51 protein-coding genes and 2 tRNA genes are annotated in these 57,671 nt (G+C 36.3%); 20 read left to right on the top strand and 33 right to left on the bottom strand.

All coding sequences use genetic code 11. The features are described 5' to 3' along the window. Window positions 1-162 precede the first annotated feature (162 nt). On the bottom strand, window positions 163-1,287 hold the full coding sequence (locus DF185_RS04485) for a universal stress protein (RefSeq protein WP_110359546.1): 1,125 nt from the start codon (window positions 1,285-1,287) through the stop codon (window positions 163-165). A 283-nt stretch (window positions 1,288-1,570) separates the two neighbouring features. On the opposite strand from DF185_RS04485, the gene rpsF reads away from it, so the two are divergent. Genes rpsF through rplI form a run of 3 tightly spaced genes read left to right on the top strand, consistent with a single transcriptional unit; the run spans window position 1,571 to window position 2,661 of the window. Then, complete coding sequence (rpsF, locus tag DF185_RS04480) at window positions 1,571-1,921, top strand: 30S ribosomal protein S6 (protein WP_110359545.1); 351 nt, start codon at window positions 1,571-1,573, stop codon at window positions 1,919-1,921. A gap of 3 nt (window positions 1,922-1,924) precedes the next feature. Then, window positions 1,925-2,194: a 30S ribosomal protein S18 gene (gene rpsR / locus DF185_RS04475; protein ID WP_054721204.1), complete on the top strand. Its 270-nt coding sequence runs from the start codon at window positions 1,925-1,927 to the stop codon at window positions 2,192-2,194. 23 nt (window positions 2,195-2,217) lie between these two features. Then, window positions 2,218-2,661: a 50S ribosomal protein L9 gene (gene rplI, locus DF185_RS04470; RefSeq protein WP_110359544.1), complete on the top strand. Its 444-nt coding sequence runs from the start codon at window positions 2,218-2,220 to the stop codon at window positions 2,659-2,661. Window positions 2,662-2,776: 115 nt separating this feature from the next. On the opposite strand, the gene DF185_RS04465 is transcribed toward rplI, so the two are convergent. Further along, window positions 2,777-3,283 carry a CAP domain-containing protein gene (locus DF185_RS04465; protein WP_110359543.1) on the bottom strand — a complete coding sequence of 169 codons (507 nt, stop codon included), beginning with the start codon at window positions 3,281-3,283 and terminating at the stop codon, window positions 2,777-2,779. Between the two features lie 206 nt (window positions 3,284-3,489). Here DF185_RS04465 and DF185_RS04460 point away from each other — a divergent pair, with 206 nt between their 5' ends. Continuing rightward, entirely contained in the window at window positions 3,490-4,197 is a 708-nt protein-coding gene (locus DF185_RS04460) for a TapB family protein (RefSeq protein WP_133249953.1), read from the top strand. 16 nt (window positions 4,198-4,213) lie between these two features. On the opposite strand, the gene DF185_RS04455 is transcribed toward DF185_RS04460, so the two are convergent. The 3 genes from DF185_RS04455 to DF185_RS04445 are packed head-to-tail and all read right to left on the bottom strand — an operon-like array spanning window position 4,214 to window position 5,773. Next, the gene (locus tag DF185_RS04455; RefSeq protein ID WP_110359541.1) at window positions 4,214-5,083 is read right to left on the bottom strand and encodes a fructosamine kinase family protein; all 870 of its coding nucleotides are present in this window, start codon (window positions 5,081-5,083) and stop codon (window positions 4,214-4,216) included. Continuing rightward, window positions 5,080-5,553: a low molecular weight protein-tyrosine-phosphatase gene (locus DF185_RS04450; RefSeq protein WP_110359540.1), complete on the bottom strand. Its 474-nt coding sequence runs from the start codon at window positions 5,551-5,553 to the stop codon at window positions 5,080-5,082. Before DF185_RS04450 ends, DF185_RS04455 begins: the two co-directional genes overlap by 4 nt. Before the next feature lie 10 nt (window positions 5,554-5,563). After that, complete coding sequence (locus DF185_RS04445) at window positions 5,564-5,773, bottom strand: zinc ribbon domain-containing protein (protein WP_110359539.1); 210 nt, start codon at window positions 5,771-5,773, stop codon at window positions 5,564-5,566. A gap of 413 nt (window positions 5,774-6,186) precedes the next feature. On the opposite strand from DF185_RS04445, the gene epsC reads away from it, so the two are divergent. Then, window positions 6,187-7,026, top strand: a complete 840-nt coding sequence (gene epsC, locus DF185_RS04440; protein ID WP_243421753.1) for a serine O-acetyltransferase EpsC — start codon at window positions 6,187-6,189, stop codon at window positions 7,024-7,026. A gap of 11 nt (window positions 7,027-7,037) precedes the next feature. Continuing rightward, window positions 7,038-7,946: a cysteine synthase A gene (gene cysK / locus DF185_RS04435; RefSeq protein WP_110359538.1), complete on the top strand. Its 909-nt coding sequence runs from the start codon at window positions 7,038-7,040 to the stop codon at window positions 7,944-7,946. Window positions 7,947-8,000: 54 nt separating this feature from the next. Here cysK and DF185_RS04430 read toward each other — a convergent pair whose 3' ends face one another. The 3 genes from DF185_RS04430 to DF185_RS04420 form a co-directional block, all read right to left on the bottom strand. Continuing rightward, a complete protein-coding gene (locus tag DF185_RS04430) occupies window positions 8,001-8,669 on the bottom strand; it encodes a TonB-dependent receptor (RefSeq protein ID WP_110359537.1) in 669 nt (222 codons plus the stop codon). A 94-nt stretch (window positions 8,670-8,763) separates the two neighbouring features. Further along, window positions 8,764-10,032, bottom strand: a complete 1,269-nt coding sequence (locus DF185_RS04425; RefSeq protein ID WP_110359536.1) for an ABC transporter permease — start codon at window positions 10,030-10,032, stop codon at window positions 8,764-8,766. A gap of 53 nt (window positions 10,033-10,085) precedes the next feature. Continuing rightward, window positions 10,086-11,312: an ABC transporter permease gene (locus DF185_RS04420; protein WP_110359535.1), complete on the bottom strand. Its 1,227-nt coding sequence runs from the start codon at window positions 11,310-11,312 to the stop codon at window positions 10,086-10,088. 617 nt (window positions 11,313-11,929) lie between these two features. Between DF185_RS04420 and DF185_RS04415 the strand changes: the two genes are divergently transcribed. After that, complete coding sequence (locus DF185_RS04415; protein ID WP_110359534.1) at window positions 11,930-12,559, top strand: class I SAM-dependent methyltransferase; 630 nt, start codon at window positions 11,930-11,932, stop codon at window positions 12,557-12,559. Here DF185_RS04415 and DF185_RS04410 read toward each other — a convergent pair. Both DF185_RS04410 and DF185_RS04405 read right to left on the bottom strand, forming a co-directional pair. Further along, complete coding sequence (locus DF185_RS04410) at window positions 12,556-12,960, bottom strand: acyl-CoA thioesterase (RefSeq protein ID WP_110359533.1); 405 nt, start codon at window positions 12,958-12,960, stop codon at window positions 12,556-12,558. The genes DF185_RS04415 and DF185_RS04410 overlap by 4 nt on opposite strands. Window positions 12,961-13,342: 382 nt before the next feature. Beyond that, window positions 13,343-16,291 carry a C25 family cysteine peptidase gene (locus DF185_RS04405; RefSeq protein WP_110359532.1) on the bottom strand — a complete coding sequence of 983 codons (2,949 nt, stop codon included), beginning with the start codon at window positions 16,289-16,291 and terminating at the stop codon, window positions 13,343-13,345. A 559-nt stretch (window positions 16,292-16,850) separates the two neighbouring features. On the opposite strand from DF185_RS04405, the gene DF185_RS04400 reads away from it, so the two are divergent. From DF185_RS04400 to DF185_RS04390, 3 genes are all read left to right on the top strand, one after another. Further along, the gene (locus tag DF185_RS04400; protein ID WP_110359531.1) at window positions 16,851-17,549 is read left to right on the top strand and encodes a DNA-binding domain-containing protein; all 699 of its coding nucleotides are present in this window, start codon (window positions 16,851-16,853) and stop codon (window positions 17,547-17,549) included. Between the two features lie 700 nt (window positions 17,550-18,249). Then, a complete protein-coding gene (locus DF185_RS04395; protein WP_110359530.1) occupies window positions 18,250-18,771 on the top strand; it encodes an RNA polymerase sigma factor in 522 nt (173 codons plus the stop codon). Beyond that, window positions 18,758-19,294, top strand: coding sequence for a hypothetical protein (locus tag DF185_RS04390; RefSeq protein ID WP_110359529.1), 537 nt, complete (start codon window positions 18,758-18,760; stop codon window positions 19,292-19,294). The genes DF185_RS04395 and DF185_RS04390 overlap by 14 nt, the downstream gene beginning before the upstream one ends. A 172-nt stretch (window positions 19,295-19,466) precedes the next feature. Here the strand turns inward: DF185_RS04390 and carB are convergent, their stop codons facing one another. From carB to DF185_RS04345, 9 genes are all read right to left on the bottom strand, one after another. After that, window positions 19,467-22,709, bottom strand: a complete 3,243-nt coding sequence (carB, locus tag DF185_RS04385; protein ID WP_243421752.1) for a carbamoyl-phosphate synthase (glutamine-hydrolyzing) large subunit — start codon at window positions 22,707-22,709, stop codon at window positions 19,467-19,469. A gap of 182 nt (window positions 22,710-22,891) precedes the next feature. Then, the gene (carA, locus tag DF185_RS04380; protein ID WP_110359528.1) at window positions 22,892-23,977 is read right to left on the bottom strand and encodes a glutamine-hydrolyzing carbamoyl-phosphate synthase small subunit; all 1,086 of its coding nucleotides are present in this window, start codon (window positions 23,975-23,977) and stop codon (window positions 22,892-22,894) included. 62 nt (window positions 23,978-24,039) lie between these two features. After that, window positions 24,040-25,377, bottom strand: coding sequence for an argininosuccinate lyase (gene argH / locus DF185_RS04375; protein ID WP_110359527.1), 1,338 nt, complete (start codon window positions 25,375-25,377; stop codon window positions 24,040-24,042). 174 nt (window positions 25,378-25,551) lie between these two features. Further along, a complete protein-coding gene (locus DF185_RS04370) occupies window positions 25,552-26,616 on the bottom strand; it encodes a M20 family metallo-hydrolase (RefSeq protein ID WP_110359526.1) in 1,065 nt (354 codons plus the stop codon). Window positions 26,617-26,623: 7 nt separating this feature from the next. Further along, entirely contained in the window at window positions 26,624-27,400 is a 777-nt protein-coding gene (gene argB / locus DF185_RS04365; RefSeq protein ID WP_110359525.1) for an acetylglutamate kinase, read from the bottom strand. Window positions 27,401-27,434: 34 nt separating this feature from the next. Further along, window positions 27,435-28,571, bottom strand: a complete 1,137-nt coding sequence (locus DF185_RS04360) for an aspartate aminotransferase family protein (protein WP_110359524.1) — start codon at window positions 28,569-28,571, stop codon at window positions 27,435-27,437. Between the two features lie 74 nt (window positions 28,572-28,645). Next, window positions 28,646-29,611, bottom strand: a complete 966-nt coding sequence (argC, locus tag DF185_RS04355) for an N-acetyl-gamma-glutamyl-phosphate reductase (protein WP_110359523.1) — start codon at window positions 29,609-29,611, stop codon at window positions 28,646-28,648. Between the two features lies 1 nt (window position 29,612). After that, window positions 29,613-30,812, bottom strand: coding sequence for an argininosuccinate synthase (locus tag DF185_RS04350; protein WP_110359522.1), 1,200 nt, complete (start codon window positions 30,810-30,812; stop codon window positions 29,613-29,615). A 30-nt stretch (window positions 30,813-30,842) separates the two neighbouring features. Next, a complete protein-coding gene (locus DF185_RS04345) occupies window positions 30,843-31,430 on the bottom strand; it encodes a GNAT family N-acetyltransferase (RefSeq protein ID WP_243421751.1) in 588 nt (195 codons plus the stop codon). A gap of 990 nt (window positions 31,431-32,420) precedes the next feature. On the opposite strand from DF185_RS04345, the gene DF185_RS04340 reads away from it, so the two are divergent. The 3 genes from DF185_RS04340 to DF185_RS04330 all read left to right on the top strand — a co-directional run bounded on the left by DF185_RS04340 (window position 32,421) and on the right by DF185_RS04330 (window position 39,152). Beyond that, window positions 32,421-32,696 carry a hypothetical protein gene (locus tag DF185_RS04340; RefSeq protein ID WP_110359520.1) on the top strand — a complete coding sequence of 92 codons (276 nt, stop codon included), beginning with the start codon at window positions 32,421-32,423 and terminating at the stop codon, window positions 32,694-32,696. A gap of 414 nt (window positions 32,697-33,110) precedes the next feature. Next, entirely contained in the window at window positions 33,111-37,631 is a 4,521-nt protein-coding gene (gene gltB / locus DF185_RS04335) for a glutamate synthase large subunit (protein WP_110360117.1), read from the top strand. A 99-nt stretch (window positions 37,632-37,730) separates the two neighbouring features. Beyond that, the gene (locus tag DF185_RS04330) at window positions 37,731-39,152 is read left to right on the top strand and encodes a glutamate synthase subunit beta (protein ID WP_110359519.1); all 1,422 of its coding nucleotides are present in this window, start codon (window positions 37,731-37,733) and stop codon (window positions 39,150-39,152) included. A 231-nt stretch (window positions 39,153-39,383) separates the two neighbouring features. On the opposite strand, the gene DF185_RS04325 is transcribed toward DF185_RS04330, so the two are convergent. Further along, window positions 39,384-41,024 (bottom strand): hypothetical protein, encoded by a 1,641-nt coding sequence (locus DF185_RS04325; protein ID WP_165835941.1) that lies wholly within the window; start codon window positions 41,022-41,024, stop codon window positions 39,384-39,386. A gap of 750 nt (window positions 41,025-41,774) precedes the next feature. Between DF185_RS04325 and DF185_RS04320 the strand changes: the two genes are divergently transcribed. Continuing rightward, window positions 41,775-42,278: a DUF6155 family protein gene (locus tag DF185_RS04320; protein ID WP_110359517.1), complete on the top strand. Its 504-nt coding sequence runs from the start codon at window positions 41,775-41,777 to the stop codon at window positions 42,276-42,278. On the opposite strand, the gene DF185_RS04315 is transcribed toward DF185_RS04320, so the two are convergent. The 8 genes from DF185_RS04315 to DF185_RS04280 all read right to left on the bottom strand — a co-directional run bounded on the left by DF185_RS04315 (window position 42,279) and on the right by DF185_RS04280 (window position 50,105). Continuing rightward, entirely contained in the window at window positions 42,279-43,226 is a 948-nt protein-coding gene (locus DF185_RS04315) for an NAD(P)H-dependent flavin oxidoreductase (protein ID WP_110359516.1), read from the bottom strand. A 71-nt stretch (window positions 43,227-43,297) separates the two neighbouring features. After that, window positions 43,298-44,188, bottom strand: coding sequence for an alpha/beta hydrolase (locus DF185_RS04310; protein ID WP_110359515.1), 891 nt, complete (start codon window positions 44,186-44,188; stop codon window positions 43,298-43,300). Window positions 44,189-44,350: 162 nt separating this feature from the next. After that, window positions 44,351-44,432 (bottom strand) — tRNA-Leu (locus DF185_RS04305). A 212-nt stretch (window positions 44,433-44,644) separates the two neighbouring features. Further along, a complete protein-coding gene (gene nhaA, locus DF185_RS04300) occupies window positions 44,645-45,976 on the bottom strand; it encodes a Na+/H+ antiporter NhaA (protein WP_110359514.1) in 1,332 nt (443 codons plus the stop codon). A 201-nt stretch (window positions 45,977-46,177) separates the two neighbouring features. Continuing rightward, complete coding sequence (locus DF185_RS04295; protein WP_110359513.1) at window positions 46,178-46,831, bottom strand: response regulator transcription factor; 654 nt, start codon at window positions 46,829-46,831, stop codon at window positions 46,178-46,180. After that, the gene (locus DF185_RS04290) at window positions 46,832-48,085 is read right to left on the bottom strand and encodes a sensor histidine kinase (protein WP_110359512.1); all 1,254 of its coding nucleotides are present in this window, start codon (window positions 48,083-48,085) and stop codon (window positions 46,832-46,834) included. 263 nt (window positions 48,086-48,348) lie between these two features. Further along, a complete protein-coding gene (locus tag DF185_RS04285) occupies window positions 48,349-49,287 on the bottom strand; it encodes a universal stress protein (protein ID WP_110359511.1) in 939 nt (312 codons plus the stop codon). 11 nt (window positions 49,288-49,298) lie between these two features. Continuing rightward, the gene (locus DF185_RS04280) at window positions 49,299-50,105 is read right to left on the bottom strand and encodes an adenine nucleotide alpha hydrolase family protein (protein WP_110359510.1); all 807 of its coding nucleotides are present in this window, start codon (window positions 50,103-50,105) and stop codon (window positions 49,299-49,301) included. A gap of 154 nt (window positions 50,106-50,259) precedes the next feature. On the opposite strand from DF185_RS04280, the gene DF185_RS04275 reads away from it, so the two are divergent. Together DF185_RS04275 and DF185_RS04270 are read left to right on the top strand one after the other, a co-directional pair. Further along, window positions 50,260-50,565 (top strand): hypothetical protein, encoded by a 306-nt coding sequence (locus DF185_RS04275; RefSeq protein WP_110359509.1) that lies wholly within the window; start codon window positions 50,260-50,262, stop codon window positions 50,563-50,565. Between the two features lie 110 nt (window positions 50,566-50,675). Further along, entirely contained in the window at window positions 50,676-51,299 is a 624-nt protein-coding gene (locus tag DF185_RS04270; protein ID WP_110359508.1) for a YqaA family protein, read from the top strand. Window positions 51,300-51,591: 292 nt separating this feature from the next. On the opposite strand, the gene DF185_RS04265 is transcribed toward DF185_RS04270, so the two are convergent. The 3 genes from DF185_RS04265 to DF185_RS04255 form a co-directional block, all read right to left on the bottom strand. Further along, window positions 51,592-51,673, bottom strand: a tRNA-Leu gene (locus DF185_RS04265). Window positions 51,674-51,827: 154 nt separating this feature from the next. Further along, window positions 51,828-52,178, bottom strand: coding sequence for a hypothetical protein (locus DF185_RS04260; protein WP_110359507.1), 351 nt, complete (start codon window positions 52,176-52,178; stop codon window positions 51,828-51,830). A 46-nt stretch (window positions 52,179-52,224) separates the two neighbouring features. Continuing rightward, complete coding sequence (locus DF185_RS04255; RefSeq protein ID WP_133249952.1) at window positions 52,225-52,560, bottom strand: DUF6686 family protein; 336 nt, start codon at window positions 52,558-52,560, stop codon at window positions 52,225-52,227. A 234-nt stretch (window positions 52,561-52,794) separates the two neighbouring features. On the opposite strand from DF185_RS04255, the gene mnmE reads away from it, so the two are divergent. The 4 genes from mnmE to DF185_RS04235 all read left to right on the top strand — a co-directional run bounded on the left by mnmE (window position 52,795) and on the right by DF185_RS04235 (window position 56,821). Next, a complete protein-coding gene (gene mnmE, locus DF185_RS04250) occupies window positions 52,795-54,192 on the top strand; it encodes a tRNA uridine-5-carboxymethylaminomethyl(34) synthesis GTPase MnmE (protein ID WP_110359505.1) in 1,398 nt (465 codons plus the stop codon). A gap of 242 nt (window positions 54,193-54,434) precedes the next feature. Next, the gene (locus tag DF185_RS04245) at window positions 54,435-55,349 is read left to right on the top strand and encodes a helix-turn-helix domain-containing protein (RefSeq protein ID WP_110359504.1); all 915 of its coding nucleotides are present in this window, start codon (window positions 54,435-54,437) and stop codon (window positions 55,347-55,349) included. A gap of 2 nt (window positions 55,350-55,351) precedes the next feature. Continuing rightward, entirely contained in the window at window positions 55,352-56,452 is a 1,101-nt protein-coding gene (locus DF185_RS04240; protein WP_110359503.1) for a tyrosine-type recombinase/integrase, read from the top strand. Window positions 56,453-56,464: 12 nt separating this feature from the next. Continuing rightward, window positions 56,465-56,821 carry a helix-turn-helix domain-containing protein gene (locus DF185_RS04235; protein WP_207784581.1) on the top strand — a complete coding sequence of 119 codons (357 nt, stop codon included), beginning with the start codon at window positions 56,465-56,467 and terminating at the stop codon, window positions 56,819-56,821. 27 nt (window positions 56,822-56,848) lie between these two features. Here the strand turns inward: DF185_RS04235 and DF185_RS24165 are convergent, their stop codons facing one another. Further along, window positions 56,849-57,055, bottom strand: a complete 207-nt coding sequence (locus DF185_RS24165; protein WP_369073409.1) for a JAB domain-containing protein — start codon at window positions 57,053-57,055, stop codon at window positions 56,849-56,851. Window positions 57,056-57,090: 35 nt separating this feature from the next. Next, the gene (locus tag DF185_RS23925; RefSeq protein ID WP_243421750.1) at window positions 57,091-57,342 is read right to left on the bottom strand and encodes an MPN domain-containing protein; all 252 of its coding nucleotides are present in this window, start codon (window positions 57,340-57,342) and stop codon (window positions 57,091-57,093) included. Between the last annotated feature and the right edge of the window lie 329 nt (window positions 57,343-57,671).

Raw genomic sequence — 57,671 nt, 5'->3', positions numbered from 1 at the left:
CTAGGGCGGAAACTACATGTTTCTAGTGCGGAAATCAATCGTTTCTAGTGCGGAAATTTATTATTGGTAATTTTATAGTGAAAATGAGATCAGTTTAGATATAAAAATAAGAATCGGCTAATGCACTTAACCGATTCTTGTTTTTTATTATTTGCTCTAAAATTAGTGGAACACCAATATTGGCATATGTGTTTTAATAAATAGCTTTCGCGACATTTGTCCAAAGAATAATCTTTGCAGCAAATTGTGTTTTCTGGCCAAAATTGCAATTAAGCCTACATCATGATCGTGAATATATTTGTCAATCCCTTCCATCTTTTCTTCTTCATGAATTATTCTGCAACTTACTTCAGAATCTCCTAAAGCACGCTTTAAATACTTGCGAATAATTTGCATTCGGTGTTCTTCCATTGGATCATCTGTTGATTTATCATCGAAATGAACATAGTGAATTTTCATGTCGTATGGTTGTGTGATGTATTTAAGATTGGCAATGGCTCTAAAATCTGCTTTATCAAAATCTGTTGCATACATGATGTTTTTGATCTCATCAAAATCAACTTCATCGCCCTGATCGGATAAAATCAACATAGGCACATCGGTCTCTTCAATTACATTGGAAACCACACTTCCTAATAGGTTTGTAGTACCAGCAGTTTCGCCTCTACTACCCATTATCATTAAATCGGGTTGATATTTGTTGCACATGTTTAAAATTTCGGAAGAAGCAGTTCCTCCACTAAGTGCATAATCTACCTCTATCCCTTCAATTTTCTCCTTTTCCAGTCTATTTCGGATATCGTAATACAATTCCTTAATTTTGGCCTTTGCATTCTTTTCTACCTCCGATAAGACTTCTACAACCGTTGAATTGTAAGTATAGCTATCGGAAAATGGAACAGTTTCGATTGCAGAAGCAAAATAGGTATGAAAAAGTAAAATATCTGCATTGAACTTTTTCGCTATTCCTACTGCAGAATCACATAGTTTTGGAGAGAAATCTGAAAAATCAACAGGAACTAAAATGCGGTTTACATCAATATTCTGATGCGGAAATGCTGCATCTAAATCCTCCTGTGCATAGCTTAAATCAAGCTCTTCAATAATTTTTAAAGCTCGATTGAGATCTTCTTCTTTTATTCTAACCTTTACCCCTCCACCAATGGCAGATTGAATTAGGTTTAAATTTTTCAAATAGCACTCTACCCCTTCTGATTCCAGACGAGTTTGAAGCAACTGGGCTCTAGAGTAACTATAGGTCGCTAATGTTATCATCCTGTCCTTCATAAGCCTGAGTTTAGTTTACTAATAAGTTACAAAAAAATAGATGTCTTGCCAAGCAAGCCAAGGAATACAGATTGATTAAAAACAGTGTGTTTTATACTGTTCTAGCCATATATTGCTTTAAAATAATTCTCTAAAGTCCTTTACTAATAAACTTGTTATCCGTACATTTGCATTTCGTAGTCGAATAAAGAATTGATATTCTTGAAAAATCAAAAAAGAATAGTTAATTTTGCGGCTCGATAAAAACACTTAATTATTAAGTATTAATTAAATTATTTAAGTTATGTTGAATCATTATGAAACCGTTTTCATTGTAACTCCCGTTTTATCTGAGGCTCAGGTAAAGGAAGCGGTAGAAAAGTTCAAGACTCTTATTACCGAAAATGGCGGTAAGATTGAAAATGAAGAGAACTGGGGACTGCGCAAGCTAGCTTATCCAATTCAGAAAAAAAGCACTGGTTTTTACCAATTGCTTCAATTTGAAGCTCCAGGTGAATTCATCGAGAAATTAGAAGTTAACTACAGACGTGACGAAAGAATCATGCGTTTCTTAACTTTCAAGCTTGATAAATACGCTTATGAGTATTCAATTAAAAGAAAAGGAAACCTTAAAGAAACTAAAGAGGAGAAATAAGCTATGGCACAGAATCAATCAGAAATCAGATATCTAACCCCACCTTCAGTAGAAATCAAAAAGAAAAAATACTGTCGTTTCAAGAAAAACAAGATCAAGTACATTGATTACAAAGATCCTGAATTCTTGAAGAAATTCTTAAACGAGCAAGGTAAAATCTTACCTCGTCGTATCACAGGTACTTCTTTAAAATATCAAAGAAAGGTAGCTACTGCTGTTAAACGTGCTCGTCACTTAGCATTACTACCATACGTAACTGACATGATGAAATAATCTTTAAAGAAGGAGGAAACGAAATGGAAGTAATCTTAAAACAAGATATCCATACTTTAGGATATAAGAACGATATCGTAACTGTTAAGAATGGTTACGGAAGAAACTATTTAATTCCTAACGGTCTTGCTATTTTGGCTACAGAGTCGGCTAAGAAAATGCATGCTGAAAACATGAGACAAAGAGCTCATAAAGAGGAAAAAATTAAAAACGAAGCACTAGAAGTTGCTAAGAAATTAGAAGGTGTTACTTTAAGTTTAGGTGCTAAAACTAGTACTACTGGTAAAATCTTCGGTTCTGTTAACAACATCCAAATCGCTGAAGCACTAGTTGAAAAAGGATTTGAAATTGACAGAAAAGTGATTTCTATTAAAGACGCTGTAAAAGAGATCGGTAAATATACCGCTTCAATCAAACTTCACAAAGAAGTTAAGGTTGAGATCGAATTTGAAGTAGTGTCGGAATAATTCGCTTCAAACAAAATTAATTTAAGTTTTTAACAGACAGACTTAAAGCTTTTCAAACAAACAGATATAAGCCACACCGATTAACGCTCGGTGTGGTTTTTTCGTTTCTGCAATTTTATCTTTGCGTTCCAAAATTTTGTGTCCAGTAATTCCCAACTCGACCTACACCCATTTCTTTAAAACTGCCATTCATTATATTGGCACAATGGCCCTGACTCTTTAGCCAAGCCTCAATCACCTGTTGCTCGCTTGTATAGCCATAAGCGATATTTTCTCCGGCCGTGGAGTAGTTGTACTCTACTTTTTGTAAACGTGTGGTTAGAGTGGTTCCCTGCGGCGATTCATGAGAAAAAAAGTCATTTTCGTACATGTCGCTACTATGATTGGTTGCCGCTTCTTCGAGCTTAGCATTCCATGAAATCGCATCAACAGGTGGGTAGTACGTATCTCCACATGTTGTTCCCGATGCTCTAACATCATTTACCAAATTCAACAATACTTGAGAATCAATTTTAAGGGGGTTGGATATGATCTCTTCCTCAATAACTTCGTCTTCATTGCCACTGCATGCACTTAATCCCAATAAAATTGTAGCTAAACCTACACATAATAATTTTCTCATTCTCGAAAACTTTAATGATTAATAATGTAGGTTGATATTAAAAGGTTGGTCACCCAAATATAGTTCTTTTTAATAATAATTAAACTGCGTAAGGCTTATTTAGAATTCTATGGACTTCCAATAAATATTTGCTTCCAAAGTTTTTTGCTCAGTTTAAATTTATGTAAATTTGGTCATAATACAAGCACTATTCTAAAGCAGAATTAATGAAGCATATCTACTCTACTATTTTATTAATGTCGATTACTATTCTTTGTTTTGGACAAAGAGACTACTCATATATGCCTTCCAAGAGGAATTTTAAAGTTAAATATGTGAATTACGATCATAAAAATCGAAAAGCATACACAGAGGTATGGCAATTGGCTGGCAAATCAAAAGATTCATCAGGGAAAATAAGATATAATATCGAATCGGAGATTACAACAATCAAGCAAAACACCTTCTATCAATACTTTCATTTCACCTCTCAAGATTCTAACTTCTATATTGGTGCCGAAAGATATTTGGATCCGATTAAATTGGATTCCTACCAGAAAATGGTTGTAAAAATTGATGCGGATCGAGTTGTTTTACCCTTAAAACCTATTCCTGGTAAAATTCTTCCTGAAGCTAGTTGTCAGGCTGATATACTGCGTGGCACAGGCTCTGTTTTGATGTCTATGACTGTTTTACTGGTAAACAGAAAGGTTGATGGCATTGAAAGCCTTGAAACGCCTGCAGGTAAATTTAAATGCTATAAGATCTCTTCCGATAAAATATATTTCTCAGGAATATCAAGAAATAAAACAAAGCTTGTTGAGTGGTATGCAATTAACGTAGGTCTCATTAGAATGGAAGAATACCATAAAAAGGGCAAATTAATTTCTTACAAGCAAATTGAAAGTATTGCTGAAGATTTCTTTATTCCCTAGTAAAATTAGTTACCATTTAATGCAGATACGACCATACCAAACGCACTGCTTGGCCATAATAGGAAGAACCAAACAAATTTAAGTGATTCAGCACATGATATAGCAGGTAGATGTTTTCCCTGTAATCATATCCCTGCGGTAAAGGCTTGTGCTTGCTATAGGATTGGTAGAATTCGTTGGTAAAGCCGCCAAATAACTTCGTCATGGCCAAATCAGCCTCACGATGTCCATAATATACAGCTGGATCAATTAGGACCGGATTTGAATCTAAATCACACAAATAGTTTCCTCCCCACAAATCTCCATGTAATAAACAAGGCTTTTCTTCACTTCCTTCCAGTATCTCCTCTATCCTATTTTCCAGGACCAGAAAACCATTTTTCAATTCATTTCCAACAAGTTGTTTTTTTTCTGCTAATTTATATTGATACAATAATCTTTTGTTGTAGTAAAAATCAATCCAATTTTCAGATTCCGTTCCCTTTGGAATGTTTAGTTGTGGCGTTGAACCGATGTAATTGTCTTCCTTATAACCAAACTTGAAACTGGTACGACTATGTAAATCTGCCAATTGTTTTCCAAATTTAATAAAGAAGTTATGGTCTTTATGACCTTGTTCAATGAACTCCATTAATATCATATCGTCTTCAACGAAATAAACTTCTGGCGTTCTGATGCAAGTAGCTTTCTGAATCTCTTTAAGGCCATTAGCTTCCTTAAAAAAGCTATCAGAATACTCAGAACCCGTTTTTAGTAAACAGGTTCTGTTATCCTCTAGTTTTATTAAATTTGTTTGAGCAATAGATCCTCCAGATACAGATTTTTGTTTCTGTATTTTGCATCCTGCCCAGTTTTCTATTTTCTCAATAATTTGAGATTTTATCATTTATCGATTTGTTTTAGCAATCCATCACATGCATCTTCCAAAATATCCAGAACCAATTCAAAACCATCTGCTCCACCATAGTATGGATCAGGAACTGAATCATAATGCTCGTATCGGCTACAATAATCAGTCATTGATTTGATTTTGCTTAAATCTTCAGAAGTCCTTGCCATTCCTTTCAAATCAGAAACATTTTGCGAATCCATACCCAAAATGAGATCAAATTCATCAAAATCATTCTTTGGATTAAACTGTCTGGCGATGCTTGTTAAATCATAATCTCTTCGAGCCGCATGAGTTCTCATTCTACTATCAGCCCTTTCGCCAACATGCCATCCACCTGTTCCTGCGGAATCACATTCAAATTCATCATCCAGCATATTTACTTTTAAAAATCCATTCATAACAGCCTCAGCACTTGGCGATCGGCATATATTTCCCAAACACACAAAAAGTATTTTTTTCTTCATTAAAATGATTTTAATTGGTTAAGAAATCAAAGATATTTCCTAATTGACTAGTTGTTCCTTTGTACAATTCTGTATATGAACATCTGGAACACGTAATTGTAGTGAATTTTTTATTTTGGACATCGAAAATCTTAGCAAATCGACCTCCTGTAGCCCTAAATTCATCAGTTTCAAACCTATTGTTCCCACATTTTGGACAAACATATTTTGATGTATTCATTTTCAGTTAGTTTTGTATACCTATACTAAAAGTAATAAAAAAGCTCATTAAAGCTATTTTTTTGCAAGGCTAAAATAAATAACATTTTTTTAACAGAAATATTCAGACTTAAGAGTCTTGTTTAATTTATTTTTTTTAAGTTTGCTTTTAGAAACTTCAAAATGAAAAGGAATTTAGAGCATATCAATACCAGTCAATCAAATCGAACTTCTTCGATTTCTATCGGTATGCATACAATTCAACAATCCTTTTCAAATTATTCCCAAAGGTTTGAATACAATAACAATCAAGTCTGTTGTTGTTGCTGTTGTTGTTGGTAGTAGATAATTAATCTCACTAACAATCCCCTCATAGGTTTACTTCAATGTTTACCTGAATAATTGCGTATCAACACATTAAAAATCATAAAAACAATGAGTTATTTAAGTAAAGTAATGGATGAATTACAAGCTTCCAGAAGCAACAATGAAATTGACATGCCTGCAAGAGATCTTGCCCACCGTTTTGTTGAAGAGGCCATGAACACTTTATTTCCTATCAGCGCCAGGAGAAGCAAGAGTTGTTGTGCTGAAGAATCTTTACTTTATCAAATGGAATCAACTCTAAAGTTATTGCTATTACCTGTAAACTTTAAGTTGGATAAATCGGTTGAGGAAATCACACATGATTTCATGATTGAAATTCCATCGGTTTATCGTGCACTTTTAAAAGATGCAGAGGCAATACAGAAGTTTGATCCTGCTGCAGAAACCATTGGTGAGGTAATAATAGCTTATCCAGGTTTTTTTGCGATAATGGTATATCGTTTAAGTAATATTTTGTATCAACTTGGAGTTCCTACTGTGCCTAGACTTATGAGTGAGTATGCTCATGCAAAAACAGGAATCGATATTCACCCTGGGGCTACAATTGGAGAATCTTTTTTTATTGATCATGGAACCGGTGTGGTAATTGGCGAGACAGCAATAATAAATAATAATGTAAAAATATATCAGGGAGTGACTTTAGGTGCATTACAGGTTAAAAAAAGTCTAGCCAAGAAGAAGAGACACCCCACAGTAGAAGATAATGTAATTATTTATTCTAGTGCTACCATATTGGGGGGCGACACTGTAATTGGAAAAAACAGTATTATCGGTGGTAATGTCTGGTTAACTTCCAGTGTAGAATCAAATAGTATCGTTTATCACAAACATGAAACTAAGGTTAGAACAAACCTTGATGAAAGTAAGATTATTAATTTTCAAATTTAAATATTAACCAAATGAAATTAAACAATATTTTAGAAGGAGTTGGCAATACTCCTGTAGTAAAGCTTAATAAAATCTTTAATGGAGCTAATGTGTGGATGAAGCTTGAAAGGGCGAATCCTGGAGGAAGTATTAAAGATCGTATTGCCTTATCTATGGTTGAAGCTGCAGAAAAGGATGGATCTCTAAAAGAAGGGTCGATTATCATTGAACCAACCTCTGGAAATACCGGAGTTGGATTAGCCATGGTAGCTGCAGTTAAAGGGTACAAATTAATATTGGTGATGCCGGAATCAATGTCGGTGGAAAGACGAAGCCTAATGGCTGCATATGGAGCTGAATTTGTACTTACGCCAAGAGAATTGGGGATGAAAGGTGCAATTGAAAAAGCAGAGGAGTTAATTGCGAGCAATCCTAACTCATGGATGCCATCTCAATTTGACAATGAAGCCAATGTTGATATACACAGAACTACTACTGCAAAGGAAATTATAGCAGATTTTCCTGATGGATTAGATTACGTAATAACAGGTGTTGGCACAGGAGGTCATATTAGCGGAGTTGCTGAAATATTAAAGAAGCAATTTCCAAAACTTAAAGTGTTTGCTGTAGAACCTGAAGCATCTCCTGTAATTAGTGGAGGTCAACCAGGACCACATCCATTGCAAGGCATTGGTGCTGGATTTATACCTAAAAACTTAAATACTGAATTACTTGATGGTGCAATTCAAGTAAGTAAAGAAGAAGCTTTTGCCAAAGCAAAAGAACTTGCTGTTAAAGAGGGAGTACTTGCGGGTATTTCTACAGGAGCATCACTTGCTGCTGTTAGTAAACAATTAAAGTCAGTTGAAGAAGGTGCGACGGTTCTTACTTTTAATTATGATACAGGAGAGAGATATCTTTCGATCGAAGAGTTATTTTAAAACAAAAGAGGGTGTCATTGAACTTTGACACCCTCTTTTATTATTTTCTGGAAATTATTTCTTCGTAGTTATCTTTACTACTCCATTTCCTCCTCGTACTCCATAGATTGCAGCATCACTACCTTTAACAATTTCAATTTTAGCAATATTGGTTGGTGATAAACCTGATAGTGTCGAATAATCGGTCATAACACCATCAATTTCAATGTTAGCAGCACTTGACCCAAGCAAGGATGATTTTCCTCTTATAATAATTCCTTCATTCGAAATTTGTAATGAAGGAAATTCATTTCTAATAACATCCATAACAGATGTATATTTAGAGTAGTCTTTTTGACCATGGTATTTTTTTGCTAATTCTTTAAATAAATCAACATTTAAAATATGTCCTTTATCGATTGCAATGCCATCTGCATTGGGAATTTTAGCCAATTTCAACTTGGCTATTAACTCATTGCTCTTCTTTTTAACCTTAATAGTATATTTACTAAACCCTTTGGCTAGAACTATTAATTTATCTTTTTCATTGCATTCGCATTCAAACACTCCTAAGTAATTGGTTTTTAAAGATTCTTCACTGCTTTTTACAATTACTTTTGCATTGATAACTGGAATGGAATCAAATACAACAACTTTACCCCTTACTTCAATTTTCTGGGAAAAACAATTAATAGAATACAGAACAAGAAAAATTATACTTGTTAATTTTAAGATCGATTTCATATTATTTAATTTATTACTTAATAAAAATATAAATTAGAGTTATATAAAGCAAAAATTACGATCCTATAAATCAATTATAATATTTATCCCCTAATCATCCATCATCCCTAATGGCTTCAATAGGACGAACAGCCATTGCTTTTTTAGCTGGAATTACACCTGCAACCAAGCCGGAAATGACTAAAATTACCAAGGCAATTATTGCAATATTGAAATCAACCTCCGGATTGGAGAACATACTTTCATCTCCTCCCCCATTTTGAATTGCTTTTGTAATTACTTCTAGAAGAAAAATACCAAAAACAAAACCTATCCATCCCGCAATTGCTGTTAATACTACAGATTCTGTGAGTATTGAACTAATAATAATTGAAGGAGATGCTCCTAAAGCTCGTTGTATTCCAATTTCTTTGGTTCGTTTCTTAACAATGAATAGCATAATATTGCTGACTCCAATTATTCCTGCAAGAAGTGTACCTGTTCCAACAATCCATATCAAACCAGCTATACCTATAAATAAGTTGTTAATTTGAATAAACTCCTTCTCTACATTGTTACTACCAAATGCCCTTTGATCATCAGGATGAATGGCATGGCGTCTTCTTATTAAATTCTTCACTTTTTCTTCAACCAACGTTGCAGAGTACTCTTTCTTTGAAGTAATGGAATAATGCCCTACACGATTACCGTAATTATATGTTTTTTGAAGAGTTGTAAAAGGAATAATAACACACTGATTTTGCCAATCACCCCATCCTTGATTATGCATTGATTTAAAAGTTCCGACAATTTGAAAGTAAACTCCATTAATTTTAAGATACTTTCCCAATGGCTCCTCTCCTTCTTCAAAGAGCACTTCAATTACACGCTTACCAATTACTGCTGTCTTTCTCTTGTCCTGTATATCCATTTTATTGATAAACCTACCTGAAGTAATCGTAACCGGATCAATTTTATTAACCTCTGGAACATCTCCTAGAATACTAAATGCACCCGTTTTCAATCCTCTTATTACATTATTCTCACCATCTCCACCACCCCATGCTTGTATACGCGGTGCTAGAATCTCAATTTCGTGAATGTTATCCAAAATGGCTTTTGTATCCTGATTGGTAAAGTTATAGCGTCGCCCTTGCTTGTATCCTTTATAGGGCTTGCTCGTTGGCTGTGCCCATATAAATACTGAGTTGGTTGCAAAATCTCCCATACCATGGTAAACACCATTCTCTAGTCCTCTCCCAGAACCTAGCATGATAATTAACATGAAAATACCCCAGAAAACACCAAAAGCAGTAAGGAATGTTCTCAGTTTATTGCTTTTAAGTGCCATATATATTTCGGTCCATCTATCTCTGTCAAACATGATAATTCATTTAGTGGTTTACAGTTTCATTTAATAATTTGGGTTCTATTCTTCTATTCATCCGCCAAAGCTTCAATTGGCTTTACATTTGCAGCTTTCCAAGCTGGAAAAAAGCCTGCCAATAAACCAGCAAAAACCAATACAGCTGTTGCTTGCAAACCAACACTCAAGTCTACTGATGGATTCATAAAAAATTCAATTTGGGTATGTGGTGCCAGCAACTCCAATAATAAAACTCCCATTACCAAACCCATATATCCTGCAACAGATGTAATTAGAACCGATTCTAATAAAATTAACGCCACAATGGATTTAGGACTTGCGCCTAATGCTTTTCGAATCCCAATTTCACGGGTTCTTTCACGCACAACAATAATCATGATATTACTAACTCCTACGATACCTGCAATAATGGTAAATGCTCCAATGATCCAAACAAAAATTCTAATGCCTGAAAATAAAGCCATAGTGCGTTGATAATCTTCCATGTTGTTATTAATCCACATGGCTCTTCTGTCTTTAGGATCGAATTTGTGGCGAGCAGCAAAACTTTTTCTTAAATGATTCTCCATTTGCTGTAATGCCTCAATATCATGGGTATTGGTTGTAAAAGACATATTAGAGATTCGGTTTGCCCCATTGAATACTCTCTGAGCTGTTGAAACAGGAACATACACTCTTTGAAGGTCTCTATCCGAATGATCTGTAAAAACACCAATAACCTGAAATGGAATGCCATTAATTTTAATGTATTTACCTACGGGTTCTTCCCTTTTGAAAAGTGCCTCTTCTAAAATGGTGCTTATGGCTACCACTTTTCTGTATTTTTCTACATCAACATCATTTAAAAATCTGCCTTTTAAGGAGGTTGTATTTTCCAACACCTCAGTATCGGGATGCACGGCAATAATTTCATAGGAAACATACTCCGATTTGTATGAAATCACATTATTTCTGTAAATGGAATAGCGTGAACTAATTTTGTCAACATCGAGACCTGAATCTTTGGTTCGGGTATAGTCTTCGTTTGTAAACTGAATTCTTCTGCCGGGTTGCATGCCATCAAATGCCATGCTTGTTCTTCCACTGTATATCCATAGACTATTTACAGCATCACGCTTAAACTGATCTAAAACCCCATTCTGTAATCCATTACCAGAACCCAAGAGGATAATCAGCATAAATATACCCCAGGATACACTAAACCCAGTGAGTATGGTTCGAAGTTTATTTTTTCGGATGGTTTCAAAAATCTCCTGCCACTTGTCAAGATCGAACATGAATTAAAGTATTAGAGTTACACAATTAGCAATGAAAATATTTCAATGCCACAACTTGTGATATCCTAATATTTTGGTGGTAATAAGATAATTGGAAGGCTTTCCATCTGCAATATAGAGAAACTTGAAATAGTTGTCAATGTAAAAATGAAAAAAGATCAACATGCAAAGTGTTAAAAAATGTTTAAATACTCACATTTTCCATATTGGAAGCTTGTTATTTCACAAATACTTTCTACTTTTGCGGCCGATTAAAGCTCACAAAGGCACTACAGCCTGTTATTGTCAGGATATCAAGCTAGTAGGCCTAATGAAAATTAGGGGATTTTCATAAACTGAGTTTTTAGTTAGTTGGTTAATGGTTAGATAAAAATGGCTGAGTTCTTCAGCCATTTTTTATTCTATTACATTTAATCTTTTTTAACTTTCCTTTGCAGCTCTTAACCGCGTATTGCCTTACCTTTGAAATGTATTCAAAAAGAAAAAGAATAGAGTAGTTTTATCATAGATTGAGATTAAGGTTAACACTTAGTGTTAGGAAAGGATCGGAGGAATTCGATCCTTTTTTCTTGCTTAATATTTGACTATCCAGCTGTTTTTTTCTTCCTTAGATAACTATGAATGAGAAAGACATCTATAAAGGAATACCTCTTGATAAAATACCTTGGAAACGTGAAACTCCTCACGATATTTTAATCAATACCATAGAAAGACTAGCCCCATTAACTTCTCATTTACTTGATTTAGGTTGTGGATTAGGACATTATGCAGCCTATTTTGTACAAAGAGGATACAACGTTTCAGGAATAGACATCTCTCATACAGCCATTAATCATTCTAAACAATTATTTGAAAGCAGGAATTTTAAAGGTGATTTCCATGAGTTTGATTTGCGTAAACCATGCAATATTACCATGCCTACAATAAAACTAGCCTACGAATTTGAAGTCTTACATCATATTTTCCCTGAATATCGGGAAATGTATGTGCAGAATGTCTGTAAGTTTTTATCCGAGGATTCATATTACCTTTCCATTTGTTTTAGTGAAAAAGATCAAAACTTTGGAGGAGAAGGCAAGTATAGAACGACTCCAATTGGAACTGAACTCTATTTCTCATCCGTAAAAGAAATTCAAGAATTAATGAGTCAGTATTTTAGAATATTGGAAGTTAAGGAAATAGAACTGGAAGGAAAACCTGTTCCACACCAGGCAATATTTTGCCTGATGCAGAAAGTTAAATTTTAAACAAGGTATTCGCCAAACAGTTCATCAAAGACCTCTCCTTTGCTCAACCTGCCATTCACAAGGCAAATAACGAATACCTTTCCTTTGGCGCAAAGCTTATTGTCTGATGTTCGATAGATATCCTCGTTGAATACCAATTTTAATCCTTCCCTTTCAATATTTAAACGCACTTCAAACTCATCACCACTGGTTAAAGAAGTTTTGTAATCAATTTCAATGCGAGATACCATGGCATCTATTCCTTCTTCATGTAATTTCTTAAAATTGCTTCCAATCGATTCTAAGAACTCATGGCGTGCATGCTCCAGATAGTTCTGATAGACTGAATTGTTTACTACTCCCTGGATATCGCACTCGTAATCGCGTACTTTAAGCGGTAATGTACAGATGTATTTGCTCATTTGATATTTGTTTTGAAAGCATAAAACTATACAAATGATTTGAGGAATTTAAAGGATTTATGAATTTTGAATGTAATTGTTAATGCAATATATAATCAATAGCCTCATTTTTCCTTTTAGTTTTAGCTGAGCGATCGGTTCGTAATTGCTTAATCCATATTGCTTTTTCAACTCATTCATTACAGATCGAATACCATCACAAAAAGAACCGGAAAATCGATTTGTATCGATAATCCGGTTCCAAACTACTACTTAAATTTACAATGTATGATAACTTAGGCAGATTTATTGGTGTGACTCAAGCACCAAATTAATTAAAAATAAGGGGGGGGGGACTGTGAGCAGGGGAACTCAACAGTCCCATGGTGAATAGCATATCTAATTATTTCACCACTAACTTTTTAGTCCAGTTTTCATCTCCAGAGCTTACTTGCACAATATATATTCCGCTAGTTAAGTTGCTGATATCAAACTCATCTGAGCCATCTGAGACAAAGGTGTTGACTATCGTTCCTGTTAGGTTGATGATCTTCACACTTACTTGTCCTGAAATTCCACTTTGTTCTAACTTAAAATAATGGGTAGCAGGATTAGGATAAAGCTTAATACTTGCCTTCTCTTCTAATGCTCTCTCTCTAGAACTGCTTCCATTTCCTATTTGAATACCATAATCCTCTATTTCGCCATAGGTAGTATTTCCACAAGCCTGAGGTGTTGTATTGTAAGTAACTCGCACTCTCATTCTTGTTGCACCTAAACTGGCTGTTGATGGCACCTGAATGCTACCCGTTGCTGTTCCGACACTACTGCCATAATTGTAATTTAATGTATATTCTTCATTCGCTCCACTAAATTCTCCATCACGATTCCAATCGAACCATGCCGTAACATGATTTCTTGAATCAGGACGACCTATGCTAACAGTAATATCGTAGCTCTGGCCCTGTTCTACATTTGCTACCTGAGATGTGTTGTCAGAATACCCATCACAAGTTGAGTTGTTGTTGATTGTTCCGAAAGAAACATTGGAAATGTACTCGTATGAACTGCATCCATTTGTTGTTGCTTCGCAATAAGTTTGAGAAACAGGAGCACTTACCGTAATCATATTGGTAATGGTTTTGGTATCGCTACTAGCGCTATTGGATGCTGTTAAGGATACCGAGTAAGTTCCTTCTGTATTGTAAGTAACTGTAGGATTTTGAGCAGTGCTAACCGTTGGAGTACCACCTGTAAAAGACCAATTCCATGAAGTAGGATTATTGGATGACAAATCGGTAAAGCTTATGCTTTCTCCAGTAGAAATACTCGTTTTATTTGAAGTAAAATTAGCAACTACCTCTTCTACGCCACTTCCTGTAATGTTAACATCTGCGATATACGGAATCTTGTTATAAGCCGTAACCGTAAGCTTAATTACTCCACTAGATGGCAATGGACTAATGCTCACATTTGCCGAACCATTGTTGATTTTAGCGGTACCAATAATCTCGCCATTAAGAGTCATAGAAACCCATGCATCGTTGGTATTACTGTTTACGGTAAAGCTGTTCGCACCTGGTGATGCTGTTGCAGTATGATTCACCTGCATTACAGTAGGTGTTTTGGTTCTAACTTGTAATGAAGGGTCACCAAATACAGTCCAGGTATCGATCATCTTCTCTCCGCCCGATCCGTATACATCTACCATTTTAAACATCCCGTTAAGGGCCATACCGGTAAAAGTTCTTCTAATATTATTGGCATAACTTTCAATTAGAATGTCGTTCATCTCATTTTGTGCGATCATAGGTGGTACCCACGATTGATTAATGGTAGAAGCACAAATGGCCATCGCACCTGTTGGTTTGCCGTTGTGTGTAGCACGCAACCATGTTTCAGCAAAACAAGTTATGTTCTTAAAGTTCCCATTCACACAAGCCACATCGAAAATAAAAGGCAGCTTGTTATCATTGGTTAGGTTGTTCACATTCGTATTGGTATACACCATACTTGCGAAGCCGGTATTGGATCCGTGCCCAACATAGTTTATTATTCCTTTACCGGCATTCAGCAAGTTGGTTAATTGCGCAGCTGAACCACCGTTCTGATAACAGCGCGAAATGGTATAACCATAACCTTCCAATTTTGTTTGAATGGCGTTCATATGCTCTTCGTCAGATGGGTTATATCCTTCGTCGGATGCAATTCCTACACCCGATGCCAGCCATGTATCTGTAGATTGAATATCACGTTCGTAATGTATGGTTCTTTCAACCTGAGTGGTAACCTGTGCCGCAGTTTGTGCCGAAAAACGTCCCACAAAAATGTCGATATAATGATCGTTCCCTACAATAAAACCATAGTTGTTATCTGAATCACCAGCACTTGTGGATGATGTTGGAACCTGTGGCGCATCACCAACCAATAGCAAATAAGTCAAACCATTGGTGTTGTAATAATTGCTCACATAGGTTTTAATAGCCGCTGCACTACCAATGGTACTGTATGCCACCATCTCGACAGGAATTCCTTTCTGCTTTTTCCAGGCAACGAAATCAGCCATTTCATCCATATAATCGTCGTAACAAATAATCAGCATGTTACCTGGTTCATCGTTCAAGGCTGCGTATTTGGTATTCGTTGGCGCATAGTTCAAGAAATGAGATTCATATACCTTATCGAATCCTTTATCAGGTACTGCAGACTTGGCTCCCGATAAAGTGTTCTTGGTAGATCCTTTTCCACTTGCACTCACCTTAAGCTCCATATGTGTATAGATTCTTAGGATATTCTGAATTGGATTGTAGGTAATCGGATTCACCACCAAAGCCTGTCCGCGAACGCTTCTTAATATGTAAGGATCGTTAAGCGAAGCCAAATTAGATGGGTAATAATCATCGCGCTGATAAGTCTCTCCATAGCTATAAGGAATAGACTTTGGATCGATGTCGCGAGTAATATCACCTTTTGAAGGAACCACATTGAAATTCTTGATCTCGATAAATTCCGAGTTCAAAACTTCCACTTGCATATCAGCACTCGATGGAATCATGATAGATTGAGCAAAGCGTGGCAAAGCAGGGCTTCCCTTCTCAAGAATATCTCCCATATTGTTTGCTTCCACCTTATAGGCATTCTCTGACGCAATGTAGAGTAAATCGTAGGAATTCAACTTGAAGTCAATCAAGTAATCGCTACCAACGGCCGATTTTAAAATCAGCTCGTTCTTGTCGTAACGAGTGTTGGGATCAATCTTAATGTGTTCTCGCTTCTGAGCCGAAGCACTTACTGAAATGAGTAGGCCAATAGCCATAACCCATACTCGGAAAAAGTAAAAATTCTCTTTCATAAATTAGATTTTAGAATTAGTTAAATATTGTTATCAATAAATAAATATTAAAATGGTAGTGAGTCAAGTTACCACCTATCTTTCGATAGATCTATTCATTTATTACACCCCTTAATTCCGAATAAATCCAAAAGGTAACCCTCGAAATAAATATTTTTATCGTTTATTTTATATTTTCATTATTTAAAAGCTCTACATCTCCCACAAACACTACTAATGTAGCATAATAAAATAATTAAATATTTTTTAAATAGCCTGTAAAATACTAATAATAAGTTGTAATACATCTTACAATACAATACCACTATTCTGAATGACATTCTTATTTAGAAAGCTAAAATCTTAAATTATCGCTTTGATACACATCTTTAAAATGAGAATCAATTCATTAGCCTGTTAAGTAGGTATTGATCCTTTTTCTGTTCACCGACGAAAAGTGGCGGTGAAGTATAGCTTGGAATGAAAATTGAGAATAATATTTACATATTAATTGATTAATTTTTTATCATGCAATTAATAAAGCTTAACTTTAACTTCATGTAAATGAAATAATATCAGTATGATTCCCTATTACCTACAGAAAAACCCTTTTAATAAGGATGCAAAAAAGTACATTGGTAAAGCAGTTTTAATGGAAAAACTGGATGCCAAAGAGATCATTTCACTATGTGCTGCGAGAGGAAATAAGATACCTGAGTACATGGTTGAAAGTGTTCTGAAGCGATTTGAAGAAGTAATTGAGGAGGCCTTAAAGAAAGGAATAGCTATAAACACTCCCATCATTAACATCGCTCCTAGTTTAACCGGAACATTCGATGGAAAGCACGATAAATTTGATAAGAACAGACACCAACTACATTTTCGTGTATCAGAAGGAAAGTTTTTAAAAAGACTTGCAGAAGAAAGTGAACTATTTAAAGTTGTTCCACCAAATTCCTTCGTACAGATTCACTCCGTTAAAAGTTTAAGTTCTCCTACTGAAGAGTATCAATTTGAAGCTGGATCGATACTTGAATTAAAAGGCAAAAGCCTCAAATACGATAGACAAGATAAGCAGCAAGGCATATTCCTTATAAATGAAGAAAGTCAAAAAGAATTCCGAATGGAATTGACCATTAAAAGCACCAAGAGTTACCAGATGTTCCAGATTCCTTTGGATATTGAAAAAGGCAGTTATATGCTTGAAATACGATGCCTGCCTCCTCGTTACACAAGCATTAGGCTTGGTCGCTTCTACAAAGCCATTAGCATTATTTAAACCTCGCCTAATACTGGTTAGCGTATCAAGTACTTGAAACGGACTGTATCAAGACTATGATACGAAGTGGATCAAACCTATGAAACGGAACGTATCAAGCTTATGATACGGTGCGAATCAAGGCTATGAAACGAAAAGGATCAAATACTTGATACGATTGGGATGAAGTATTTGAAACGCTAAGTTCCCTTATAATAAGATAGCAACAAGTAGCTAGAGACGATGGCTTGCATTAACTTACTAAGAGGCACAACCCAAAGAAGAGCTTGTTTTAATCACTGCTAAACCTGTCAGCCTCGGTAGACCTGACAACGTTATAAATTGCTATTTCGCAAGGCTGACACAGATCTTCAATACTGTAGGATTAGAAGACAAAAAAACCTATCAAGAATAACTCTTGACAGGTTTCGCATTTTATACACTTTCTTCTCTGAGGGTATCACTTCAAGTGATGCTCTCAGTTTTTTATTGCAAGTTACAATTGATACCCTCACTTGGAGTGAGAGCATCAAAAGTATTTCTTCTACCAATCCTGCTTTTGCTCTACACAATCGCTAAAGCTTTCGATTTTTCATAAACCGATAGACCTAAAATGGGTTTAATTTCAAGTAAATTTGAAAAAATTGAAAAAAAACTAAGTTTAAAGTGTAACTATCTTTAATTTCTCTTACTAAATAAGCAACAATCAAAACCTAGAACATTGAAAAAAGAAGAACAGTTTAATCAGATTTTATCGGAGAATAGTAACCGAATTCAACGGATTTGTTGTTACTATAATTCAAATGCCGAAGATCAGAAAGATATGTATCAGGAAGTGTTGGTAAATATCTGGAAAAGTCTAGATAACTTCAGAGGTGATTCCGCTATTAGTACTTGGGTATATCGTGTTGCTGTAAATACATCACTAAGTTTTACGGGTAAAAGCTATAAGCAGATGAAACTAATAGTGAATACTGATACTCAAAACCTAAACTCCATATTGGATGATGAAGAATTCGAAGCCAAACAGATAGAAGAAGAACAATTTAATCAGCTACAAACTGAATTGAATATGTTATCAGTAATCGACAAGGCACTAATATCCTTGATGCTAGAAGGTCTTAACATGAAGGAGATCGCTAATATTATAGGTATAAGCGAATCAAACACTAAGGTTAAAATTCACAGAATTAAAGAACAGTTAAAAACAAAATTAGCAGGAGGTGTGTATGAACTTAAATAATCAAGATAAAATAGACGTAAACCAATTAATCGGTAAACTGCAAAAATCAGATAAGAATTATGCTGATATCTGTAAAGCACTAAAGGCTATTTATTGGGTTTTAACTCCACTCTATTTAATAATGACAATTGTTTTTTATATCGATACGAAAGAGATTAATAATATGCTTGCGGGAATAGCAATGATCTCTTGTTTTGTAATCTTTTTGGTTATTCTTAATAAATATCAGAAAGAATATAATGGTGTTGATTACTCATTGCCAACTTTGCTAATGCTAAAAAAAGCTGCAGAAAGGTATCAACCATTCCGTCCTGAGAGTATATGGGCAATTATTGCGATTATTTTAATGGACATAGGATTCTATATCAACTCCTTTAATAAGATTGATTTTCTGAACTTCCATATTTATTCAGGTTCAATAATCATTCTTTCAATAATTGTGGGCCTTATTATATGGTATAATAAATACAAACCTCTTCGTGATAATGCACTAGCAAGTATTTTGGAAATTGAAGGCGAGTAGTAATATCTCCTAGTTAGTTTTAACAAAAAACCTGTCAAGAATTACTCCTGACAGGTTTCGCATTTTATATACTTTCTTCTCTGAGGGTATCACTCAAAGTGATGATCTCAGTTTTTTATTGCAGGCAACCATTGATACCCTCACTTGGAGTGAGAGCATCAAAGTATTTTTTCTACCAATCCTGCTTTTGCTCTACGTAATCGCTAAAGCTTTCGATTTTAAGATCGGCTTCGGACTTTTTACAGATTGAGTAGATGAAGGCTGATGCCAAACGTGCGTTGGTTACCAAAGGTACATTCAAATCGATGGCAGTACGTCTGATTTGGTAATCGTTGTTCAGCTCATCCTTGCTTAAGTTCTTTGGAATATTCACAACCAAATCTACCTTACGATCGCGAATCAAACTTACTGCTGTTTGCTCTTCGTTTTCATCTGGCCACGCTACTGCTTCAACCGTCACACCATTTTCCTGAAGGAACTTTGCAGTACCTCTTGTGCCGTACAGCTTGTAGCCACGCTCTTCTAGCATCTTCGCGCTCTTTAATAGCTCTATCTTCGAGCGAATAGGACCACTACTAATCAACACTGCCTTCTTCGGTACGCGATAACCAACTGATATCATTGCTTTTAATATCGCATCGTAGTAATCGGCGCCCAAACAGCCAACTTCACCGGTTGAAGACATGTCTACACCCAATACTGGGTCGGCTTTTGACAGTCTCGAGAAGGAGAATTGCGATGCTTTTACACCGATATGTTCCAGCTCAAACATAGATGGAAGATTGTTTGGAATATTCACATCTAACATGGCCTGAGTTGCCGTTTCTACGAAATTATAGTCCATTACTTTCGATACAAATGGGAAACTACGGCTGGCACGAAGGTTACACTCGATTACCTTAATGTCATTGTCTTTTGCCAACAACTGCATGTTGAATGGTCCGGTAATGTTTAATGATTTTGCAATCTTCTGTGCAATCTTTCTGATTCTGCGTATGGTTTCGAAATACAATTTCTGTGGTGGGAACACCAAGGTTGCATCTCCAGAGTGAACTCCAGCAAACTCCACGTGTTCAGAAATGGCATCAATCACAATTTCACCATTCTTGGCAACACCATCGAACTCAATCTCTTTGGCTTCCTGAATAAATTCACTCACAACAACAGGATATTGCTTAGAAACCTGTGCTGCTAGATTTAAGAAGTGCTCCAACTCCTCACGGTTCGATACCACGTTCATGGCAGCTCCTGAAAGCACGTAACTTGGACGAATTAACACAGGGAATCCCACTTCATCAATAAACTCGTGAATGGCTCCAATACTAGTTAATTCGCTCCATCTTGGCTGATCCACTCCAAGTTCATCCAACATTGCCGAGAAAGTCTGACGGTTCTCTGCTCTGTCAATCGATTCAGGAGAAGTACCTAATACATTTACATCCGCTTTGTGCAGACGCATTGCCAGGTTCTGTGGAATCTGTCCACCAACCGATACAATTACACCTCTAGGTGACTCCAAATCGATGATATCCAATACTCTTTCGAAGGAAAGCTCGTCGAAATACAGTCTGTCACAAACATCGTAATCGGTACTTACTGTTTCCGGATTGTAATTGATCATTACCGAACGTAAACCTTCTTTGTTTACTGCATTCAGGGCATTTACACTACACCAGTCGAACTCTACCGACGAACCAATACGATACGCTCCCGACCCCAATACAATAACTGATTTATTATCGGATACATAGTTGATGTCGTTTTCATCGCCACTATAAGTCAAATAAATGTAGTTGGTTTGTGCAGGATACTCCGCTGCAAGGGTATCAATTTGCTTCACAACCGGAACAATTCCCTTCTCTTTACGATGCTTTCTTATCGCCAACAATTCGGCTTCCATATTTGTATTTTCAGGCTTCAGAACGAATCTTGCCAACTGGAAATCCGAGAATCCATATACTTTAGCTGCTTTAAGCAATTCATCAGGTAAAGTCTGTAAGTTACTATGCTTTTGCAGATCCCACTTAATTTTAGTGATGTGTTCCAACTTGCTTAGGAACCACTTGTCGATCTTGGTTAGGTCGTGTACCTGATCGATGCTATACCCTTGTTCGAATGCCTGTGCAATGGAGAAAATACGCATATCGGTTGGGTGTGTAAGCTCCTTCTCTACATCCTCGAACTTGGAGTGTACATTCCCAACAAATCCGTGCATTCCCTGCCCAATCATACGCAGACCTTTCTGAATGGCTTCCTCGAAGTTACGACCAATGGCCATTACCTCACCAACCGACTTCATACTCGATCCAATCTCTTTGGTCACCCCTTCGAACTTGTTCAAATCCCAACGAGGAATCTTACAAACCACGTAGTCAAGTGCAGGCTCGAAACATGCAGTAGTAGTTTGTGTTACCGCATTCTTTAGCTCGTGCAATGCATAACCTAAACCAAGTTTAGCGGCCACAAATGCTAGCGGATAACCCGTTGCTTTCGATGCCAGTGCTGATGATCTTGACAGACGAGCATTTACCTCAATTACACGGTAATCTTCTGATTCAGGATCCAGTGCATACTGTACGTTACACTCTCCCACAACGCCCATGTGACGGATTATCTTAATGGCCAAAGCTCTTAGCTTGTGATACTCCGAGTTGGTTAGCGTTTGCGAAGGAGCAATTACAATACTTTCCCCGGTATGAATTCCCAGTGGGTCGAAGTTTTCCATATTACAAACCGTAATACAGTTGTCGTAGGCATCACGTACCACCTCGTATTCTACCTCTTTCCAACCTTTCAACGACTCTTCAACCAAAATTTGGCTGGAGTATGATAAAGCGTTCTCAGCAAGCTTTTTCAGCTGGTCCATATTGTTACAAAAACCTGAACCTTGTCCTCCCAATGTAAAGGCTGCACGCACAATGATTGGAAAACCTAGTTTCTCTGCTGCATCCAATGCACCCTGTACCGATTCTACTGCATAGGATTGAGGTGTTTTTACATCGATCTTGCGCAATTCGTTGGCAAAGATCTCTCTGTCCTCAGTTTTGATAATGGCTTCGATTGGTGTACCCAATACCTTTAGGTTGTACTTTTCAAGAATTCCTGATTCGAAAAGTTCTACCCCGCAGTTCAGTGCAGTTTGTCCACCAAAAGCAAGAAGAATACCGTCAGGCTTCTCCTTTAAGATTACCTGTTCTACAAAAAAGGGAGTAACCGGCAAAAAATAAATTTGATCGGCAACTCCCTTGGAAGTTTGAACGGTTGCGATATTCGGGTTTATCAATACGGTGTAAATACCTTCCTCTTTCATGGCTTTCAATGCCTGCGATCCGGAATAGTCAAATTCACCTGCTTCACCAATCTTCAGGGCTCCTGAACCTAATACGAGTACTTTCTTTATTTTGTCTTTAATCATTTTTTTAAGCTCTTAGCTTTTAGCTCTCAGCTATCAGCAGTTAATTGTTAATTTGAAGGATTCTTGCAAGCCACTGACTAAAGTCAAGTGGCAATTGAAATAACTTCTCTTCGAGTGAATGAGAAAATGAGTCAAATATATCCTCTTTTAATTCATCATTCAGAACTCATAATTGATAATTCTTAATTGGCTTGATTCTTTTCCATCATTTCAATGAAATCATCAAAAAGGAATTCTGTATCAGTTGGACCGCTGGATGCTTCAGGGTGAAACTGAGAAGCGAAAAATGGTTTGCTCACATGCTTGATTCCTTCACAGGTATTGTCGTTGGCATTAACGAATAATGGCTTCCACTCTTTTGGTAAAGTATCATTATTGATTGCATAACCATGGTTCTGAGAGGTAATGAAACAGCGCTTGGTTCCTTCAAGTACTACTGGCTGATTGTGAGATCTATGTCCATACTTTAACTTGTATGTATCAGCTCCTGCAGCCAAAGCCATTAACTGTGTTCCCAAACAAATCCCCATTATTGGTGTATCCTGATCGAATGCTTTCTTCAAGTTTGCAATAGCAGCTGTGTTTTGTTTAGGATCACCAGGACCATTAGATATGAATAAACCGTCGTATTCTTCCTGAGTAAAGTCATAGTCATGTGGAACTCGGATAACTGTGGTATCGCGCTTTAAAAGACATCTGATGATATTGTTCTTTACTCCGCAATCCAGCAATAGTACTTTGTGTTTTCCTTCGCCATAAACCTTCTTTTCTGGTGTGCTAACCTGTGCAACCAAGTTCTCAAGGTTAGGATCTTTCCATTCAGGTTCAATCTCTTCAAAAACAATTTTAGCCAACATACTTCCCTGTTCACGAAGTTTTTTGGTCAATGCACGTGTATCTACACCATAAATCCCTGGAATTTTGTGCTCTTTCATCCAATCTGCAAGACTTAGACTTGCATTCCAGTGACTGAACTCTTCTGTGTAATCTGATACGATAAATGCTGAGACCTGAATCTTTTCTGATTCGTAAAAACGGAACAGTTCATCCTCTTGCAATGTTCCTGGAACACCGTAATTCCCAATCAATGGGAATGTACTCACCAAAATCTGTCCCTTGTAAGAAGGGTCAGTCAAACTTTCCGGATAACCGGTCATTGCTGTGTTAAACACCATCTCTCCTGCCACGGAGCCCTCATACCCAAAAGATGTACCGACGTACTCTGATCCATCTTGTAAAATTAGCTTTGCTTTTGTCTGTTGTGACATAAAAGTTCTATAAAATGGTTATTAAATTCGATTAATAGTTAAATGTGTCGTATCGACCGTTCTTATATTCTATTTAGTAAGTTCATATAAGCTTCTTTGGTCTTGTGGAAATTGAATGCTACAAATGTTTCATTCATTTTGCATACGATTCTGTCGTTACACAAATTCCCAAGACTACCTTCATGAACATGCTGAATTTCTCCTTCATGCTTAAACTCACCTGCTTCTACCAATTGTCCTACCTTCTTGTAAGCATCACGGAAAGGCACCCCGTCCACAACCATCTTGTTTACTTCTTCAACGGTAAACAGATACTGGTAACGTTCGTCATTCAATACTTCTTCGTTAATTTTCACCTCTGATAGCAAGATTCTGGTCATTTCCAGGCATGAAAGCATCTTATCAAACGAAGGCATAAAGAATTCCTTGGTCAGCTGATAATCCCTGTGGTATCCTGATGGTAGATTAGAAGTTACCGCCTGTATTTGTGCAGGAAGCATTTGTAATGCATTGGCATGTGCTCTGATCACCTCAAATACATCTGGATTCTTCTTGTGTGGCATGATACTACTTCCTGTGGTCAACTCATCAGGGAAACTTAGGAAGTTAAAGTTCTGAGAGTTGTACAAGCATGCATCCATTGCTAACTTGGCAATTGTCATGGCCATATTGGCTAGCGCTGAAAGAACTGTAAACTCCATCTTTCCACGTCCCATTTGCGCATAAACCACATTGTAGCTCAGGTTATCGAAACCTAGCAAATCAGTTGTCATTTGACGATTTAAAGGGAAAGATGAACCATATCCTGCTCCTGATCCCAATGGGTTTTGATTGACTACTTTATAAGCAGATTGAAGCACCAACAAATCGTCCGTTAAACTCTCAGCATATGATCCAAACCACAAACCAAATGATGAAGGCATTGCAACTTGCAAGTGTGTGTATCCTGGTATCAGAACATTTTTGTAAGTATTACTTTTCTCAATCAGCAAGTCAAATAGTAATCTTGCCTCGCGAACGATCTCTTCTAGTTTGTTTCGAGTAAACAGTTTCAAGTCCAAAAGAACCTGATCATTTCTCGATCTTCCACTGTGTATTTTCTTACCGATATCTCCTAAAGCTTGGGTAAGTAGATATTCAATTTGTGAGTGAACATCCTCAATACCGTCCTCAATTACAAAGGCATCGTTTTTAATGGATGAATATATTTTTCTTAGTTCTTCCTGAATTAGCTTCAATTCCTTTTTTTCCAACAGACCGATAGACTGTAGCATTTCGATGTGAGCAAGTGATCCAAGCACATCAAAAGCAGCCAATTCCAAGTCTAATTCACGGTCCATTCCAACCGTAAATTGCTCTATTTTCTTATCAACTTGTACGCCTTTGTCCCAAAGTTTCATATTCCGATTATATTAGGTGTTTATTATTCTTATTTTGCTATGGTTTAAAATTCTACGGCTTCTCATTTATTAGCAAGCTAAAAGCGGTCAGCTATCAGCTTCAAGCCTTGCTTAGAGCTATAAAATCAGTCTGTTTCGTCATTAATTCATCATTCATAACTCAGAATTTATCATTCAAATTTTTAATCCGTTCAACAAGTTATAATATTTTTCGATGCCTTCCCCAATTTCTTTCACATGGATAAACTCATCTGCTGTATGCGATCTTGCTGAATCTCCTGGTCCCAATTTTAATGTTGGAAATCCTTTCATGATTGCCTGATCGGATGTAGTTGGGGAGCCATAATAGCCCATACCTTGCTCTAAACCAGCCTGAATTAATGGATGTTCCAAAGGAATACCTGATGAGTTCATTCTAAATGATCTAGCCTTTACATCGCCCTCCACATTCGCTTTAATGATTTCAAAAGCTTTCTCGTTAGAGTAATGCTCGTTGGTTCTAACATCAACAACATAGGTACATGATGCTGGAATTACGTTGTGCTGTTTTCCTGCATTAATCTGCGTTACAGTCATTTTAACTGGCCCAAGCATCTCTGATTCATTCTCGAATTTGAAAGTGTGAAACCACTCGATATCTTTCATGGCAAGACTTATGGCGTTAACACCCTCATTTCTGGCTGCATGTCCAGGAACTCCTATGGCTTCACAATCAAGCACCATTAGTCCTTTTTCAGCAATTGCCATTTCCATTAGGGTTGGTTCTCCTACAATACCAACATCTATCCTTCCAATTTCATCCTGAACCAACTCAAAACCATTCTTACCTGATATTTCCTCTTCTGCTGAAGCACAAAACACTCTATTGTACTCTTGATCGGTCTCATCCAGTGCCAGGAAAGTTGCCATTAATGACACCAAACAACCTCCTGCATCGTTACTTCCCAATCCGTAAAGTTTATCATCTACAACTTCAGGATTGTATGGATCTTTGTTCCATTTTTCGTTTGGTTTTACGGTATCCAAATGAGAATTCATTAGCAAAACAGGTTTACCTTCCTTAAAATTCTTATTGAATATCCATACGTTATTCCCTTTTCTGTACACCTTATACCCAAAGGCTGATAACTTCTTCTCCATTACATCAGCGACAAGATTTTCCTCTTTGCTGAAAGACTGGATAGAAATCAGTTCTTTTAGTGTACTCAGGGCGATATCTGTGTATTTATCTAAATTCATTGTTCTTCTATTGAATTATCTGCGTTCCCGATGAATGGTTGTTCTCCATCGAAACAAAATTGCCGATGATTACTTCCTCAACACCTTGCGATAATGCATAAAAGGCGTTTTCTGTTTTCGGCATCATCCCAGTATTAATGGTACCGTCTTTTACCATTTGGGCACACTGTTCTGAATTTAAAACAGGCATTACACTGCTATCATCATTGGCATCCATTAAAACTCCTAACTTTTCGAAACTGTAAACTAGCTTCACCTTGTAGAAACGGCTTAAGGCAGCAGCAACTTCGGTTGCTATGGTATCGGCATTGGTATTTAATAACTGACCTTTCCCATCGTGCGTTATTGGAGCAATAACCAGCGTAGAGTTACACTCAATCTGTTTGCACAAAGCCAAAGTGTTCACTTTCGTGATATCACCCACAAAACCAAAGTCAATGGTTGGATGATTACGCTTTTCTGCCAGAATTAAATCCTGATCGGCACCACACATTCCCATTGCATTTACTCCTCTGGCCTGAAGTGATGCCACAATATTCTTGTTCACCAATCCAGCATATACCATGGTTACCAGCTTCAAGTTTTCAGCATCAGTAATTCGTCTGCCATTTACCATTTTGGTTTTCACACCAAGTTCCCCAGAAAGATCCGATGCCAATTTTCCTCCTCCATGTACCAAAACAACTTTGCCACTCAAGTTTGAAAATGCATCCAAAAAATCGTTTAACTTATCTGGATCATCAATTACGTTTCCACCAATCTTTACTACAGTTAGTTCGCTCATTTCTCTTAACAATTTGGGTTTTTACTAGTTTGTGTTAAGCTGCACATGTGCTTGCTAAAACACAATTAAATGCTTCAATGAATTGATCTGCCTCTTCCTTAGTAATCGAAAGTGGTGGCAACAAACGAAGTGTGTTCTGTCCTGAAGAACCTGTGAATATTCCATGTTCTTTCAAGAGTTTCGTTCTAATCTCCGACATATTTTCAATGTCGATACCAATCATTAAACCTTTCCCCCTTATTGCTTTTATCGCTTTATTATCTTTTAACTTTTCTATCAAATATTTCCCTATTTCTACAGAATTACTCAATAGTTTTTCTTCTTCTATGGTTTCAAGAACTGCAAGTGAAGCGGCACATGCCAGGTGATTACCTCCGAAAGTAGTTCCCAACATTCCTTTCCATGACTTAATTTCTGGAGATATTAGCACACCTGCGATCGGAAAACCATTTCCCATTCCTTTCGCTGTGGTAATAATATCTGGTTTTACACCTGAATACTGATGTGCAAAAAACTTTCCACTTCTTCCAAATCCTGATTGAATCTCATCCAAAATTAGTAGTGCACCATTCTGTTCACATGCTGATTTTGTTGCTTTCAAGAAATCGACACTTGGTTCAAATACACCATTAACCCCCTGAATTCCCTCTATGATAACCGCTGAAACATCACCTGCTTCAAGCTCTTTTAGCATGCCTTCGGTATCATTCATCTCAATAAAAACAACATTGTGTTTAGCATTGAATTCTGATGACAATTTAGGATTATCGGTAATCGAAAGAGCTCCTCCCGTTCTTCCGTGAAATGCTCCTTTAATCGAGATTACCTTTGATTTCTGATTATGGAATGATGCTATTTTCAATGCATTCTCATTGGCTTCTGCTCCCGAGTTGCATAAGAATAGGTTGTACTCATCATATCCACTAAGCTGGCCTAATTTACAGGCCAGTTTTTCTTGCAATTCGTTCTTTACCGCATTCGAATAGAATCCTAAACAATGCAGTTGATTTTCAATTCTGAACATGTAATGTGGATGAGAATGTCCAATGGAAATCACTCCATGTCCACCATAAAAATCCAGGTATTGATTTCCCTTGTCATCAGAAAGCTTCATGCCTTTTCCGTTAACAAGATTTATATCGTAACAACTATATACGTCGAATAACTTCATTTCTTTTTCAAGCTAAAAGGTTAAATATAAAAGTGAAAGCAGTTTAAATAGAGCTGTACTTTTATTCATAATTATCAAAAGCCTACAGGTTTTAAGCCTAATCCTTCTTTTTCATTCAATCCAAACATGATATTCATGTTCTGAACTGCTTGTCCTGATGCTCCTTTTAATAGATTATCAATCACTGATACAATCATTAATTTGTCACCATGCTTCTCAAGATACAACACGCATTTATTGGTATTAACTACTTGTTTCACATCGGGAATTACATTCGATATTGAAACAAACGGATGTTCTGAATAATAAGATTGATATTTCTCTTTCGCTTCTTCCAGACTCCACTCACAATCAGTGTAGACTGTTGCCATGATTCCTCTGCTAAAATTTCCTCTTACCGGAATAAAATTGATTGCTTTTGAGTAATCAGGCTGCAACTGAAGCACAGATTCAGTAATTTCCGCCAGGTGCTGATGTGTAAAGGCTTTGTATACCGCTACATTGTTATTCTTCCAGCTAAAATGAGAAGTTACCGTTGGATTTTGTCCTGCTCCTGTCGATCCTGTAATAGCATTTACATGAATTTCTTCACTTAATTGCTTTTCTTCTGCCAATGGAAGTAATCCCAATTCAATACAGGTAGCAAAACATCCTGGATTTGCTATTCTACTCGCCGTTTCAATACTTTCCTTATTCAATTCCGGTAATCCGTAAACAAAATCACCATCATTGTTTTTCGGTCTGTAATCAGTACTTAAATCAATAATATATAAATCATTCGGCAAGTTGCTCTGCTCTAAAAAAGCCTTGGTTTTTCCATGCCCTGAGCAAATAAATATCACATCTACAGCTGAATAATCGGCCTCTCCAAAGACCAAATTGGTATCACCAAGCAAATCCTTATGCACATCTGTAATGGGATGCCCGGCGTGACTCGTACTTTGTACAAAAGCAATATTTACGGTTGGGTGCCAAACTAGAATCCGCAGCAATTCACCTGCAGTATATCCTGCACCACCTATAATTCCAACATTCACCATCTTATTGATTGTTTACTGTGTGATAAATCTTAAGAGAATTGGCTAAGATATTTGTAAAGCCTTTTACATCATCTGCTGTCCATCCTTCATTGCTTTCCCCATATTGTCCAAACAAGTCAGACATCAGGTCATTTGGTGATTCAATACCTTCAACAAGGAACTGTTCCGGGCTCATTTTAATGAAAACCGTACCATTCACATTCTTTTGTGAATCAACAAGGAAAGTCTCCATATTTCTCATTACCGGCTCTAAATATTGCGCTTCGTGAAGCAACATACCATAGAAATTGGAAATCTGTTCTTTCCAGTACATTTGCCACTTTGTTAGTGTATGCTTTTCCAAAGTCTCATGAGCTTTTATTATCATTAAAGGAGCTGCAGCTTCGAACGCTACTCTACCTTTCGTACCAATAATGGTATCACCTACGTGCATATCTCTTCCGATACCGAAAGCTGCACCTGCTGCTTCTATTTTTTGAATTGCCTCTAAAGCATGCGCTACATTTTCGCCATTAACTGCAACCAATTCACCTTCTTTAAACTCTATGCTTAACTTCTCAGGTTCTGTTTTAACAACTTGCTTAGGATAAGCTTCCTCAGGCAATGGTTGACTTGAAGTTAGGGTCTCTTTTCCTCCAATACTTGTTCCCCAAATTCCAGCATTAATCGAGTACTTCATCTTCTCGAAGTTTGCATCAATACCATGATCTTTCAGATATTGAATTTCAGTTTCTCTGCTTAATTCAAGATCTCTTGTTGGAGTAATAATTTCGGCATTAGGAGCCATTATTTTAAAAATCAAATCGAATCTGATTTGGTCATTACCTGCTCCCGTGCTCCCGTGTGCTATATAATCTGCATTAATGGAATGAGCATACTGGGCAATCGCCATTGCTTGAAATGCTCTCTCTGAGCTTACTGATAATGGATATGTATTATTTTTAAGCACATTACCCATAATCATGTACTTGATACATTTTTCGTAGTACTCTTTTGTAATATCCAGCGATACGTGTTCGATAACTCCCAATTGCTTGGTTCTATCTTCAATTTCAGCTAATTCTTCATCACTGAAACCACCTGTATTTCCTAATGCTGTGTACACATCCATCCCCAACTCCTTAGAAAGGTAAAGTGCACAATATGTTGTATCTAATCCGCCGCTATATGCTAATACTACTTTTTTCTTATCTGTTGTCATTGTTTTCTCTTTTTAGATTGATTGAATTGTTTATTCGTTTTCGTTTGAATTAGGCGTACCATTTTTGTTCGGATCGAATAACATGCCTGTACAAAGGCACATTTTCCTATCCGTTCTTTGCAGAATATCGTAGTTCACACAACTACTACATCCTTTCCAAAATGATTCATCAGCTGTTAACTCTGAGAATGTTACTGGTCTGTAACCCAAATCCGAATTGATCTTCATTACAGGAAGACTGGTTGTTAAACCAAAGATTTTAGCTTGAGGGTATCGCTTTCTCGACAACTTAAATGCTTCTGCCTTGATTAATTTTGCCAATCCTACAGCTCTGTATTCCGGATCAACAATCAAACCTGAATTGGCAACATACTTACCATGCTCCCAGGTTTCTACATAGCAAAATCCAATAACTTTAAAATCGTCAAAAGCAATGATAGCTTTTCCTTCCTGTATCTTTTGTACGAGGTACAAAGGATTTCTTTTAGCAATTCCTGTTCCGCGTATTTTAGCGGCCTTTTCAATCATTTCACAAATCTCACTTGCATAATCAATATGCCTTAAATCTGCTACAATGACACTTATTTTTTGCTCAACTTCCATTAATGTATCTATCATTTGTTGATCTCTAGGTTTCCCAAAATAATGCTACGCCGGTAAGGCATAACCACTTGTTATTAATATCAATAAAGAATGTTTCTTTTAGATTTTTGTTGTTCAGAAGCCGAAACCATCGTCGTCGGAATTCTAAGGAGTTGTTACTTTTCATCTTATTTTGTTTTAATTATTTCACACAAAAAAAGCCTACCGCAGGAACGGTAAGCTTAATACAGTTTATATATCTGACAATCAGATACAGCAAGCTCATCCGTCCCTCCAGGGTAACAGTTACTTCGCAAATGGCGTCGGCTTTCTGTATAGATTATACTTTTCATTTTTACAATTCTTGATTCAATGGTTTTTAAATAGTTCAAAAAAAAGGCTTACCGGGAAAAACGGTAAGCCTTCTAAATATTGTTTTGAATCATTGATTACACGACAATAAGACTGAATCCGCTTTCCCTAAGGGTGCGCTCATTCGTCGTCGTCGGATGTAAAACAATTGAATCATTTGGTTCTTCTTATAAATTAAATTTCAAAAAAAAACTTTCCGAATTGGAAAGCTTGGAAAAAATCATACCAACACTTGTCCTTATCGTTAAAATAAAGATCTTAAAATGCGTCGTCGAATGATTGTTACTATATCCATGCTTGTTTTGATTTGTTGGATACAAAGATAAGGGCAAAAAAAATTAAAATCCTAATGAAAAAGTATTTTTTTTACTGCACCCTATTTTTAAAACCTTTGCGGAAGAAAAACAGAATTAATTGACTGAGACCCCAATAAATTGTTAGGTAAATCTTTTATTATCTTATTTTCCAGCATTCATTACGGAACACATATTTCAGCCCAAAAACAACAATTAAGATACATTAGTCTTTTTTATGTTGTCACCTTTGGCTTAATTAATGATTTTTAACACTTTAAATATTGAATTTTTTCAAACCATTTATATATTGCGCCGTAGAATTGCTTTAGTTGTCAAAAATTAAATAGTTGAAATCATTATGGAGTGGAAAAAAATTGTTGGGTTTGTGTTGTTTGGTTTAGCTGTTGTTACTTTTATTCTTACCTTCTCTTTTCCTTTTATTCTTGCCGGAACTAAAAAAGTTGTTTTCTTAACTGCATCTGTTTACGTCTTAAATAAAGTGTTCTTTTATTCTTCTTTGTATATTTTGGGTCAGCAATTCATTACAAAAATTGGCAAGTATCTTCCTAAATGGATTGAAAAGAAGCTTCTTAAAATTTTAAGAGTTCAACCAGCTGTTGAAACTACAAAATAATGTTAATATCCTTTCCAGGATATTTTTTTTGCCTTACAATCACTTAACATTAATCTCAAATTAGCATTATCGATGTTTTAATAAGGTTTCAATTGATATATTTTCTAATCAACTGATTATCACGAAAACCTTTGCAAGAAAAAAATATGACTTTTTTCAGGTTTTAAAACGTTTTCGGAAGTAAACTAAACAATAATAGTTGTTTAAAAGCATTTTTTTAAGCTATATTTGTTGCAACGGATTAGACAAGCTTAAATTTTTATCATTACATTTTTAGAATGTATTCTTAAAAGACAGCGACAATCGGATTCATAGTGTCGCTACTGATTAACCGAAAAAGTTGGGGACTTTTTCATTACTTAGTGTCTTCTTAAAAGAAAAATCATGTCCTGGCTTCGCACTTAAATAATGCCTATGCGAAACCTAAGACCAAGCCGACAGGGTCTGTACGACCCGATGAATGAACATGACAATTGTGGAATTGGCTTTGTAGCCAATATTAAAGGAAAAAAATCGTACGAAATTATTACGCGCGGTCTGGAAGTTCTATGTAATATGGAACACAGAGGTGCTCGTGGTGCCGATAACGTAAGTGGAGATGGTGCTGGTATCTTAATGCAGGTACCACATAACTTTTACAAGAAAATCGGTATTAAACTTCCATTAGCTGGCAAGTATGGAACTGGTCTCATTTTTTTACCACAGGATGAAACTGAAGAGAAATTTTGTATCGAAGTTCTGATTCAAATTCTGGAAGAAGAGGGATTGGAATTTCTTCAATTACGTGATGTGCCAACTGACACTAACGCAATTGGGGAAATTGCAAGACAATCGGAACCAGTAATTAAACAAATCTTTGTTGGTGGAAACTACGAGCAAGATGATTTAGAACGTCGTTTGTACCTTGCCAGAAAACAAGCAGAAAGCTATGTTAGAGCAACTAAGATGAAAGAAAAAGAGATGTTTTACATTCCTAGTTTATCATCTAAGGTACTTGTTTACAAAGGAATGTTTGCCAGTGATCAACTAGGAAAATACTTTGGAGATTTACAGGATCCTAGAATGGAATCTGCCATTGCTATGGTACACTCCAGATTTAGTACCAATACCTTTCCTTCGTGGGATTTGGCACAACCTTTTCGTATTGTGGCTCATAATGGTGAAATTAATACCATTAAGGGTAACAGACTATGGATGCAAGCGCGTGAGTCTCTTTTAAAATCGGAACTGTATGGAGAAGATATTAAAAAACTATTCCCTGTTGTAGAGCCTAACAAAAGTGATTCAGCATCTTTTGACAATGTATTAGAATTCCTATTCTTAACGGGTAGAAGTTTACCACATGCCTTAAGTATGATGGTACCTGAATCCTGGAATGAAAAGAATCCAATTCCAGATAGTTTGAAGGCCTTTTATGAATATCACTCAACCTTCATGGAACCTTGGGATGGTCCTGCATCTTTGGTATTCTCAGATGGTAGATACATCGGTGGTACGCTGGATAGAAATGGATTACGTCCATCTCGTTATGTCATTACTCAGGATGATATGATTGTAATGGGTTCTGAAGTTGGTATCCAAAACTTTAAAGCAGAAGAGATCAAGGAAAAAGGAAGATTGCGTCCTGGTAAATTACTGTTAGTAGATACTCAATTGGGTATTATTATTCCTGATCAGGAAGTGAAATCGCAACTAACCTACAGAAACCCTTATCAGAATTGGCTAAAAGAGAATCGTCTGGATCTTAAGGCTATTCCTGTTGAAAAAAGGGTTCCATCGGATATTGGGGATCATTTCGAGGTTTGTAAGGATGTATTTGGTTATTCCAAAGAGGATTTTGAACGAATTATTCTACCAATGGCAACTGGTGGTCAAGAACCTGTTGGCTCAATGGGTAATGATTCTCCTATCCCAGCCTTATCAGAAAAGCCTCATTTGCTATTCAATTATTTCCGTCAGCTGTTTGCGCAGGTAACCAATCCACCAATCGATTCTATTCGTGAGAATTTGGTAATGGACTTGACCAACTATATTGGAGCAGTTCAAAAGAATCTTTTGGATGAAACGCCACAGCATTGTAAGTTGATTCGATTCAAGAGTCCTTTGATTACCAATACAGACCTTGGTAAAATAAAGAAACTGAGACATGAGGAATTTAGACATGCAACACTTGATATGTTATTCAAGGCTTCTGATAATGGACAAGGACTTGAAGATGCTTTGGATTCCCTTTGTAAGCTTGCGGAAAAAGCGGTTGATGATCAAAAGAACTACATCATTCTTACAGATAGAAATGTGAGCAGTACAATGGCTCCAATACCTGTGTTATTGGCGGTTGCTGCTGTTCACCACCACCTAATCAAGAAGCGTAAGAGAATGCAAATTGGTTTGGTTGTAGAAACTGGAGAAGCTCGCGAAGTGAATCACTTTGCATTGTTGATTGCTTATGGTGCAAGTGTTATCAATCCATACATGAGTTACGCTGTAATTGATAAGTTGGTTAAGGAAGGTAGAATTAGCTTAGAATATAAGTCAGCACGTAAAAACTATATCAAATCAGTTGATAAAGGCTTGCTTAAAGTAATGTCTAAAATGGGTATTTCGACCATTGGTAGTTACTTAGGAGCTCAGATTTATGAAGCTTTGGGTATCAGCAATGAAGTAATTAGCAAGTATTTTACGGGTACTGCATCTCGAATTGGTGGAGTCGGCTTAAAAGAAATCTCTGAGGAGATGCTATGCCATCACAAGAAAGCTTTTACTGAAAAAGATCCTTTTGAAAATCAGGATTTATTAACCAACAATGGAAGTATTCACTACCGTAAAAATGGTGAAAAACACAGTTGGAATCCAGAATCAATTGGTTTATTACAGTGGTCGACAAGAACCAACAACTATGCAAAATATAAGGCGTATTCGAAATTAGTTGATGCTGAAACCAGAAATCCGAATTTCTTACGTGGATATTTCGATTTCAAATCGAATCCTATTGATATTTCAGAGGTTGAACCTGTAGAAAATATCATGAAGCGATTCTGTACTGGTGCAATGTCGTATGGATCTATTTCCAAAGAAGCACACGAGGCATTGGCAATTGCCATGAATAAGATAGGTGGTAGAAGTAACACTGGTGAAGGTGGTGAAAGTGCCAAGAGATTCTTCTCTAGCGCTCGTAGTTCTATCAAACAAATTGCTTCTGGTCGTTTTGGTGTGAATACTGGTTATTTGGTAAATGCTGATGAGCTACAAATTAAGGTAGCCCAAGGTGCTAAGCCTGGAGAAGGTGGACAGTTACCAGGATTTAAGGTGGATAAGATTATTGCCAAGTTGAGAAATTCAACTCCTGGAATTACTTTGATCTCTCCTCCTCCACATCACGATATTTATTCGATTGAGGATTTGGCACAGTTGATTTACGATTTAAAGAATGTAAATCCAACAGCATGTGTTAGTGTGAAGTTGGTATCGGAAAATGGTGTGGGTACTGTTGCTGCTGGTGTTGCAAAAGCTAACGCTGATTTAATTGTAATTAGTGGTGCCGAAGGTGGAACAGGTGCTAGTCCGTTGAGTTCTATAAAAAATGCAGGTTTACCTGTTGAATTAGGATTGGCTGAAGCTCAGCAGACTCTTGTATTAAACGACCTTAGAGGAAGAATAAAACTTCAAACCGATGGTCAGCTAAAAACTGGTAGAGACATTGTTTCTATGGCCTTACTAGGTGCTGAAGAATTTGGATTTGCCACAAGTGCTTTGGTCGTATTAGGTTGTGTAATGATGCGTAAGTGTCACTTGAATACATGTCCTGTTGGGATTGCTACTCAAAATAAAGAGTTAAGAGAAAAATTCTTAGGACGCTCGGAATGGGTAGTTAACTTCTTCACTTTCCTTGCAGAGGAATGTCGTGAATTAATGGCTGAGCTTGGTGTTCGTAAGTTTGATGATTTGGTTGGTAGATCAGATCTATTGATAAAACGTAAGGATATCAAGAAATGGAAAGCAGATACAGTTGATATTCAAAATTTATTACACTTGCCAGAAACTGATGGACACGAATTGTGTGGTGTTAATGCTACCATCAAGTCGATTGGAGAAGTATTGGATCATGAATTAATCAAGCAAGCTGAAAAGGCCTTACACGACGGTGAAAAAGTATGGATCGATTCAAAAATTAAGAATATCGATCGTACGACTGGTGCAATGTTATCAGGTAAAGTTGCGGCTTTAAAACCAAAACGAGAATTAGAAGAGGATACAATATATTGTAGATTTAGAGGTTCTGCAGGACAAAGCTTTGGAGCATTTTTGGAGAAAGGTGTGACATTTAAACTAGAAGGAGACTCTAATGACTATTTCGGAAAAGGTCTTTCAGGAGGTAAAATCGTGGTTCAACCACCAAACAAAACTACGTTTAAACCAGAAAAGCAGATCATTATTGGTAATACTGCTATGTACGGTGCAACAAATGGTGAAGCCTATATCAGAGGTATGGCAGGAGAACGTTTCTGTGTAAGAAACTCTGGTGCCAAGGCAGTGGTTGAAGGAGTTGGTGATCATGGATGTGAATACATGACTGGTGGTCGTGTTGTAATCTTAGGACCTACTGGTAGAAACTTTGCTGCAGGTATGAGTGGTGGTATAGCCTACGTTCTGAATATGGAAGGACAGCTGGACTACTTCTGTAATCAAAGTTTGGTATCTCTAGAACCAGTAGAAAACCTACAAGATATTCATGAGCTACAAGGTATGATACATCAACATTTACTTCTAACTCAAAGTAGTGTTGCCTCTAAAGTTTTAACTCACTGGGAAGAATATCTTCCTCACTTTGTTAAGGTAATTCCTTACGAATACAAAAAAGTATTGGAAGAGAAGAAGCTGAGAAAGATTCGTCGCAAGTTAAAGAAGGCACAATCACAAACAGAGGTACACGAGTAAATCAATGAACAGTGAACAGTGAACAGTTATCAATGAACAATATTGTTTTGCGATTTGATAACTGATAACTGCTTACTGATAACTGTAAACTGAAAGATTATGGGAAATCCGAAAGGTTTTTTAGAGATAAAAAGAAAAGAGGCCGGTTATCGTCCGGTAAGAGATAGAATTGGAGATTTTGGAGAAGTAGAACAAACTTTGAACTTAGAAGATAGAATTGATCAGGCATCCCGCTGTATGGATTGTGGTATTCCTTTCTGTCACTGGGCTTGTCCAACCTCAAGTAAAATACCTGAATGGCAGGATGCCATCTACAGAGAGAATTGGGAAGAAGCAGCTAAGATTCTTCAATCAACCAATAGCTTTCCTGAGTTTACAGGAAGGGTATGCCCTGCTCCTTGCGAAAAATCATGTGTATTGTCATTGCACAATTCACCTGTTACCATTCGCGAGAACGAAGCATCGGTAATTGAAAAAGCATTTGACTATGGGTATATTAAGGCTAAACCAGTTGCCAAGAGAACGGGTAAGAAAGTTGCTGTAATTGGATCAGGACCTGCAGGTTTGTCTGTAGCCGATCTTTTGAACCAAGCTGGACACAGTGTAACGGTTTTCGAAAGAGATGATGCCATTGGTGGATTGTTACGATATGGTATTCCAGATTTTAAACTTGACAAACACGTTATCGACAGAAGATTGGAATTGTTTGTTGAAGAAGGAATAGAATTTAAAACCAATCAGGATGTAGGCGTAAATATTTCGTTCTCCGATCTGGAAAAGGAATATGATGCCATTTGTCTTGCCATTGGAGCAATGAAGCCGCGTGATTTACCTATTGAGGGGCGCGACTTAAATGGAATCCACTTCGCTATGGATTTCCTTAAACAACAAAACAAAGTTGTTCGTGGTGATGAATTTAGCAAGCAGGAAAGAATCTCTGCCAAAGGTAAAAATGTAGTGGTAATTGGTGGTGGTGATACAGGATCAGACTGTGTAGGTACCTCTGTTCGCCAAAAAGCAAAATCGGTACTTCAGATAGAAATACTGCCAAAGCCACCAGAAGAGAGAGAACCACACAATCCATGGCCTTACTGGCCGAATACTCTGAGAACATCAAGTTCTCATTTAGAGGGTTGCAAGAGACGTTGGGCTTTAAGTTCGAAACAATTCAAAGGTGAAAACGGAAGAGTGAATCAGCTTGAAATTGTACAAATTGAATGGACTAAAGATGCTAAAGGACAATTTCAGATGAAAGAGATTCCAGGAACAGAAGAAACCATTGATGCTGATTTGGTTCTACTGGCAATGGGCTTTGTTCATCCAATACACGAAGGATTGGTTGCAGAGTTAGGCTTAGAATTGGATGCAAGAGGTAATATTAAAACCGATACCCAAGGACAAACGTCCAACTCAAAGATTTTCTGTTGCGGTGATGCAGCTACAGGAGCAAGCCTTGTAGTTCGAGCTTTGGATAGCGGTAGAAAAACGGCTCATTCGATTCACAGGTTTCTTAAAAAGTAGAAAATGCGCAATAAGTCCACACTAAACATAGGCAGTTAAGTGTAAGAACCGATAGCTAATAATTTGTTATCTATCGGTTCTTTTTTGCTTTTACAAATAAAAAGGAGCACTAATTAAATAGTGCTCCTTAGATATTAATTAAAACCTAAATTCACTTCCGATATTCACAACCACTACAAATATCGAAATTCATTAAAAATTGCAGTAAAGGTTAGTAGTTACTATTTATTATTATGGTGTTGTCATACCAAGATTAACTTGAGCTACTGTTGCAGTATTTCCGTTTCCTGATTGGATTACAGTACTACTATGTCCTAGACCTTCTTGATATACATTTGCATTATTGTTTGAACCTTCTTGAAGAACTCCTGAATAGTTACCTAATCCAAATTGAGTAACATCTGCTACATTCATATCACCATCACGCTGGATTATAACTGATTCATTAAACCAACCATCCTGAAGAACATTAGCTTCTGAGTTAGTAACATTATCTTGTAAAATACCTGAATAGTTTCCTAATCCATATTGTCCAACTAGAGCTACATTATCTCCACCACCATACTGGTATGTTTCAGACATATTTAACCAACCATCTTGAATAAGCAAAATTTCGTTGTTTTCACCACCAACTTGTTCAGTATATGCCCAGTTTCCAAGACCATTTTGCATTACTTCAGCTGAATTATTTTCACCATAAGCTTGTAGCATTCCAACATAATTGAAAGCACCTTCTTGAACAGCATATACCTCATTATCAGAACCCATATATTGTACTGCTTCAGCAACATTTTCGTCACCTCTTTGAACTAAACCAGCCCAGTTTCCAAGACCTCCGTATTGTTCAATATAAGCCTCATTATAATCTCCAATTTGTGCTATACCTGCATAATTAAAGAAACCATCTTCTTGGTAAGTCTTAGCTAAATTCCACATACCCAATTGTCCAATATAAGCCGAATTAAACATTCCACCCAATTGAGTTGCATAAGCAGTATTAGACTCTCTATATTGCTCAATTTCGATATCATTCAAGAATCCGCCAATTTGAGTTGTGAACGCCCAATGATCGTAATCATGTTGTTCAACCATTGCAGTATTTAATGTACCACCTCTTTGATACATATCTGCTAGATGCCAATATCCATACTGAAGCGCTACTGCTGAAGCTGATGAATTGTCATATTGCTGAATTAATGCTGTATTATAATCTCCAACTTGTAAAACACCTGCAAAATCAGTAGAACCATATTTTTGCTTAATAGAAGAATAGTTAAAATCTCCAAATTGTCTTACCATTGCCTCTGACCAGAAGTTGTCATATTGAGTAATGTAAGAATCGTTAAACCAACCATCTTGAATAACATCTGCAATGTCCCAAACACTCTCCTGATCAATCATAGAGAAGTTGAAATAACCATATTGCTGAACATATGCTTCAACCCAAGTGCTAAACCACTGGTACACATATGAAGTATTCATTCCAACTTGCTTAACGTCAGCAATATTATCTTCTCCAAAGAATTGACTAATCTTTGAGAAGTTGTAACCATACTGATCTACATAAGCTTTGTTGTTGTCAGTAAAAAATTGAGTAATTAAAGAAGTATTACCCATAACTTGCTTAACTTCCGCTAAATTGTTCCATCCAAACTGGAAAACTTCAGAGTAGTTTAAAATACCATTCTGATCAACATTAGCAGTATTATCGTAGCCAATTTGGTCAATGTAACTCATATTCCATAAACCAACTTGTTCTGCATTTGCACTATTTCCATCGCCAGACTGATCAATTGTTGATATATTGCCCTGCGCGAATGAAATTCCTGTAGTTAAAACTACAGCCAATAAAGTAAACATGAATTTTTTCATTGTCGAAATTTTAGGTAAAAGTGAATACTTAGATAAAGAAAACATTGGTTTGTGGTTGTTTGGTTTTTCGCCTTTTCTTTATCTATTGATATAAAACTTTAATAGTTTAAATTTTTTAAGCAGTAAAATAGATCCATCACACAAAGGTTGATATAACATGTGCAATAAATCTATTTTCAAAAAAGAGAATATTGATATAAATATTATTTGGCAATTTGCGAATGATTGAATAACCTTTCTGATTATATTTGTTGCCAACGAATTGTCCATCGGTTTTAGTACCGCGGTGATTTGTAGTTTTTGATGATTCAACACATCAATATTTAGGCTCGTTGTCAGTAGGTTAGTAATCATATAAAATGAACACAATCATTAGGTTTTCTGCCCTTTTAAGAGCTTTTATTGTAAAAAGTGAGATGATAACATAAATCATCAATCTCAGCCTTTTTCTTACACAAATAAAGCTAGTGAACTATTCAATAAACAATTGTGCATATTACATTAATGGTATTATTTTAATGATATATGTATTAAATTATTGCATAAGAGGTTTATCGAACTAACAAATTATTAAATAAACTTAAACTGAATAAAATTGCCCCATCGCAAGAAGTTAATGGTTACAGTTCGCAATTATATTACAATATAATTAACAAAGGGCTCTGTATCTCTTTAAAAATGCGCTTTTATAATTTTTTTAATGGTTAAATTTTGGTGATTTTATATCTTTACAATTAATGAATAGATAATATGAGCAAGAAAGACTTAAAAGAATACATTCATCAACTCACAAAAGAGCAATTACAAGATCAAATACTCGATCTTTACACACGGTTTAAAGATGTTAAGGAGTTTTACGACTTTGCATTTAATCCAAAAGAGAATAAACTGATGGAGGAATGTAAATTCAAGATCTCTAAAGAATATTTTCCTGTCAGTGGAAGAAAAGCAAAAATGAGACGCTCAGTTGCACAGAATTATATCAGACACTTTAAAAGATTAGGAGTTGATTCTTCTTTAATTGCCGATATCATGCTCTACAATATTGAAATTGCTCAAACCTATACTTCCGAGCAGTACATCAAGCAGGAATCATTTTACAAGAGCATGCTTAAATCATTTCAGGAGGCTGTAAAATACATACGCGACAATAGTTTGGATCAAGAATTTAAGTCTCGCTTGAATAAGGTAGTGGATGAATCAATAGATCAAAACTGGATGAACAGCAAGGGATTTATGATGGCTTACAAATAATCAATCCTCAATTAAATCCTTTATAATTTCTTTTACGGGTCGAATCTCACGAATTGCACCAATTGAGGGGCCGGCACACCAAACATTGTCATATCCGGCTTTGAATGCAGATTGCTGAACCTTTTTCATCCCCTTCCACGCCAATAGCATTTTGGCATACTTTTTCAATTGAGGACTGTTATTGATCATCCACTCCAGTAGATTTGCCCTTGTTCCTATTTTCTGTACATAGGGAGTATTGATTACCGTTAAGGGAGATCCGGTTAATTTTGTGGTCTTTACGATATCTTCTGAACCAAAATCCACAAGTGCCTGCTTATATTCTCTACTAACCGGAGACTCACGACTGGCTATAAAAATGGTTCCTACAGACACCCCTGCTGCTCCTTGTCTTACCATTTCATTAACCTCAATTGAGGTGCTTACACCTCCTGCTGAAATGATGGGAATATTGATTTCTGCCTTTAATTGTTGAATCAATTCTTCAGCCTTAAGACTTCCACAATGTCCACCAGCCTGTGAATTTACCGCAATTACCGCATCAGCGCCAAGCTGTTCAACCTTTTTCGCATATTTTACATCTACAACATCACAAAAGACTTTAATCCCTAGCGGATTGCATTTTTCAATTACTTCGCGTGGATTACCCAATGAAGTGATGATAAAATCCACTTTAAGATCAAGAAGGCTTTTGAGTTGCTTTCGGTATTTTGGATTCGATTTATTCACAATCAGATTAAAACCAAAAGGCTTATCGCTCTTATTTCGAATTTCATGAATGGCCTCTCGTAATTCCGCATCCGTTCTGTAATTGTGCGCAGGTATTGCACCTGTACAGCCCATTTCCAGAGCAGAAACGATCATTTGGGTATTCGACACCAAAAACATAGGCGCCATTAAAATGGGATGTTTAATGTTTAGAATTTGAGAAAGTGTTTTGTCTGACATATTCTGAAGATACGAAATCTAACCAAACCGCTAAACAAAAAAAAGCTTCCCTAATGGAAGCCTTATCTGTTTTATTTCTTCATGATAAAAGAAATAGGAATGTGTAATCTTTTACACCATGAATCTTCAGAGTGGTTCTCCCCTTCGAATTTGAGAGTAATCCAATTCTCTTTTGTATACCCTTTCTGTTTCATGGTTTTATCAACTTCAAGTTGGAATGGTTCGTACAATCTGTCTAAAGTTTCAGTACCATAATCAAAGTAGATTTTATGACTTGAAGGATCCGGCAAGTGATCATTTAAATACTTGTAAAAGGCATGTGGAATTTTTGAGTCTGCAATTTTAGTATCTCCTGGCCAATGTGTAGAAATACATGCAGCAGCTTCAAATACCTCGGGATATTCGCAAATGGCATACATGGAAATTAAACCTCCCATGCTAGAACCGGCTATATATGTATTGGCTTTATCTGTTTTTACAGAAAAATTCTTGTCGATAAATGGTTTCAATTCCTTGGTTAGAAACTTCAGGTATTCGTCAGCTCTTAAATCACCCATCAAAGTATCTTTCAACTGTTTTTGCAGTTCTTCTGACAAATAATTGGCCGCTTTCTCAGGAAAATAATCACTATGACGGTATTTACCTCCATTCCAAACACCAACAACAATACAGTCTTCTATTGTTCCTTCCTTAATTAGTTTAGAAACAACTTCATCAACCATCCATTCTTGTTTGTTCCAACTCTTGGTGGCATCGTATAGCATTTGTCCATCGTGCATGTATAAAACAGCATACTTTTTATCTGTTGAATAGCCATCTGGCAACCAAACATCAACATTTCTTGGGACAATGAATTTCGAATCGAAGTTCTCGAACCTTTTTATGGTTCCACTACTTACTTCAGGAAGCTGCGCATAACCAGACAAGGATGCAAAAAGAAATAAAAACATTAAAAATCTCATACAGGTATCTCTTTAATAATTCAATAAGTATCTAAATTCAACACTTTAGAAGGGAATTACAAATTTTATGTACGGATGTATGGATTTTGGATACAAACAACAAGAATATAATATAGAGGGGTGTATATAGAAAGAGGACCAACTTTCGTTGATCCTCTTTTGTGCGGATGAAGGGACTCGAACCCCCACGTCCGAAGACACTAGATCCTAAGTCTAGCGCGGCTACCAATTACGCCACATCCGCGTTTCGTTTGATTGCGATGCAAATATGGTGGTTTTTTTCTGTACTGCAAAACATTCTGATAAAAAAATATCGCTACACTGCCCTATTTTAGGGCTATCCAATACTAAACTATCTGATAAACAAGCAAATTATATGATGATATTTTTTTTCAAAAAAAAAGCCGAAGTGCGAACTCCGGCTGTCAATTAAACAATGAAAACTTATGAAAAAAACTATTGTTGATTTTTACAAAACAGTTTCAGTATTAAAAATCCTGTTATTCCTGAGAAGAGGGATCCAATTAATACTGCAAATTTGGCTAAACTCAAAACCTCAGAATCCGTAAATGCCAATTGAGACACAAAAAATGACATGGTAAAACCAATTCCACCTAGAAAACCAATCCCCAATATCTGTGACCAACATATTTCACTTGGTTTTTGTGCGAGCTTTATTTTAACCCCTATCCAGGAAAACAAAAATATTCCTAATGGTTTACCTACAAAGAGCCCAAGGATAATTCCAATAGAAATAGGCTCAAAAACCTTGCTGGTTAATTCTGTATCTATAATTACACCCGCATTTGCAAAGGCAAACAATGGAACAATCATATAAGCGACCCATGGATGGAACAAATGCTCTAATCTTTGTAGGGGTGAAATTACCTTTACACAATTGCTCTCAATAGAACTAACCGATGCTTGTATAAACTTCTCGTTTGGTTTCTTAGGAAGCTCAGATGTCTTTGCTTCCAGGTTCTCCAAAAGTTCCTGGTTTGAGCCAATAAATTCAAATAGATTTCTGCTTGCTCTTGCTGGTATGGTTAGAGCTAATAGAATTCCTGCCAAAGTAGCATGAACACCAGACTTTAAAAGAACATACCAAAGGAATATTCCTAATATCAGGTAAACTGATATATTCCTGACTTTTAAACTATTTAAGACCCAAAGTATGGCATATATTCCTCCACCATATAAAAGGTATATCCAATCTATTTCGCTGGTATAATACAATGCAATTACCATTACAGCGCCAATATCATCTACAATGGCTATGGAAGTAAGTAATAATTTAAGCGAAGTTGGAATTCGTTTGCCCAACAGAATCAGAATACCCAAAGCAAATGCTATATCTGTTGCCATTGGAACCCCCCAACCATGCGTTCCAGATCCTTGTGTATTAAAGCCAACATATATTAATGCAGGTATCAACATACCTCCAATCGCTCCAAATATTGGCAAACTAGCTTGTTTGATGGATGAAAGTCCTCCCGTCAATAGCTCCCTTTTAATCTCTAGTCCAACCACAAAGAAGAAGACAGCCATTAAACCATCGTTAATCCAATGAAGGAATGACTTTTTTAGGGTCCATTCACCGAACTGAACACCGAAATAATTGGTCCAATAGGTGATGAAAGATTCGCCAATGGCAGAATTGGCAAGTGTTAATGCCATAATGGTAAAAAACATCAAAACAATACCACTAAACGCCTCTAATCGAACGAACTCAACCAAAGGATCTTTAATCCTACGAAATAACTTTTGTCTTTTTAAAAATTGAATCATCTTTCCCTAAAATTTAATGCTATACACCTGTTGTTTTATCTCGAAAACTATGGTGTAAGCATCTCGTTAACCAATCAAATATATTGCGAAAATATCAATCAGAAGTACGATATACAATGGGGTTTTCCCTACTTCGCACCTAGGTTGAACACATAACAATTTAGACCAATTAATTGTTCTAAATAAAAGATATAGTAAAGTCTAAAATTTAATAATTTGATGCTTAAATGCATAAATCACCAAATTAACGGTATTGTAAGTTCCTGTTTTCTGAAACAAACTACTTTTATGCTTTTCTATGGTCTTGATACTTAAAAAAGTTGCCTCCGCAATTTGCTTGTTGCCATACCCTTTACAAATCAGCTCCAGCACCTCTTTTTCTCTATCGGTAAATTCAGGCAAATCATCCTTCTTCTTTCTCTTTTTGCGAAGCATATTCAGCTTATCCGATAGAAGACTTACAATTTCATCAGAAAAGTAATTTCCACCTTCATAAACCTTTACAATGGCTTTCTCAAATTCTTCTATTTCTGCACTTTTCAGCATATAGCCCTCTACTCCAGCCATAAGCATTTGCTCGAGGTAATCATCATCCAAAAATGTGGTTAGGGCAATTATTTTTAAATCAGGATATTTTTCAAGAGCTTTTTGACTTGCCTCTACTCCATCAAGTTGCGGCATATTGATGTCCATAAAAATAATATCGGCCTGATGATCTTCTATCAACGAAAGAAACTCATTCCCATTTGATGCTTCGGCAATAACTTCCACAAAAGAAAAAGACTGCAAAAGCATACGAAATCCATCTCTAAATATCTTATGATCGTCAACTAATATTACTCTTATTTTATCCATCTATTTTTGTTTTGATTTACTCAGTGCAAATTGAATCTTTATCTTAAAGCCATTATTCTTTGAAGTTTGAACATTATAGCTTCCATTAATGGATTCAACTCGTTCAATAATATTCTGCAAACCCATACCTTTTCCATTTTTGGCTTTCATTCTATCAAAATCAAAGCCAACTCCATTATCCAAGTATTGAAGTACCAGAATTCCTTCACCAGATAATTTTATTTGTATATTGGTAGCCTTAGCATGCTTTAAAGTATTATTTATCAACTCACTGCAAATCCTATAAATCACAACCTGTGTACTTTGCATAGGCTTACCTTTAAACTCATCCATCTGTAAAGTAACATCTACATTATCCAAATTATTGATTTTATCTACCAGGCGCTGCAAGGACTCCTGAAGATTGTATCGGTTTAAAACGGAAGGATTCAGATTATTAATCACTTCAGATACAGTATCAAGTGCTTGCTTAGACAGTTGATTGATCTGTTGCACCTTATCCAAAGAAGTTTTATCTTCTGCTAAGTCTTTGCCCAACATTTTACCATACAAGCCAATACTGGATAGTAAGGCACCTAGCCCATCATGAAGTTCTCTGGCAATTCTTTTTCTTTCACGCTGTTCCACCGTCATGGTATTGCGCACCAATTGCAAGTGAGCATTGGTTAGGGAATTCATTAAACGAATGACCAAAAACAAACTTCCGATAAGTAAGAACAGGATAAAAGAAAGCAGGAAAAAGATATTTCGCTTAAACTTCTGATTGGTTTGATTGATGTATAGATGCAATGCTTTCTCATAATCGGCGAAAGCCTTTGTGAACATCCTAATCTTTTGCTTGAAGTTTTCATCCTGAGCAGGAACTTGCTCATTTTGTATCATTGAGTCAAGATCAAGAATAGCACTTTTTAGTTTCATAAGAGCTGTAATAAAATTACTATTCTCACTGGTATTGAATTCAAACTCACGGGAAGCTATGGTTTGAATGTTTTTAATATTCTGATAGGCTTTTGCAAAGAGCGAATCTATAGCGAAGGATATTGCAGGATCTGCTTTCTTTTGATAATCGCCATAATTGATACGAATATCATACACCTTAATCTCAATCTTTTCTGAGTTTTCGACCAATGCGATGTGGTCATTATCCAACTCAGAACTACGATCCAGAGTGTACAAGATGGCGGCGATAGCCACAAGGCTAAAACCAATTAAAATCAGGGCAATCTTTTGCTTTACAAAAAACCTTCTATTCATTGAAAATTATATCCAGAATTACATTTAAACCAAATCTACTAAATATTTTATTGTAATGAATCGTTGACTGGTAGTTATCACCACATTTTTATGTAACTGATCAGAATGGAAAGCTTCCAAAAACTAACTATGGTTATCACTTTCTCAATATTCATTTGGAAGCTTTCCGAAGAAAATCACTTGTATATCCCCTAATAATCAATTATAAATTATGATTTTCCCTTCTGATCTGCCTTGGTTGGTTTGTACTTGTATATTTGTAATTACCACTTAAATGCTCTGTTGGATATTCTTTCCGATAATTCAACTTGTTTGCTGTTCATCATTAGCAAACTGGAAACAAGTCCTTCGTCTTTTATTGCCAAACTGAAAATTGGCCTGCTCGAACTTTGTAAGAAATCACTCAATAATTTTTCGCTTGGCGAGTTGCTAAACATCAATTCCTGAGCTCCTTGAACCAATAGGATATCCGCCGAAGTTTTTCTTGCCCCCTCAATCAAAACATCGTTTCTGGCGTGATTCTCCTTCTCTACAATATCTACCGAACACTTAACTCCTTCACGTTCGATAAGATGCTTCATGATCATGGTTTTCTTGTAAGCCAAGCTTCTTTTAAGCTCAATATTAACCGTTAATGCAGCCAGAAGTTTGATTTTTGCATTAAACACCGTACCCAACTTTATCGACCAGTTCACCAAATCTCTCGATTGCCTTGAAATATCAACCGGAACCAATATGCTTCTGATGCCACTTCCCGTCCATCTATCATTTACACTTATAATCGGACATCTTGACTCTCGTATGATCTGATTCACACTATTGCTATTGTATCTTTCCGACAAACCATCAATTCGATTGCTTCTGTTTAAAATGACCAAATCGAAAGGCTCTGAATCGATAATACTTTTAATAGTTTGGACATGATTGCCTACTTCCACTCTAAGATTTACATCATCTGGGATTCTTCCCCTGAAATGCATTTTAGCAAAACGAATTAAGCGTACCATTCCTCTTCCCTGTAGGCTATTTTTAAGACTAGGCTGAAATACATTCGACAATCCTCCCATCTTCTGAACTACATGCAACAACGTAACTTCAGCTCCAAACTTTTTTCTGAAATACAATGCTTGTTTAAAAGCCGTTGTACTCTCAACAGCCAGACTTACTGGCACCAATATCCGATTAAATCTATTTGTTTTCATCCTTGCACACTTTAAAAATTACCAACAGTTATTCCTTTACTTTTCACAAACCACTTATCGAAATAACTAATCAGGTTTTTCTCTTCGCATTCAGTTTTCTTCTCATTATATATCCATAACATACAGTCATCTCTTTTTAATTCCGGCTTGTGATCTTTTGAAAGATTCTCAAACCTAATAGAAGCATTAGTACATGCGGATGAATATAGTTTCACCAGGTTTGCCTTATCATGAATGTACATATCATTTATATCTAAACCTATATGAACATTACATTTCTGCTTGGCACAAATCCTTTGCAAAGGCTGAAGTATTGGTTCTGAAACATTTGAATTCGTATTGCTGATATATATGCTCTTTACATTTGCCCAAGGCTTACAATTATTTAATACATAAAGAGGTTGATTTACCGATGCAATAATTTTTTTAAACCTTGGATTAAGGTTTAAATCGTTGTGTAATTCATTTAAGGCAAACACCACCTGCCAAGAATGTCCTTTATATATCTCAGTATTGAAAAATTCAGTCAATTCACCTTCATAAGAAAGCAATTCAACATTAGCAGCATCCAGTTTATAATTCTTCAATGCCTCTGCTTTTAATGCTTGCAACTCACGTTTGGATATATCTTTTAAGATTGGAGCCAAATCTCTTACCATTGATGCTCCATACGAAGGTTTTTGCCAAGTTTGAATAAAATATATCTTTGAACCCTCTGTACAAAGGTAATTCATAGCAAAATCTATCGCAGTCTGATTTCCTTCTGAGAAATCTGCCAGAATCAATATTCTGTTTTGATTTTTGTTCCTGTTCTCCATAGCATTTTGTTTTGATACAAAAGTATGGCTGTATGCAAAGGTGTAAAACAGGCGCAATCCTAAATCGTATGGGGGTTTTCCCTACTTGTTAAAGTTTCATAATTTTCACTTCAATAGGTTTGTTGTATGTCTATTTTTAATACTTTTGCCTATCATGTTATCGAAAATGAAAGAGAAACCAATATTTATTTTGCTGGTAAGTTTACTACTAATGCTGGCTACCGCGCTGAATTCAATTGACATTCAGCAGGACACTTCTCTTTCCTTTAATGTAGAGAATAGTTCCGATTCGCAGGATACTTCTTCCGATTTAGAAGAAATGGACAGTGAAGATCTGGATGAGTTTTCGAAATTTACTTATGCATTTTTCGCGAACGTGATTCTACAAGAGCATTTTCAGGATTACCAGATCTCTGATACCAAAATCTTTCAATTAACTACACCGCCGCCCCAGGTGTAAACCAGTGTTTTATCTTATTTTATTACCATTTGTAGCTCATCAACCCATGAGTTTGGTAGTTCATGTTTAATTTTTAGATCTTGCTTTACTGCAAGAATTACAGTTGTTTTATGAAATTACAATCAAGCAAGAAGAGCCGTAAACCAAGACTTGTGCTCTTACACCAATACTATTCATACACCGGATTTTACAATTTTATCATTACAAATTTGAAGAAGGCCATTCTACCCTTACTTCTGATTGTAGGATTATTGTTCTTTCTGGAATACTATGTGCTCGATTTTGAGAACCTCTTCTATACAACTACTAAGGATTTGCCTACCATTGGCCTGTTGAGCGTATTCTTTGTCTCCGAATCCTTTCTGGGACTTATTCCCCCTGAACTATTCATTGCATGGGTTAAAACCCTTCCAAGTCCTATAGTTTATCTATCGATATTGGCACTTCTATCCTATTTGGGCGGTTGTGTCTCTTATGCCATTGGGCGATTGGTACTCCGCATTCCAAGCCTGAAGAACTGGATAGAAGTAAAGATTGGCAAACACATTCAGAACATCCGTAAATGGGGAGGATTTCTGATTATTGTAGGAGCATTGCTCCCAATTCCTTTCTCCATTGTAAGTATTGCTTCCGGAATTATCCGATTTAGCTTTAAAAAGTACTTGTTCTATGGTTTATTCCGCTTTTTAAGATTCTATTTGTTTGCTATCGCGATATTCAAATTAATGAGCTAATCAGTAAGCAATGAGCAATTAACAGTGAATAATTATTAATAATAACCAGTAAGCTGTAAAATGAGAACAAGCAAAAATACTTTTTAGGGTATTTATGGGAATCGAAAGAGCTTACTTTTCAAATTATACTTGAATAATAAGACTTCTTTGTAGATACGGCAATAGTGCCGTATTTGCAAAACCAATTTGAAGAGCCTTTCTTTACACACTCATCAGTAAATAAAGAAGTTTAAAACATCCCATCAAAATCATGGATATAAAAAAAGGACCAACTTTCGTTGATCCTTTTCTGTGCGGATGAAGGGACTCGAACCCCCACGCCTCTCGGCACTAGATCCTAAGTCTAGCGCGGCTACCAATTACGCCACATCCGCGTTTCGTTGATTGCGGTGCAAATATGAGGTTTTTTTCTTTTCCCACAAAATTCTTTTCGATAAAAAATCTCACCAATCCCTTTAAAAATGCAAGATTCAGCTACAACAGCCTGATTTTCAAACGAAGATTTTTTACAAAAAAAATTCACTTTTATTACTCAATTGGCTTCATCACAAAAACACCATAACACTCATGGTGGTCGTAGCTGTGACCCACAATTTGATTCTGAGAATTTAATACCCCTTCCCATGTATCCAAATGATATTCAAACTGCTTTTCACAATCCAAAAGCTCCACCTTTGTACCAGTTACGCTAAAATTGGTACCATCAAAGCTTCCTTCTACATCTTGCTGTACACGAAAAGGAGTTTCTCCTTCAATTCTTTCGGTATAAACAACAACTCCGGTAATCTTCTCTCCTTCTTGGGTAAATTCGGCAAAACCTTCATCGGTACCAAAACCAAAATCTTCGTTAAACGACCAACGTCCTGTAATGTTCTTCATTAATTTGAGGTATTTAATAAATGAGAAGCAAAAGTAGGAAACTTATTTAGTTTAGGCTAAAATCAATCTCAAGTTTCGACATGTTGATAATATTTGTATCCAGCTGTAGCAGGCAAAGTCTTTTTAAGTCCTCTAACTCACCAGGATGCAGCATGAAGTTGCAACCACCTCCACCAATGGGAATTACAATTTTTCTTTGATAAGGCGAATGGGCATTCTGCTTTACAGCTGCCTCAATATTAATATCGTGTAGGTATTCGGCGAACTGATAGTATTTATCCTTGGTCGAAAAATTGATGTTCATATTGTTGAATTCCATATGTATAGACTGGCAAGAATCACACTTAAATAGACAACCATTGGACGTTCTGTTGTATATCATACTCTTCTTATTTAGATTAAATATACAAATCAATCGAAAATATGATGCTTTAGCAATACCAAGATGTTGGGATATTTGAAAATCCAAAACTAAAAGTCCCAAATCTCAATTTTGAAATTCACAATTGATAATTCATCATTCCGCATTTATAATTCATAATTCTCAACTATCTTTGTTGATTCTAAATCTGGAACGGGCAATACTGCCTGTTTTCAACATTTAAATGATTTGTTTATGATCGATCAATCTACCATATGCGCAATATCAACTGCTCCGGGTAATGGAGCCATTGCCATTGTGCGCCTTTCGGGAGAACATGCTCTCGACATTTGCGAGAAAGTTTTTACGCCTGTTAAAAGCAAAAAAATAAGTGAACAAAAAGCCAATACCGTACATTTTGGAACCATTCAGGACGAAGATGAGGTTATTGATGAGGTGTTGGTAAGCTTGTTTAAGGCTCCACACTCCTACACCGGCGAAAATTCGGTTGAAATCGCTTGTCACGGTGCCCCTTTTATTCAGCATCGCATATTGCAGACTTTAATCAAGAATGGAGCTCGTACAGCCAATCCTGGTGAGTTTACCCAGCGTGCCTTCTTGAATGGTAAAATGGACTTGTCGCAGGCCGAGGCGGTTGCCGATTTGATTGCTTCCAACTCTGCTGCTGCCCATAAAGTGGCACTACAGCAAATGCGTGGTGGATTTTCAAGCGAAATTGCCGGTTTGCGTGAGCGATTGCTCAACTTCATCTCTTTAATTGAGCTAGAGCTTGATTTTAGCGAAGAGGATGTAGAATTTGCGGACAGAACACAATTGACCAATCTGGTAAACGAAATTCAAAGCCTGATTCAGAAATTGGTGGATTCCTTCGAATTAGGGAATGTGATTAAGAATGGAGTTCCTGTAGCCATTGTAGGAAATACCAATGTAGGGAAATCTACCTTGCTGAATGCACTTTTAAATGAGGACAGAGCCATTGTATCAGATATTGAGGGTACAACCCGCGATGTGATAGAAGATACCATCAATTTGGGCGGAATTACCTTCCGATTTATCGATACTGCGGGTATCAGAACCACCAAGGATCGAATTGAGAGCATGGGTATCGAACGTACTTACAGCAAGATGAAGCAGGCTCAAATCGTAATGCTTTTGGTAGATGCCGACCGTGATATGGATCGCATTAACGAATCGCTTGCCAGCGTAAACAAAACCATCGACCGCGATTCTCAGCATCTTGTGGTTTGTATCAACAAAATCGACTTGATTGAAAATCCTCAGGAAATCGCCAAAAATTTAATTGGTATGCAAACGGAAGACAAATTGTTGTTCATTTCGGCCAAACAGAAGCAAAATATCGATGCACTTACCTCCGAATTATTAAAATCGGTGAACATGAGCAAGGTGAACGAGCAGGATGTGATTGTAACCAACATTAGACATTTTGAAGCTTTTAAAAACGCCTTGGGCAGCATCGATCGTGTAAATGACGGACTGCAAACACAAATCCCAACCGACTTCCTAGCACAAGACATCCGTGAATGCCTTCATTTTCTTGGTGAAATCACTGGTGACATCTCAACTGATGAAGTTTTAGGAAACATATTTAAGAATTTCTGTATCGGTAAATAAATCAGAGAAAATTGCAGTAATAACAAGATACTATCATCTCTAACTAACACTAGTAAAGCCCCTTATAATTAAGGGGTTTTATTTTAAGACACCTTTTCTCCCTACAATCATATGTTATTTGTATCTCATTTGTATTTTCCATCATAGTTTTGTAAATTGCACTAAACAGCTATTGCAAGATAGTGTATAATTTAGACTTATATAGACTATGTGATAAGTGAGTTGACAAAAACGGAGAGATAATGAGTAGTAATCTACAAATAGAAAAGACTTGTCAGTGGTGTAAAAAAACATTTGTTGCAAAAACAACAACGACTAAGTATTGCTCGCACAGTTGTAACTCCAAAGCTTATAAAGCGAAGAAAAGAAGAGAAAAAGAAAGCAAATATAAGCGTCAGAACGTAATTGACTATTCAGAACAATCAATTGAAATTCTTAAATCAAGAGAGTTCTTAAAAGTTGCTGAAGCATCAGCATTACTAGGCTTAAGTAGACAAACCGTTTACAACCTTATTTACAGCGGACAACTAAAGGCATCCAAAATATCTCCACGAATAACCCTAATTAAAAGAAGTGATATAGATGAAATGTTTTCGAATGCCAAAACACTTCAAATTAATCCAACCTCTAAAAATGAAAAGCAGCCGGAATTTTATTCCATCACTGAGATAAAGAATAAATTTAATGTCGGAGACACTTGGGCCTATAAAATCATAAGAGAAAAGAAAATTCCAAGGATTAAAAGAAAAGGCAAAAGCTATTACAGTAAAACTCATGTGGACAACCACTTTAAGAAACACCTTTCTTCCAAAACACGTGAAGTAAATGATTGGGCGAGAATTGATGATCTCATGAAAGAGCTTCATATGACTGAAACAGCTATTTATTCACTAGTATCAAGAGTTGGAATACCTAAAAAGAGAGATGGCAGGCATATGCTCTATTCTAAAAATCATATTTTGATAGAAAGAGGTCTAATCAAAAAAGAAGAACCTCAATATTATACTTCAGAAGAGGCTATGTTGAAATATAATATTTCAAGAGATAGTCTTTATGCTCTTATTAAAAAGTACAGCATTCCAAAAATTAAAGCTGGACGATACATTAAAGTCGCAAAGACAGAACTTGACAACTTATTTAATCCCAAAGTCGACTAGCTATGACGTGCACTAAGGTTACATTAAGAAAGAAAGCTATATCGAAAGGCAGATACTCGTTGTTTCTTGATTATTATCCCGCGATAAGAAATCCTGCTACCATGAAGATGACACGTCGGGAATATCTAGGCATATACATCTATCAAAATCCTAAGACAACTATAGAAAAAGAATATAATAAAGAAGTTCTGCATAAAGCGGAAGGTATAAGAGCGATTCGCGTGCAATCATTAATAAACGAAGAATTCGGTTTCCTGGATAAACACAAGCAAAAAGCTAACTTTTTAAACTTCTTTTATGAAGTTGCATTAAGCAAAGATCAAAAATGGATGATGGTATATGCCCATTTTTCAATTTTTGTAAACGGTCAATGCAAATTTGAAGATGTTACTATTGATTTATGCCGAAGTTTTCGGTCTTATCTTTTAAATGCGAAACAGCTAAAGAATAAAAAACTAAACGTTTCTAATAATTCAGCGGCAAGTTATTTTTCAACATTCAGGGCACTATTGAAAATAGCCTACAGAGATAAATACATACCTGAAAACATCAACAACTATCTTGAAAAAATTGAGACAGAGGATACAAAAATTGAATATCTAACACTGGAGGAGTTAAAAAAACTTGCCAATACTCCTTGCAATATCCCCGTTCTTAAGTCAGCTTCACTGTTCTCTTGCCTTACCGGCCTTCGCATAAGTGATGTGCTTAAGTTAGATTGGAACGAAATTGTTTTGGCTTCTGACGGAGAATTCTGCATGAGAATCCGAACTGAAAAAACCGAAACGGAAACAACACTCCCCCTTAGCAAAGAAGCATTAGAACTTTGCGGCAAACCTGGTAGTGGAAAAGTGTTCGAAGGATTAGAGCGAAGTATGGTTTATCAGCCACTTAAGAAATGGATTGAGCAAGCTGGAATCACAAAAAAAATAACTTTCCACTGTTTTCGACACACTTTTGCAACTCTGCAAATAGCATTAGGGACTGACATTTACACAGTGTCAAAAATGCTAACTCATAAACATGTTTCAACAACTCAAATTTATGCAGATTTGGTTAATTCTAAGAAACGTGAATCCGCTAATAAAATAAGTTTAAAATAAGCCAAGAAATATATGATGAAAGAAGATGAATTAACTTTTGAAAAATTACCATTAGCTGTCGCACATCTTATAAAAGAAGTAAATGAGTTGAAGTTGCTAATTGAATCAGATAAGAAAGCAACACCTCAGGAACGAAAACCAATTGGGATTGATAAGGCAAGCAAACTCATTTTGAAGTCCAGATCAACTATATATGAATATGCTCGAAAAGGATTAATACCTTGTTACAAAACCGGTAGGAGGCTATACTTTTACGAAGATGAATTAATAGCCTGGATTAATAATGGAAAAAGAAAAACACATGCTGAACTATTAGATGAAATCCATAAAGAAATTAATTATGGGAAAAATCGTTTTTCAAGAAGATAGTTTAGTCAACTAACAGATATACCTTTATCAGGATAAGCCTTCATCCGCTAAAGAGCAATAAGATTCACTGGTTATAATAACATGATCCAAAACTGGGAGGTCAAGTAACTTTCCTGCATCTATAAGCTTTCTGGTTAACTTTAAATCAGCGTCACTTGCATTCAGGGCTCCAGATGGATGGTTATGAATGGCAATAATAGAGGATGCATTGCATTTTAGAACAACCTGAAACACTAATTTAGGATCAATATTAACCCCAGACAGACCTCCTACAAACAAACAAACAAACAAACAAACAAACAAACAAACAAACAAACAAACAAACTGGACATCCCTATTACTCTGTTTGACCTGGAAAGCAATAGAATCTTGAACGATTCGCGATAATCCACATCTATCATCCATCCAGGATAAACCAGATCATAAACATCTTTGGAGCAAGTAATTTTTGGCTGATCTGATACCTGTAATCTGTGAGAATAAGAAACAGAAATCTCATTAAGCGAAAATAAATTATTCATTTTAATCACCCCTGCCTTGGGGATTTATTAGGGCTTCTGGCACGCCATTAAATTTTGGCATACCACATTGAGCCGATTGGATTCGTGTCAAGGGTGAATGTCTGTTTTTGATGAGACAGCGAAAACTGACCGAATCCGGAGGCTAGCTGACAATTGAAGATTGACATTCCCAGCCGCCCTTGACTTTTCCAATTGGTGATGAATAACTTTGACTCAATTTAATAGAGTGAGAGAGTTACCTTTTAAACAATTCTATACCAATAGTATATTTTTCCTACATACCATTAGGTATCGATACAATATGTAACTACTTTAGAAGTTCCGGATAT

The organism is Marinifilum breve (assembly GCF_003202155.1).
GTDB classification, from domain to species: domain Bacteria; phylum Bacteroidota; class Bacteroidia; order Bacteroidales; family Marinifilaceae; genus Marinifilum; species Marinifilum breve.
This window is presented reverse-complemented; position numbering and strand designations above follow the sequence as displayed.

Coding starts and splice junctions, on each gene's coding strand:
- DF185_RS04485 (WP_110359546.1), bottom strand. CDS start 1,287: ATGAAGGACAGGATGATAACATTAGCGACCTATAGTTACTCTAGAGCC.
- rpsF (WP_110359545.1), top strand. CDS start 1,571: ATGTTGAATCATTATGAAACCGTTTTCATTGTAACTCCCGTTTTATCT.
- rpsR (WP_054721204.1), top strand. CDS start 1,925: ATGGCACAGAATCAATCAGAAATCAGATATCTAACCCCACCTTCAGTA.
- rplI (WP_110359544.1), top strand. CDS start 2,218: ATGGAAGTAATCTTAAAACAAGATATCCATACTTTAGGATATAAGAAC.
- DF185_RS04465 (WP_110359543.1), bottom strand. CDS start 3,283: ATGAGAAAATTATTATGTGTAGGTTTAGCTACAATTTTATTGGGATTA.
- DF185_RS04460 (WP_133249953.1), top strand. CDS start 3,490: ATGAAGCATATCTACTCTACTATTTTATTAATGTCGATTACTATTCTT.
- DF185_RS04455 (WP_110359541.1), bottom strand. CDS start 5,083: ATGATAAAATCTCAAATTATTGAGAAAATAGAAAACTGGGCAGGATGC.
- DF185_RS04450 (WP_110359540.1), bottom strand. CDS start 5,553: ATGAAGAAAAAAATACTTTTTGTGTGTTTGGGAAATATATGCCGATCG.
- DF185_RS04445 (WP_110359539.1), bottom strand. CDS start 5,773: ATGAATACATCAAAATATGTTTGTCCAAAATGTGGGAACAATAGGTTT.
- epsC (WP_243421753.1), top strand. CDS start 6,187: ATGAGTTATTTAAGTAAAGTAATGGATGAATTACAAGCTTCCAGAAGC.
- cysK (WP_110359538.1), top strand. CDS start 7,038: ATGAAATTAAACAATATTTTAGAAGGAGTTGGCAATACTCCTGTAGTA.
- DF185_RS04430 (WP_110359537.1), bottom strand. CDS start 8,669: ATGAAATCGATCTTAAAATTAACAAGTATAATTTTTCTTGTTCTGTAT.
- DF185_RS04425 (WP_110359536.1), bottom strand. CDS start 10,032: ATGTTTGACAGAGATAGATGGACCGAAATATATATGGCACTTAAAAGC.
- DF185_RS04420 (WP_110359535.1), bottom strand. CDS start 11,312: ATGTTCGATCTTGACAAGTGGCAGGAGATTTTTGAAACCATCCGAAAA.
- DF185_RS04415 (WP_110359534.1), top strand. CDS start 11,930: ATGAATGAGAAAGACATCTATAAAGGAATACCTCTTGATAAAATACCT.
- DF185_RS04410 (WP_110359533.1), bottom strand. CDS start 12,960: ATGAGCAAATACATCTGTACATTACCGCTTAAAGTACGCGATTACGAG.
- DF185_RS04405 (WP_110359532.1), bottom strand. CDS start 16,291: ATGAAAGAGAATTTTTACTTTTTCCGAGTATGGGTTATGGCTATTGGC.
- DF185_RS04400 (WP_110359531.1), top strand. CDS start 16,851: ATGATTCCCTATTACCTACAGAAAAACCCTTTTAATAAGGATGCAAAA.
- DF185_RS04390 (WP_110359529.1), top strand. CDS start 18,758: ATGAACTTAAATAATCAAGATAAAATAGACGTAAACCAATTAATCGGT.
- carB (WP_243421752.1), bottom strand. CDS start 22,709: ATGATTAAAGACAAAATAAAGAAAGTACTCGTATTAGGTTCAGGAGCC.
- carA (WP_110359528.1), bottom strand. CDS start 23,977: ATGTCACAACAGACAAAAGCAAAGCTAATTTTACAAGATGGATCAGAG.
- argH (WP_110359527.1), bottom strand. CDS start 25,377: ATGAAACTTTGGGACAAAGGCGTACAAGTTGATAAGAAAATAGAGCAA.
- DF185_RS04370 (WP_110359526.1), bottom strand. CDS start 26,616: ATGAATTTAGATAAATACACAGATATCGCCCTGAGTACACTAAAAGAA.
- argB (WP_110359525.1), bottom strand. CDS start 27,400: ATGAGCGAACTAACTGTAGTAAAGATTGGTGGAAACGTAATTGATGAT.
- DF185_RS04360 (WP_110359524.1), bottom strand. CDS start 28,571: ATGAAGTTATTCGACGTATATAGTTGTTACGATATAAATCTTGTTAAC.
- argC (WP_110359523.1), bottom strand. CDS start 29,611: ATGGTGAATGTTGGAATTATAGGTGGTGCAGGATATACTGCAGGTGAA.
- DF185_RS04350 (WP_110359522.1), bottom strand. CDS start 30,812: ATGACAACAGATAAGAAAAAAGTAGTATTAGCATATAGCGGCGGATTA.
- DF185_RS04345 (WP_243421751.1), bottom strand. CDS start 31,430: ATGATAGATACATTAATGGAAGTTGAGCAAAAAATAAGTGTCATTGTA.
- DF185_RS04340 (WP_110359520.1), top strand. CDS start 32,421: ATGGAGTGGAAAAAAATTGTTGGGTTTGTGTTGTTTGGTTTAGCTGTT.
- gltB (WP_110360117.1), top strand. CDS start 33,111: ATGCGAAACCTAAGACCAAGCCGACAGGGTCTGTACGACCCGATGAAT.
- DF185_RS04330 (WP_110359519.1), top strand. CDS start 37,731: ATGGGAAATCCGAAAGGTTTTTTAGAGATAAAAAGAAAAGAGGCCGGT.
- DF185_RS04325 (WP_165835941.1), bottom strand. CDS start 41,024: ATGAAAAAATTCATGTTTACTTTATTGGCTGTAGTTTTAACTACAGGA.
- DF185_RS04320 (WP_110359517.1), top strand. CDS start 41,775: ATGAGCAAGAAAGACTTAAAAGAATACATTCATCAACTCACAAAAGAG.
- DF185_RS04315 (WP_110359516.1), bottom strand. CDS start 43,226: ATGTCAGACAAAACACTTTCTCAAATTCTAAACATTAAACATCCCATT.
- DF185_RS04310 (WP_110359515.1), bottom strand. CDS start 44,188: ATGAGATTTTTAATGTTTTTATTTCTTTTTGCATCCTTGTCTGGTTAT.
- nhaA (WP_110359514.1), bottom strand. CDS start 45,976: ATGATTCAATTTTTAAAAAGACAAAAGTTATTTCGTAGGATTAAAGAT.
- DF185_RS04295 (WP_110359513.1), bottom strand. CDS start 46,831: ATGGATAAAATAAGAGTAATATTAGTTGACGATCATAAGATATTTAGA.
- DF185_RS04290 (WP_110359512.1), bottom strand. CDS start 48,085: ATGAATAGAAGGTTTTTTGTAAAGCAAAAGATTGCCCTGATTTTAATT.
- DF185_RS04285 (WP_110359511.1), bottom strand. CDS start 49,287: ATGAAAACAAATAGATTTAATCGGATATTGGTGCCAGTAAGTCTGGCT.
- DF185_RS04280 (WP_110359510.1), bottom strand. CDS start 50,105: ATGGAGAACAGGAACAAAAATCAAAACAGAATATTGATTCTGGCAGAT.
- DF185_RS04275 (WP_110359509.1), top strand. CDS start 50,260: ATGTTATCGAAAATGAAAGAGAAACCAATATTTATTTTGCTGGTAAGT.
- DF185_RS04270 (WP_110359508.1), top strand. CDS start 50,676: ATGAAATTACAATCAAGCAAGAAGAGCCGTAAACCAAGACTTGTGCTC.
- DF185_RS04260 (WP_110359507.1), bottom strand. CDS start 52,178: ATGAAGAACATTACAGGACGTTGGTCGTTTAACGAAGATTTTGGTTTT.
- DF185_RS04255 (WP_133249952.1), bottom strand. CDS start 52,560: ATGATATACAACAGAACGTCCAATGGTTGTCTATTTAAGTGTGATTCT.
- mnmE (WP_110359505.1), top strand. CDS start 52,795: ATGATCGATCAATCTACCATATGCGCAATATCAACTGCTCCGGGTAAT.
- DF185_RS04245 (WP_110359504.1), top strand. CDS start 54,435: ATGAGTAGTAATCTACAAATAGAAAAGACTTGTCAGTGGTGTAAAAAA.
- DF185_RS04240 (WP_110359503.1), top strand. CDS start 55,352: ATGACGTGCACTAAGGTTACATTAAGAAAGAAAGCTATATCGAAAGGC.
- DF185_RS04235 (WP_207784581.1), top strand. CDS start 56,465: ATGATGAAAGAAGATGAATTAACTTTTGAAAAATTACCATTAGCTGTC.
- DF185_RS23925 (WP_243421750.1), bottom strand. CDS start 57,342: ATGAATAATTTATTTTCGCTTAATGAGATTTCTGTTTCTTATTCTCAC.